This is a genomic window from Bradyrhizobium sp. MI1.11, from assembly GCF_055811255.1.
In genome coordinates this window covers 1-57671 of sequence record NZ_JBVVPM010000018.1, presented here as the reverse complement: position 1 = coordinate 57671, position 57671 = coordinate 1, and the positions used below count along the sequence as shown (strand labels likewise).

48 protein-coding genes (1 of these 48 running past the window's edge) are annotated in these 57671 nt (G+C 64.6%); 24 read left to right on the top strand and 24 right to left on the bottom strand.

Annotated elements, in window-relative coordinates; translation table 11 throughout:
* Window positions 1–389, bottom strand: partial view of an alpha/beta hydrolase gene (locus AC0L30_RS19125; RefSeq protein WP_219682592.1) — the 5' portion only. It extends 559 nt beyond the left edge of the window; the window shows 389 of its 948 coding nt (coding positions 1–389); the start codon lies at window positions 387–389; its stop codon lies off the left edge, out of view.
* Window positions 390–595: 206 nt separating this feature from the next.
* Between AC0L30_RS19125 and AC0L30_RS19120 the strand changes: the two genes are divergently transcribed.
* Entirely contained in the window at window positions 596–1645 is a 1050-nt protein-coding gene (locus tag AC0L30_RS19120; protein WP_473365771.1) for a DUF2155 domain-containing protein, read from the top strand.
* A gap of 34 nt (window positions 1646–1679) precedes the next feature.
* On the opposite strand, the gene aat is transcribed toward AC0L30_RS19120, so the two are convergent.
* The 10 genes from aat to AC0L30_RS19070 form a co-directional block, all read right to left on the bottom strand.
* Window positions 1680–2360, bottom strand: coding sequence for a leucyl/phenylalanyl-tRNA--protein transferase (aat, locus tag AC0L30_RS19115; protein WP_473404968.1), 681 nt, complete (start codon window positions 2358–2360; stop codon window positions 1680–1682).
* A gap of 51 nt (window positions 2361–2411) precedes the next feature.
* Window positions 2412–3527, bottom strand: a complete 1116-nt coding sequence (locus AC0L30_RS19110; protein WP_007591619.1) for a sensor histidine kinase — start codon at window positions 3525–3527, stop codon at window positions 2412–2414.
* Entirely contained in the window at window positions 3524–3964 is a 441-nt protein-coding gene (locus tag AC0L30_RS19105) for a response regulator (protein WP_007591617.1), read from the bottom strand. The genes AC0L30_RS19110 and AC0L30_RS19105 overlap by 4 nt, the downstream gene beginning before the upstream one ends.
* Window positions 3961–5478, bottom strand: coding sequence for a sensor histidine kinase (locus AC0L30_RS19100; RefSeq protein WP_007591615.1), 1518 nt, complete (start codon window positions 5476–5478; stop codon window positions 3961–3963). The genes AC0L30_RS19105 and AC0L30_RS19100 overlap by 4 nt, the downstream gene beginning before the upstream one ends.
* Window positions 5479–5583: 105 nt before the next feature.
* On the bottom strand, window positions 5584–6942 hold the full coding sequence (gene accC / locus AC0L30_RS19095; RefSeq protein WP_007591613.1) for an acetyl-CoA carboxylase biotin carboxylase subunit: 1359 nt from the start codon (window positions 6940–6942) through the stop codon (window positions 5584–5586).
* Window positions 6943–7002: 60 nt separating this feature from the next.
* Window positions 7003–7491 (bottom strand): acetyl-CoA carboxylase biotin carboxyl carrier protein, encoded by a 489-nt coding sequence (gene accB / locus AC0L30_RS19090; protein WP_007591611.1) that lies wholly within the window; start codon window positions 7489–7491, stop codon window positions 7003–7005.
* Between the two features lie 37 nt (window positions 7492–7528).
* Window positions 7529–7996, bottom strand: a complete 468-nt coding sequence (gene aroQ / locus AC0L30_RS19085) for a type II 3-dehydroquinate dehydratase (RefSeq protein ID WP_007591609.1) — start codon at window positions 7994–7996, stop codon at window positions 7529–7531.
* A 228-nt stretch (window positions 7997–8224) separates the two neighbouring features.
* The gene (locus AC0L30_RS19080; RefSeq protein WP_007591608.1) at window positions 8225–9100 is read right to left on the bottom strand and encodes a DUF1236 domain-containing protein; all 876 of its coding nucleotides are present in this window, start codon (window positions 9098–9100) and stop codon (window positions 8225–8227) included.
* A gap of 248 nt (window positions 9101–9348) precedes the next feature.
* Window positions 9349–10116 (bottom strand): DsbA family protein, encoded by a 768-nt coding sequence (locus tag AC0L30_RS19075; protein ID WP_007591607.1) that lies wholly within the window; start codon window positions 10114–10116, stop codon window positions 9349–9351.
* Between the two features lie 108 nt (window positions 10117–10224).
* Entirely contained in the window at window positions 10225–11628 is a 1404-nt protein-coding gene (locus tag AC0L30_RS19070) for a M48 family metalloprotease (protein ID WP_007591606.1), read from the bottom strand.
* A gap of 216 nt (window positions 11629–11844) precedes the next feature.
* Between AC0L30_RS19070 and AC0L30_RS19065 the strand changes: the two genes are divergently transcribed.
* The 3 genes from AC0L30_RS19065 to AC0L30_RS19055 all read left to right on the top strand — a co-directional run bounded on the left by AC0L30_RS19065 (window position 11845) and on the right by AC0L30_RS19055 (window position 15093).
* A complete protein-coding gene (locus AC0L30_RS19065; RefSeq protein WP_007591605.1) occupies window positions 11845–13032 on the top strand; it encodes a pyridoxal phosphate-dependent aminotransferase in 1188 nt (395 codons plus the stop codon).
* An 87-nt stretch (window positions 13033–13119) separates the two neighbouring features.
* A complete protein-coding gene (locus AC0L30_RS19060) occupies window positions 13120–13674 on the top strand; it encodes a biotin transporter BioY (protein WP_035992783.1) in 555 nt (184 codons plus the stop codon).
* An 84-nt stretch (window positions 13675–13758) separates the two neighbouring features.
* Window positions 13759–15093, top strand: coding sequence for a dicarboxylate/amino acid:cation symporter (locus AC0L30_RS19055; protein WP_007591601.1), 1335 nt, complete (start codon window positions 13759–13761; stop codon window positions 15091–15093).
* Window positions 15094–15119: 26 nt separating this feature from the next.
* On the opposite strand, the gene AC0L30_RS19050 is transcribed toward AC0L30_RS19055, so the two are convergent.
* Window positions 15120–15998, bottom strand: coding sequence for an SDR family oxidoreductase (locus AC0L30_RS19050; RefSeq protein ID WP_007591600.1), 879 nt, complete (start codon window positions 15996–15998; stop codon window positions 15120–15122).
* Between the two features lie 89 nt (window positions 15999–16087).
* On the opposite strand from AC0L30_RS19050, the gene AC0L30_RS19045 reads away from it, so the two are divergent.
* Window positions 16088–16924, top strand: coding sequence for a helix-turn-helix transcriptional regulator (locus AC0L30_RS19045; RefSeq protein ID WP_007591599.1), 837 nt, complete (start codon window positions 16088–16090; stop codon window positions 16922–16924).
* 71 nt (window positions 16925–16995) lie between these two features.
* Here AC0L30_RS19045 and AC0L30_RS19040 read toward each other — a convergent pair whose 3' ends face one another.
* The 3 genes from AC0L30_RS19040 to AC0L30_RS19030 form a co-directional block, all read right to left on the bottom strand.
* A complete protein-coding gene (locus AC0L30_RS19040) occupies window positions 16996–18228 on the bottom strand; it encodes an NAD(P)/FAD-dependent oxidoreductase (protein ID WP_473404967.1) in 1233 nt (410 codons plus the stop codon).
* Window positions 18229–18245: 17 nt separating this feature from the next.
* Window positions 18246–19472: an MFS transporter gene (locus AC0L30_RS19035; RefSeq protein WP_007591597.1), complete on the bottom strand. Its 1227-nt coding sequence runs from the start codon at window positions 19470–19472 to the stop codon at window positions 18246–18248.
* An 84-nt stretch (window positions 19473–19556) separates the two neighbouring features.
* Window positions 19557–21053, bottom strand: coding sequence for an amidase (locus AC0L30_RS19030; protein WP_473404966.1), 1497 nt, complete (start codon window positions 21051–21053; stop codon window positions 19557–19559).
* Between the two features lie 209 nt (window positions 21054–21262).
* Between AC0L30_RS19030 and AC0L30_RS19025 the strand changes: the two genes are divergently transcribed.
* Entirely contained in the window at window positions 21263–21946 is a 684-nt protein-coding gene (locus AC0L30_RS19025; protein WP_007591591.1) for a helix-turn-helix domain-containing protein, read from the top strand.
* A 65-nt stretch (window positions 21947–22011) separates the two neighbouring features.
* On the opposite strand, the gene AC0L30_RS19020 is transcribed toward AC0L30_RS19025, so the two are convergent.
* Window positions 22012–25086, bottom strand: coding sequence for an Rne/Rng family ribonuclease (locus tag AC0L30_RS19020; RefSeq protein WP_007591589.1), 3075 nt, complete (start codon window positions 25084–25086; stop codon window positions 22012–22014).
* Window positions 25087–25790: 704 nt separating this feature from the next.
* On the opposite strand from AC0L30_RS19020, the gene AC0L30_RS19015 reads away from it, so the two are divergent.
* From AC0L30_RS19015 to AC0L30_RS18990, 6 genes are all read left to right on the top strand, one after another.
* Window positions 25791–27083, top strand: a complete 1293-nt coding sequence (locus AC0L30_RS19015; protein WP_473404965.1) for an N-acetylmuramoyl-L-alanine amidase — start codon at window positions 25791–25793, stop codon at window positions 27081–27083.
* 251 nt (window positions 27084–27334) lie between these two features.
* The gene (locus tag AC0L30_RS19010; RefSeq protein WP_007591587.1) at window positions 27335–29836 is read left to right on the top strand and encodes a penicillin-binding protein 1A; all 2502 of its coding nucleotides are present in this window, start codon (window positions 27335–27337) and stop codon (window positions 29834–29836) included.
* Between the two features lie 111 nt (window positions 29837–29947).
* A protein-coding gene (gene prfB / locus AC0L30_RS19005) for a peptide chain release factor 2 (protein WP_007591586.1) occupies window positions 29948–31079 on the top strand; the annotation gives its coding sequence in 2 pieces (ribosomal slippage) (window positions 29948–30016 and window positions 30018–31079; 1131 coding nt in all).
* Complete coding sequence (locus AC0L30_RS19000) at window positions 31079–31960, top strand: NAD(P)-dependent oxidoreductase (RefSeq protein WP_007591584.1); 882 nt, start codon at window positions 31079–31081, stop codon at window positions 31958–31960. The genes prfB and AC0L30_RS19000 overlap by 1 nt, the downstream gene beginning before the upstream one ends.
* 138 nt (window positions 31961–32098) lie before the next feature.
* A complete protein-coding gene (locus AC0L30_RS18995; protein ID WP_473404964.1) occupies window positions 32099–33010 on the top strand; it encodes a DMT family transporter in 912 nt (303 codons plus the stop codon).
* 106 nt (window positions 33011–33116) lie between these two features.
* On the top strand, window positions 33117–34352 hold the full coding sequence (locus tag AC0L30_RS18990) for an ABC transporter substrate-binding protein (RefSeq protein ID WP_007591580.1): 1236 nt from the start codon (window positions 33117–33119) through the stop codon (window positions 34350–34352).
* A gap of 18 nt (window positions 34353–34370) precedes the next feature.
* Here AC0L30_RS18990 and AC0L30_RS18985 read toward each other — a convergent pair whose 3' ends face one another.
* Together AC0L30_RS18985 and AC0L30_RS18980 are read right to left on the bottom strand one after the other, a co-directional pair.
* Window positions 34371–35729 (bottom strand): M23 family metallopeptidase, encoded by a 1359-nt coding sequence (locus AC0L30_RS18985; protein WP_007591578.1) that lies wholly within the window; start codon window positions 35727–35729, stop codon window positions 34371–34373.
* A gap of 110 nt (window positions 35730–35839) precedes the next feature.
* Window positions 35840–36532 carry a peroxiredoxin gene (locus AC0L30_RS18980; protein ID WP_007591576.1) on the bottom strand — a complete coding sequence of 231 codons (693 nt, stop codon included), beginning with the start codon at window positions 36530–36532 and terminating at the stop codon, window positions 35840–35842.
* Between the two features lie 204 nt (window positions 36533–36736).
* On the opposite strand from AC0L30_RS18980, the gene AC0L30_RS18975 reads away from it, so the two are divergent.
* Window positions 36737–40540, top strand: coding sequence for a YhdP family protein (locus AC0L30_RS18975; protein ID WP_007591574.1), 3804 nt, complete (start codon window positions 36737–36739; stop codon window positions 40538–40540).
* A 185-nt stretch (window positions 40541–40725) separates the two neighbouring features.
* Here the strand turns inward: AC0L30_RS18975 and AC0L30_RS18970 are convergent, their stop codons facing one another.
* From AC0L30_RS18970 to tyrS, 4 genes are all read right to left on the bottom strand, one after another.
* Window positions 40726–42420 (bottom strand): methyl-accepting chemotaxis protein, encoded by a 1695-nt coding sequence (locus tag AC0L30_RS18970; RefSeq protein WP_007591573.1) that lies wholly within the window; start codon window positions 42418–42420, stop codon window positions 40726–40728.
* A gap of 399 nt (window positions 42421–42819) precedes the next feature.
* The gene (locus tag AC0L30_RS18965; protein WP_007591572.1) at window positions 42820–43224 is read right to left on the bottom strand and encodes a DoxX family protein; all 405 of its coding nucleotides are present in this window, start codon (window positions 43222–43224) and stop codon (window positions 42820–42822) included.
* 220 nt (window positions 43225–43444) lie between these two features.
* A complete protein-coding gene (locus AC0L30_RS18960; protein WP_473404963.1) occupies window positions 43445–44716 on the bottom strand; it encodes an MFS transporter in 1272 nt (423 codons plus the stop codon).
* Between the two features lie 57 nt (window positions 44717–44773).
* Window positions 44774–46027: a tyrosine--tRNA ligase gene (gene tyrS, locus AC0L30_RS18955; RefSeq protein WP_007591570.1), complete on the bottom strand. Its 1254-nt coding sequence runs from the start codon at window positions 46025–46027 to the stop codon at window positions 44774–44776.
* Window positions 46028–46191: 164 nt separating this feature from the next.
* Here tyrS and AC0L30_RS18950 point away from each other — a divergent pair, with 164 nt between their 5' ends.
* From AC0L30_RS18950 to AC0L30_RS18940, 3 genes are all read left to right on the top strand, one after another.
* Complete coding sequence (locus AC0L30_RS18950; RefSeq protein ID WP_007591569.1) at window positions 46192–47295, top strand: anhydro-N-acetylmuramic acid kinase; 1104 nt, start codon at window positions 46192–46194, stop codon at window positions 47293–47295.
* Between the two features lie 108 nt (window positions 47296–47403).
* Entirely contained in the window at window positions 47404–48081 is a 678-nt protein-coding gene (locus AC0L30_RS18945) for a glutathione S-transferase family protein (protein ID WP_354128161.1), read from the top strand.
* 10 nt (window positions 48082–48091) lie between these two features.
* Window positions 48092–48415, top strand: a complete 324-nt coding sequence (locus AC0L30_RS18940; RefSeq protein WP_354128162.1) for a DMT family transporter — start codon at window positions 48092–48094, stop codon at window positions 48413–48415.
* Here the strand turns inward: AC0L30_RS18940 and AC0L30_RS18935 are convergent.
* Window positions 48412–48924, bottom strand: coding sequence for a DUF1697 domain-containing protein (locus AC0L30_RS18935; RefSeq protein ID WP_007591564.1), 513 nt, complete (start codon window positions 48922–48924; stop codon window positions 48412–48414). The two genes, AC0L30_RS18940 and AC0L30_RS18935, sit on opposite strands and share 4 nt — an antisense overlap.
* 7 nt (window positions 48925–48931) lie before the next feature.
* Entirely contained in the window at window positions 48932–49579 is a 648-nt protein-coding gene (locus AC0L30_RS18930; protein ID WP_007591562.1) for an alpha/beta hydrolase, read from the bottom strand.
* A gap of 344 nt (window positions 49580–49923) precedes the next feature.
* Between AC0L30_RS18930 and AC0L30_RS18925 the strand changes: the two genes are divergently transcribed.
* From AC0L30_RS18925 to AC0L30_RS18890, 8 genes are all read left to right on the top strand, one after another.
* Window positions 49924–51063 (top strand): cysteine desulfurase family protein, encoded by a 1140-nt coding sequence (locus AC0L30_RS18925; protein WP_007591560.1) that lies wholly within the window; start codon window positions 49924–49926, stop codon window positions 51061–51063.
* A gap of 116 nt (window positions 51064–51179) precedes the next feature.
* Window positions 51180–52676 carry a Fe-S cluster assembly protein SufB gene (sufB, locus tag AC0L30_RS18920; RefSeq protein ID WP_007591558.1) on the top strand — a complete coding sequence of 499 codons (1497 nt, stop codon included), beginning with the start codon at window positions 51180–51182 and terminating at the stop codon, window positions 52674–52676.
* A gap of 131 nt (window positions 52677–52807) precedes the next feature.
* Window positions 52808–53560, top strand: coding sequence for a Fe-S cluster assembly ATPase SufC (gene sufC / locus AC0L30_RS18915; protein WP_007591556.1), 753 nt, complete (start codon window positions 52808–52810; stop codon window positions 53558–53560).
* An 11-nt stretch (window positions 53561–53571) separates the two neighbouring features.
* A complete protein-coding gene (sufD, locus tag AC0L30_RS18910; RefSeq protein ID WP_007591553.1) occupies window positions 53572–54894 on the top strand; it encodes a Fe-S cluster assembly protein SufD in 1323 nt (440 codons plus the stop codon).
* The gene (locus AC0L30_RS18905) at window positions 54891–56138 is read left to right on the top strand and encodes a cysteine desulfurase (protein WP_007591552.1); all 1248 of its coding nucleotides are present in this window, start codon (window positions 54891–54893) and stop codon (window positions 56136–56138) included. Before sufD ends, AC0L30_RS18905 begins: the two co-directional genes overlap by 4 nt.
* A complete protein-coding gene (locus tag AC0L30_RS18900; protein WP_007591551.1) occupies window positions 56135–56506 on the top strand; it encodes an SUF system Fe-S cluster assembly protein in 372 nt (123 codons plus the stop codon). Before AC0L30_RS18905 ends, AC0L30_RS18900 begins: the two co-directional genes overlap by 4 nt.
* A 74-nt stretch (window positions 56507–56580) precedes the next feature.
* Entirely contained in the window at window positions 56581–56991 is a 411-nt protein-coding gene (locus AC0L30_RS18895) for a HesB/IscA family protein (protein ID WP_081747958.1), read from the top strand.
* 136 nt (window positions 56992–57127) lie between these two features.
* Entirely contained in the window at window positions 57128–57553 is a 426-nt protein-coding gene (locus AC0L30_RS18890) for a TfoX/Sxy family protein (protein WP_007591550.1), read from the top strand.
* The last annotated feature ends 118 nt before the right edge of the window (window positions 57554–57671 follow it).

Sequence of the window (57671 nt, the reverse complement as noted above, 5' to 3'; positions counted from 1 at the left end):
GGAAATTTGTGCTCGGGCGCGAGGCGGTAGTCCACCGAGATCACGATCAGCGCGCCGGCGTCGGCGAGCTGGCGGCAGACGACGTCATGGGAGTCGAGATCGCCGATCACCCAGCCGCCGCCGTGGAAGAACACCAGCGCTGGGGACAAGCCATCATGCCGGCGCGGCTCTTTCGGAACATAGAGGCGTGCGGGAATGGCGCCGTGCGGTGCCGGGATCGACAGCGGCGTGATGCGTGCGAGGTCCGGTGGCTCGGGATTGGTCGCAAAGCGCGCCTGCGCGTAATAGGCCCGCGCTTCCGGCGCGGTCAGGCTCTCGTAGGCGGGCCGGCCGGCCTCCTGGAAGGCCTTGTAGACGGCGGCGGCATCGGGATCGAGCACAACGGGCATGGGAAGCGACCTTGCGGGTTTCTGATTGTTCGTTGGACGTCGTTTTCGGGGGCGATGCCCGCCTGACCCCTGGGAGGAGTGCTCGACTATCCCATCCGGGGGCCGATCTGGCCAGACCGGGCCGGCAAGGGCAGGGGTGCCGCCCTTCCCCCGCCGTATTCGCCGTGTTAACCGGATGGCCTGCGAGCGGCGGTATCCCCTGTAGAATGTCCAGCAAGCCCGATTCGCTGTTGAAGCCGCGCGAGATGTTTCGAACATTTACTCTGACAGGTCTTGCGGCGCTTCTGGCCGCCACCGCACTGACGGCTGCGACGCCGGCGCAGGCGCAGATCGGCACGATCTTCTCCGATCCGCCGCCGCTGCGGCCGCCCGGTAACATTCCGCGTGGCCAGCCCCAGCCGCAGCCGCAGATTCCCGATGACGACGAAGAGGTGCCGGAGCTGCCGCCGCAGGGCCGTGTGCTGCCATCGCGTCCGATGGCGCCGCCGCCGGGTCGGCAGGGCAATGTGATGCCGGGGCCTGTCGAGACCCAGCCTCTGGCGCCGCCGCCCGGTTCTAGCGCCGCTCCGCCAAACCAGCCGCCGCCCGTCGCGGTCGCTCCGACCAATCCGCAAGGCGCCCCGGGTGCGCCCGGTCAACGCCAGCCCCAGCAGAAGGGCGGGCCGGGCGGCGCCGTCCCGCAGACGCCGGCGAGCCTTCAGCCGGGCGACGAGGTCGTCACCGAGCCGCCGGCCCAGAAGATCGTGAACAAGAAAGCGACCTTCTCCGGCCTCGACAAGATCACCGGGCGCATCATCAATTTCGACGAGGAGATTGGCGAGACGGTGCAGTTCGGTGCGCTGCGCGTCAAAACCGACGCCTGCTACACGCGGCCGGCGACCGAGGCCGCCAACACCGACGCCTTCGTCGAGGTTGACGAGATCACCTTGCAGGGTGAGGTGAAGCGCATCTTTTCGGGCTGGATGTACGCGGCAAGTCCGGGCCTGCACGGCGTCGAGCACCCGATCTACGATATCTGGCTCACCGACTGCAAAGAGCCGCAGCAAACGATTGCGACCGCGGCACCGGATCCCGGCACCAAGCCGGCAGCACCGCCGCCGCCCGCGCAGAAGAAGGCCGCGCCCAAGCAGGTGCAGCAGCGTCCGCCGCAGCAATTGCCGCCGATCCAGCAGCAGCAGCCGGCACCGCCGCCGCCGCCACCTCCGCCGCCCGAGCAGCGGCCGGGTCTGTTCGGTATCCCCGGGTTTGGCCGCTAGGCCAATCGCCCCGGGTTTGGCAGGCAATTGCTGATTATTGCCGCGCGGCGATGATCTCGAGCGCGCGTGCACCCGGGATCGCTTCACCGGCGGAGAGCCTCAGGAAATCGCCGGGCTCGCCCGCGAGCGCCTTGTCGAGCAGCGCGGTGTAGCGCCGCCGCGAAATCTCGGCCGCGCCGAAACTCTTCAGGTGCTCGGTGACGTACTGGGTGTCGAGCAGCTCGAAGCCGCCATGGATGAGCCGCGCGACCAGATGCACCAGCGCGACCTTGGAGGCATCGCGCGCGGTGTGGAACATGCTCTCGCCGAAAAAAGCCCGGCCCAGGCTGACGCCGTAGAGCCCGCCGACGAGGTCTTCGCCCTGCCAGGCCTCGACGCTGTGGCAATGGCCGAGCTCGTACAGCCCGCCATAGAGGTCGCGGATGCGCTTGTTGATCCAGGTGTCCTCCCGCCCGGCCTGCGGCGCGGCGCAGCCGGCGATCGTGGCCTTGAAGGCGGTATTGACGGTCACACGAAATGAATCCGAACGCAGGGTGCGCGCGAGCCGCGAGGCCACGCGAAATCCGTCGAGTGGGATGACGCCGCGCAACTCGGGCTCGACCCAGAACAGGGTCGGATCATCGGCGCTTTCGGCCATCGGAAAGATGCCGCAGGCATAGGCGCGCAGCAGCACGGCTGGCGTGATTTCAGATGGGGCAGAGTCGCGCGAAGTCATGGCTCGCGACAATAGCAGGATCGCAATGCGGTTGCGATGGGCGGGAGCAGATCAGTTCGCTGCGGCAGCAGCCGGCTTGTCGGCGGCAGCCGGGACACGGCGGAACCTCAACATGATTCGGGTTCCGGAATGGGTGGGGTCGCGCTCGACCGAAGCGTCGAGCTTGGTGGCCATGGCAGCGACGATGCGCTGGCCCATGCCGGTGGAGCGCGGATCGGCCTTGACGTTGTCGCCGACGCCATCGTCGCTGATCGACAGCAGGAGATCGTCGCCCTGCGAGGTCAGCTCGACATGGATCGGGCCGGCGCCGTCAGGGTAGGCGTATTTCACCGCGTTCATCACCAGCTCGTTGACAATGATGCCGACGGCGACCGCACGGTCCGGATCGATCTCGATCGGTTCGGCCTTCAGCGTCAGGCGCGACATCCGGTTGCCCTCGGCCGACCGCCTGAGATCCTCGAGCAGCGAGTCCAGATATTGGTTCAGGACCACGCTCTTCAGGTCCTGCGAGGTGTAGAGGCGGCGGTGCACCTGCGCGACCGCGGCGACGCGGCCCATCGCATTGGTCAACGCAGCCTTGACCTCGTCCTGCGCGGCGGAGCTGGCCTGCAGGTGCAGCAGGGAGGCGATGATCTGCAGCGAGTTGCCGACGCGGTGGTTGACCTCGCGCAGCAGCAGTTCGCGTTCGGCTGCAAGAGCAGCGTAGCGGTCGCGCGAGGCATGGATCTCGGCTTCGGCTTCCTCGCGCGCCTTCTGCAATTCGGCCTGGCGCAGCGCGCCCTCGGCCGCGACGTGAAGCAGGGGGATGAAGTCGCCCTTGACGTCCTTGACGAGATAATCGGCCGCGCCCGCCTTCAGCGCCGTCACCGCAATGCTGGAATCCTGCGACGCCGTGACGAACACCACCGGCGGCGCGCCTGGGATCGCCATGATCTGCTCCAGCGTCTCCAGTCCGTCGAGGCCTGGCATGTACTGATCGAGCGCCACGACGTCGATGCCGCCGTCAATGCTGTCCTGCGCACCCGCGCGGCGGATGAGCTCGAGGCCTTCCTCGCCGCTCGCGGCGTGAACGACCTTGAAGCCGCGCCGTGTCAGGCCGCGATCGACCAGGCGCGCAAGCGCCCCGTCGTCGTCGATGTAGAGCAATGTGGGCATGCGCTGGTTCATGAGGCGGCGGGCGGGACCTGGATGACCGAGAAGAACAAGCCGAGCTGCCGGATGGCATTGGCGAAATTCTCGTAGTTCACGGGCTTGGTGATGTAGACGTTGCAGCCGAGCTCGTAGCAGCGTTTGATTTCCTGGGAATCGTCGGTGGTGGTCAGCACCACCACGGGCGAGGCCTTCAGATATTTGTTCTCCTTGATCTGCTTCAGAATGTCGATCCCGGTCATGTCGGGGAGGTTGAGATCGAGCAGGATCAGGAGCGCATTGCCCTTCTGCACGAGCCCGCTGCCATCGGGGCCGAACAGATGTTTCATCGCGTCCGTGCCGTTGGCAAAGGAGATGATCTCGTTGTTGACGCCGGACCTACGGATGTTCCGCTCGATCAGCCGCGCGTGTCCTTCGTCGTCCTCGATCATGATGATGCTGACGGGTTGGGTCATTGATCCGCGTTCCGGTTGCTGGCGTTCCAGGTGATGGGCAGCGTGATGGTGAAGGTACTGCCCGTATTCAGTTCCGATGATACCGACATGGTGCCGCCGAGGCGACGCACAAGTGCACGCACATGCGCAAGACCGATGCCCTGACCGGGCTTGTCCTGGGTTCCGGCGCGGCGAAACAGGTCGAAGATCCGCTGGTGGTCCTTGGGGTCGATGCCGCGGCCGTTATCGCTGATCTCGAAGATAGCGTAGCCGAGCTTGGTGCGCCCGCGAATTCTGATCTCGCCGGCGACGCCGGGCTTGAGATATTTGATGGCGTTGTCGATCAGATTGGAGAAGATCTGCTCCAGCGCCAGGCGGTCGCTGACGAGATCCGGCAGCGGCGCGACATGGATGTCCGCCTGCGCCTCGGCGGCCTGATGCGCCAGCGTCGACACGATGGCTTCGATCAGCTCGCGCGTGTCGATCTTCTGCGGCTGGAACTCGCGCCGACCCTCGCGGGTGAGATTGAGGATCGCCGAGATCAGGCGGTCCATCTTGGCGATCGACGACTTGATGAAGCCCAGCGCTTCGGAAAAATCCTCTGACAGCTGCTTGTCCGGACCTTCGAGTGCGATCTCGCCGTCCGGCAACGGCGGCCCGTCGGCCGGGACATGGGTGAGGCTGCCGATACGGCGGAAAATGTCGCCGCCGAGCTCTTCGAGCTCGCTGGTAAAGCCCATGATGTTGACGAGTGGCGAGCGCAGATCGTGGCTGACGATATAGGCAAAGCGCTGGATCTCGTTGTTGGCTTCGCGCAGATCGCCCGTGCGTTCGTCGACCACGGCCTCCAGATTGACATTGGCATCGCGCAGGCGTCCCTCGGCATCGTCGCGGGCAAGGGCCGAGCGCCGCACCAGCCAGATCGAGATCAGGGCCAGCAGCACGACGAGGCCGGAGCCGATGCCGGTCATCGACGCGGCCAGGGTCTGGCTGTGGTCCGAATTGACCGTTCGGAGCCGGAACAGCCGTTCTTCTTCCTGGATCATCCCGGTCGCGACATTGGCGATCGCGGCCGTGGTGTCCGTGGAGGCGATCTCGCGGACCAGTGCTGCGGCCTTCTCCGGCTCGCCCTTCCGGATGAAATCCATCTCCTGCACGAACTGGCCGAGCCTGGTCTCGATCGCCGCGCTCAGCTTCTCGATGCTTTGGCGTTGCTCCGGATTGTCGCCGATCAGGCGCGTGAGCCTGTCGAGAGCCGGGATGATCGCTGCCACGGCCTTGTCATGGTCGACCTTGAAATCCTCGCCTTGTGTCAGAAGGTAGCCCCGGGCGGTGCTCTCGGCGCGGCGGATTTCCAGCAGGAGCGCGTTGATCTGGTTCTCCGCCTCGATGGTGTGAATCACCCATTTGCTGTCGTCTCTCGCCTTGTTGACGAGGTAGACGGAGCCGGCGCTGATCACGGTCAGCACCAGCAGTCCCGCTGCGAACAGCAGGATCTGCCAGAATGTACGCCGTCGCTGCGCGTCAGCGATCACGACGGTCTCGCTCGATCAGGATTGCGGACTTCAAAACGCCCCCTCGGAACTGTCCCCATCGTGCCAAACGCGATTGGGGCCAAAGGGTTCCATAGGCAGGGACGGCTACTTCGGGGCGGGTTCCGCCTTGCCGGCAAGATATTGTTCCAGCCAGTGGATGTGATAGTCGCCGTTGATGATGTCGTCTTCGCGCACCAGAGCGCGGAACAGCGGCAGGGTGGTCTCAATGCCCTCGACCACCATCTCGTCCAGCGCCCGGCGCAGCCGCATCAGGCACTCGCCGCGGGTCTTGCCGTGCACGATCAGCTTGCCGACCAGCGAGTCGTAATAAGGCGGGATCGTGTAGCCCTGATAGACCGCGGAATCGATCCGCACACCGAGCCCGCCGGGCGGGTGATATTGCGTGATGCGGCCGGGCGAAGGACGAAAGGTCTCCGGATTCTCGGCGTTGATGCGGCACTCGATCGCGTGGCCGATGACCTGGACCTCTTCCTGCTTCGCCGGCAGGTCGCCGCCGGCGGCGATGCGGATTTGCTCCAGCACGAGGTCGATGTCGGTGATGCTCTCGGTGACGGGATGCTCGACCTGGATGCGCGTGTTCATCTCGATGAAGTAGAACTCGCCGTCCTCGAACAGGAATTCAATCGTGCCGACGCCGAGATATTTCATCTCGCGCATCGCCTTGGCGCAGGTCTCGCCGATCTTGGCGCGTGCAGCCGCGGTCAGCACGGGCGAGGGGCCTTCCTCCCAGACCTTCTGGTGGCGTCGCTGCAGCGAGCAGTCGCGTTCGCCAAGGTGGATCGCGCCGCCGCGGCCGTCGCCGAGGATCTGAATCTCGATGTGACGCGGCTTCTGCAGATATTTCTCGAGGTAGACAGAGGCATCGCCGAAGGCGGATTTGGCCTCGTTGGCCGCCGTCGACAGCGCGACCTGAAGATCGGCCTCGCTCTCGGCCACCTTCATGCCGCGACCGCCGCCGCCTGCCGCGGCCTTGACCAGCACGGGGAAGCCGATCTTCCTGGCGATCGCCATCGCGTCGTCGTTGGGGCCGACCCCTCCGTCGGAGCCGGGCACCACGGGAATGCCGAGCTTCTTGGCCGTCCTCTTGGCCTCGATCTTGTCGCCCATCAGGCGGATGTGCTCGGCCTTCGGGCCGATGAAATGCAGATTATGCTCGGCGAGGATTTCGGCGAAGCGCGCGTTCTCCGACAGGAAGCCGTAGCCGGGATGCACGGCATCGGCACCGGTGATCTCGCAGGCCGCGAGCAGCGCGGGGACGTTGAGATAGCTGTCCTTGGACGCCGGCGGTCCGATGCACACGCTCTCGTCCGACAGGCGCACATGCATGGCATCGGCGTCGGCGGTGGAGTGCACGGCGACGGTCGCAATCCCGAGCTCCTTGCAGGCCCTGAGGATGCGAAGGGCGATCTCGCCGCGATTGGCTATGAGGATCTTGTCGAACATGGTGTCCTTATTGGACTGACGCGCGGAAAGCGGCGAGGGCGATGAGGTCGCCCTCGACCGTCACTCAATAATCACGAGCGGCTCGCCGTACTCGACCGGCTGACCGTCCTCGATCACGATCTGCGTCACCGTGCCGGCGCGCGGCGAGGGGATCTGGTTCATGGTCTTCATGGCTTCGATGATCAATAGCGTCTGGCCGACCGAGACCTTGCTGCCGACCTCGATGAACGGCTTGGCGCCGGGCTCCGGCGCCCAATAGGCGGTGCCGACCATCGGCGAGGTCACGGCGCCGGGATGCTTCGACAGGTCGGCAGCGGCAGGCGCGGCGGCAGCTGCGGCCGCCGGGAGGGCAGCGGGAGCGGCCGCCATCTGCATCGGCATGGTCGCGGCGACGCTGATGTTGCGGGCGACGCGCAGGCGCAGGCCGGCACGCTCGATCTCGATTTCGGTGAGGCTGGTCTCATCGAGCAGCAAGGCGAGCTCGCGGACGAGGGCGGAATCCTCGCTGGAAAACTTTGCGGCTGCTTTGTCGTCTGGCTGGCGCGCCATGTTGTTTGATCCGAATGTTCTGTGTGAAGGGGGAGCGTCAGGCTTTGGGCTTGATGCCGAGCTTGGCGGCAAGGCCCTGAATGGCAAGGCGGTAGCCCTCGATGCCGAAACCGCAGAGCGAGGCGAAGGCCGCGCGCGCGGTGTAGGAGTGATGACGGAAATTCTCGCGGGCGTGAATGTTGGTGACGTGCACTTCGACCGTCGGGATCTGCACCGCGAGGAGCGCGTCGTGCAGCGCGATCGATGTGTGCGAATAGCCGCCGGCATTGATGATGATGCCCTTCATCTTGCGGGCGTGTGCCTCGTGGATGAAGTCGATCAGCTCGCCTTCGCGGTTGGATTGCCGGCAGTCGGCCTTGAGGCCGAACGTGGCCGCCGTCTCCCGGCACAGCGCCTCAACGTCGGCCAGCGACGCATGCCCGTACTTCTCGGGCTCGCGCGTCCCCAACATGTTGAGGTTCGGCCCGTTCAGGACAAGGATCGTGTCGGTTGCTGGTTCGGCCATTCCAATCCCGCAAGAGGTGCTTCGGCGTGGCGGGGGTTATAGGTAACAAAGCGCGTGAGGGGAAGCCTTGAAGGACCTCCGAGGTGGCTTCAGATGCCTCATCCGGGGTGCAAAAATCTGTGCGCAAGCTACGGAAATTGCTTGTTAACCAGTCCGAAGCATGGCTGCCGGCCGAACGGCAAAGGGGCGGGCATTGCTGCCCGCCCCCGATGGTTGCCGGGTATCGTCTTACGTGTTCAGGACAGCCACGATCTCATAGGTGTCCGGATTGACGATCACGATCTCGTCCTTGACCAGGACGTAGCGATAGGTCCGCCATTCCGGATAGATCGTCACGACACGGGACGGCAGGGTGTGCAGCTCGACGCCCTCGCGCGGAATGCGAGTGCCGACCGAGATCGAGAAGTTCACGTTCGTCACCGGACGCACATGCTCCTCGCGGATCACCGAGGTGATCTGCGTGCGTTGCTCGGTCGAGAGCTTGGCGCCCGCGCCGGCCTGACCGACCGTCGTGTTGGTGCTGCTCTGACCCTGCGCATTCTGGTTGGTGCTGGTGCCGGTCTGGCCCTGAGCGTTCTGGTTGGTGCGCGTCTCGGTACCCTTCTGGTTCTCGGCATTGTTGGTGCTGCTGGTGCCGCTCTTGGCGCCCTCAGCCTTCATGTCCTTCTGGTCCTTGGCGCCGGTCTTGCTCGAGTCCTTGCTCGTGTCCTGACTCATGCTCTTGGACTTGTCCTGCTGACCCTGCGCGCGTTCGTCGGTGCGCTGGCCCTTGGTAGCGCCGGACTTGTCCTCAGCCGCGTTCTTGTTCATCTCGCGGCCGGAGTGCTCGTCCTTGGTCGCGCCGGAGGATTTGTCCTCGGCGGACGTGCCGGATTTCATGCTGCTGGAGCCACCAGCCTGGCCGACGGTGCCCTTCTCATGGGCGGATTCCTTACCCATCGAGCCGCCGCGTTCGGCGGCGCCGCCGGAAGGCTGCGAATGCTGCATCTGCGCACCACCGGCGCCGCCACCGCTGTCGCGGTTCATGGTGCCCTGTGCGTTCGCCAGACCGGTGCCCGCGACGAGCGCGAGTGTGGCAACCGAGATCATAAAGCGGTTAGACATGGAATTCTCCTCACGTGTTCAATTGCGTCATTGCCCGCGCCGACAACGAAAGGAGATTTGAGTTGTTCCGGAACTTCGGTGGTTCCGGGGCTTTTGTTTGTTGAATGCCAGATGAATGCGCGCGCCAGATTTCGGCGCAATGAAAAGGCCGGCGTTTCAGCCGGCCTTTTGCATGCGTGAGTTGTAGAGCAGATCGCTTATCAGCAAGTCGCCTTGTCAGCAGGTCGCCTTGTTAACAAGTCGGCTAATTAGCAAGTCGCTTTGCCGCAGCGGGCCACAGCGATCTTTTCCTTCAGGCTTTCGACACCGACGGCGCCGACAACGATCTGCTTGCCGATGACATAGCTCGGCGTGCCGTTCATCCCCATCGCTTCGGCGAGTTTGAAGTTCTCCTCGATGGTGGTGCGTACCTCGGCGCTGCCGATGTCCTTCTCGATCTTCGCGACGTCGAGGCCGGCTTCCTTGGCCGCCTGAAGTGCGCGCGCCTTGTCGGCCGCCCCACGACCGCCGAGCAGCTTCTGGTGGAAATCGAGATACTTCTTGCCGGAGGGATCTTGCATGCGCACCGCGACGGCGACCTGGGCTGCTTCGACCGAGCCCTGGCTCAGCACCGGAAACTCCTTCAGCACCACCTTCAGCTTCGGATCGGCCTTCATGAGGTCGAGCATGTCGCCCATCGCGCGCTTGCAGTAGCCGCAATTGTAGTCGAAGAACTCGACGAAGGTGACGTCGCCGTCCTTGTTGCCGAGCACGACCTGGCGCGGCGAATTGAAGATCGCATCGGAATTCTGGGCGACGCTGGCTTCGTGCTTCTGCGTCTCAGCCGCGGCCTGGCGCTTGGTGAGCTCGGTCATCGCTTCCTCGAGCACCTCGGGATGGGTGACGAGATAGTTCTTGACGATCGCCTCGATATCCGTGCGCTGGGCATCGGAGAAGCTGTCGGCCGACGCGGGCACGGCTGCGCCGAACATGGCGAGCGCAAACAGCGCGGGAGCAAGCAGGCGCAGCGAAGGCATAGGCAAATCCTCTTATCCAAAGCAGGTTTCGGAAAACGTCCCGGCGGACTTAAGCTCGGTGTCGTGACGTCGTTTCGTAAGGCGTCGTGGCGTAAGGCGTCGTTCTGGTCAGTTGCGCGGCGGTTTCGACGCCACGATGTCGTCGGCCTTGACCCATCCGGGTGTGCCGACGGCGAAACGGGTTTTCGCGCGCGTCGCAAGCTCGCGGGCGGTCTTGTTGTCGCCGCGCAGATAAGCGGCCTGCGCCGACGCCAGATCGGCCTCGGCATAGTCGCCCTTCCGGCCATAGGCCATCGCGAGCTGCATGTAGCCGAGCACGGCCTCCGGTTCCCGTGCCACCGCGGCCCGGAGAATCCGAACGGCGTCATCGGTGTAGGCCTTATTATCGGACCCAACCAGAGCCTGCCCAAGTAACATCTCGATGAGGGGCGCGTTGTTCGAAAGTGCGACAGCCTTGCGCAGGGCCGGAATCGCCTCGGCCGGCTTGCCGCCCTCCAGCAGGGCCTGGCCGCGCACCTCGTAAAAATACGCATTGTTGGGCTGGACCTGGATCAGCGCGTCAATCTGGGTGAGCGCGCTGCGCAAATCCCCATGCAAATAGGTGCTGATGGCGCGGGCGTAGCGCGCCGGCAGGCTGTCGTTGGTCAGGGGATAGCGGCGGTACACCGTCTCCGGCCGTTCCATGAAGGCGGAGATCTTGGCGCGCACCATGTCGTGGCGCAGCTGAAGCGCGGGATCGTCCTTCTTGTCCCAATAGGGGCTGGCGCTGGCGAACTCCTGCAGTGAAGCGACGCGCTCGGCGGGCATCGGGTGCGACTGGAGATAGGGATCGGCGCCCCGTGCTGCGAACAGGCTCTCGCTGGTGAAGCGCTTGAAGGTCTCGTACATGCCCTTCGGCGACTGCTGGGTCGCCGTCAGGAATTTCACGCCGGCGCGATCGGCGTTCTCCTCCTGCTGCCGCTGGTAGGACAGCAACGTACGGCGGATCATCTCCTGCGGGCCGGCGAGGGCGGCGGCTCCCGCATTGGCAAGGCCATTGTTGCCGGCGCTGCCGCTGCCGCGGGTGCTGCCCACGGCCATCGCGCCGGCGCCGAGCAGCATGGCGATGATCATCTGGGTCTGGGCATTGGCGAGCTGCTCGCGCAGCTTGGACAGATGGCCGCCGGCCAGATGCCCGGTCTCGTGCGCGAGCACGCCGATGATCTGGTTCGGCGTCTCCGACTGGAGGATCGCGCCGTAATTGACGAAGATGCGGCGGCCGTCGGCGACGAACGCGTTGAACGAGCCCTCGTTGACGATCACCATCTGGATGTTCTGCTTCTCCAGACCGGCGACGCGCAGGATCGGGCGGGTGTATTCGCGCAGCAGCTGCTCGGTCTCGGTGTCGCGCAGGACCGGCGGCCCCTTGGCCTGCGCATGCGCGGCCGAGAACGGCGTCAGCGCGATCGCAGCCGCCGCGAGGAGGGAGATGAGGGCGGTGGCCTTCTTGCGCAATGCGATCTGGAACAACATCAAGCGGTCTGGGTCAAAGGATCTTGTCAGCAGGCTGGTCAAGCATTCTTGGTCGAGCAGTTCAGTGATTGGTTTTGGCGATTGGCGGCGGACCGGATACGCGATATGCCCTTTTGAGCCGTTCCCCTTATGAGCCGTACAATGCGGCCAGTCTGGGGCGCAAGAACCCCGTTCTCAGGCCGGACGGATCAGTCCGCCAGCGAATAGCAGAAATCGATGCACGATGCGACCTTGAGGAACCGGTTGGGGCAGTGGCTTGAGCCCTCCCGCCGTAGCGATGTTCCCCCGTTCATGGTGATGGACGTGATGGCCGCGGCGGCCCGGATCGAGGCGGCCGGGGGCCATGTCATCCACATGGAGGTTGGCCAGCCCGCCGCCGGCGCGCCGAAGACCGCGATTGCGGCCGCCCATGCGGCGCTCGAGGCAGGGCGGATCGATTATACCTCCGCGCTGGGCATCCCCTCCTTGCGCGCGCGCATCGCGCGGCATTATCGCGATGCCTATGGCTGCGATGTCAGCCCCGAGCGAATCGTGGTGACCACCGGCTCCTCCGGCGGGTTCATTCTGGCTTTCCTGGCGATGTTCGAGCCGGGCGACCGCGTCGCCGTGACGGTGCCGGGTTATCCGCCGTACCGTCATATTCTCACCGCGCTCGGCTGCGAGCCGGTGCTGATCGAGACTACGAACGAGACGCGCCATGCGCTGACCGGCGAGGCGCTGCTGGTCGCCCATCGCAAGGCGCCGCTGAAGGGCGTGCTGGTCGGCAGCCCGGCCAATCCGACCGGGACCATGATGTCCCGCGAGGCGCTCGCAGGCCTGATCGCTGCGGCGCAAGACGCGGGCATCCGTTTCATCTCGGACGAGATCTATCACGGGCTCGACTACGCGTTTCCCGCGGTGACGGCTGCGGCGCTGTCGGACCACGCGCTCGTGATCAACTCGTTCTCGAAGTATTTCTGCATGACGGGCTGGCGCGTCGGCTGGATGGTCGTGCCCGAGATTCTGGTGCGGCCGATCGAGCGGCTGCAGCAGAACCTGTCGATCTCGGTGCCGTCGCTGTCGCAGATCGCGGCCGAAGCGGCCTTCGACGGCGCGGCCGAGATGGAGGAGATCAAGCACGGCTATCAGGAAAACCGGCGCATCCTGATCGAGGGATTGCCCAAGGCCGGCCTGACCAGGTTTCTGCCGGCCGACGGCGCGTTCTATCTCTATGCGGATGTCTCGGATTTCACCTCAGACAGTTTCGACTTCGCCAAGCAGATGCTCGAACAGGCCCATGTCGCGGTCACGCCGGGGCTCGATTTCGATCCCATCCATGGCCGTTCATTCATACGGCTCTCTTATGCGCGTTCGGCTGCGGAGATGCGGGAAGCAGTTGACCGGATCGCTCACTGGCTTAAATAGCCGCCAGTTTTCGACAGCCTTCTGGAGTGCAACTTGTCTGACCGTTCCGTCCCGTCTACCGCCACGCATTCTCCTCTCGCCGCATTGATGTGGCCAGTCCGGCCCGGTGAAACCGTCGGCGCCTTGCGCGCCGTCGTGCTGATTGCGCTCGGCACCGCCTTGATGGCGCTGTCAGCCAAGGTGAACCTGCCGCTGCCTTACGTGCCCATGACATTGCAGACGCTGGTCGCGTTGATGATCGGCGCCGCCTATGGCTGGCGGCTTGGCAGCGCAACCATGATTGCCTACCTCGCCGAGGGCGCAATGGGCCTGCCGGTGTTCGCCGGTCCCGTTGGTGGAATCGCACCGCTGGTCGGCCCGACCGCGGGCTATCTGTTCGGCTTCATTGGCGCCGCCTTCGTCACCGGCTGGCTCGCCGAGCGCGGCTGGGATCGCAGCGTCATGCTGCTGTTTGCGGCCATGGCCGTCGGCCACATCCTCATTCTGGCCGCGGGCTTTGGCTGGCTGGCCTTTGGCCTCGGCCTTGGCGCCGCAAAGGCTTGGCAGGTCGGCCTGATGCCGTTCGTTGCGGCGTCGTTGGTCAAGAACGCGCTGGGCGCGACGTTGATGCCGGCGATACGCCGGGTGGTCGATCGCGGGTAAAGCGCGCAATAACGAGCAGTTCCGATTGACAGGGCCGGCCAAGTTGATCTTGGCTGGCCCGGCGTTTTGAGGGGGAGTGAAACAATGACGACGACAACGATGGTGGGGGCGCCGGTCGCGCCGCCCGCCGCCAAGCCGTGGTACAAGGTACTTTATATCCAGGTGCTGATCGCGATCGTGCTCGGCGCCATCGTCGGCTGGCTCTGGCCGTCAGTCGCCACCAATGAGTGGATCAAGGCACTCGGCGATGGCTTCATCAAGCTGATCAAGATGGTGATCGCGCCGATCATCTTCTGCACCGTGGTCTCGGGCATCGCCCATATCCAGGATGCCAAGAAGGTCGGCCGCATCGGCGTCAAGGCGCTGGTCTATTTCGAGATCGTCTCGACCTTCGCGCTGGTGATCGGACTCATCATCGGCAATCTGGTGAAGCCGGGTGCGGGCTTCGGCGGCGCCGCCGCCAACGCGCAGGCCGTCGCCAACTACGCCAAGCAGGCCGAAGGCCAGAGGTCGGTCGACTTCGTGCTGCACATCATTCCGGACACCGTCGTCGGCGCTTTCGCGCAAGGCGAGATCCTGCAGGTGCTGCTGTTCTCGGTGCTGTTCGGCTTCGCCATCATGGGGCTCGGCGAACGCGGCCACACCATCCGCAGTTTCATCGACGACGCCGCGCATGCGGTGTTCGGCGTCATCTCCATCGTGATGCGCGCGGCGCCGATCGGCGCCTTCGGCGCGATGGCCTACACCATCGGCAAGTTCGGCACCGGGGCGATCCTCAACCTGATCGGCCTGATAGCGACATTCTACCTGACTGCGGCGCTGTTCGTGTTCGTCGTGCTCGGTATCATCGCGCGCTTCGCGGGCTTCTCCATCTTCAAGTTCCTCGCCTACATCAAGGACGAGCTGCTGATTGTGCTCGGCACCTCGTCCTCGGAAAGCGCGTTGCCGTCCTTGATGGAAAAGCTTGAGCGCCTGGGCTGCTCCAAATCGGTGGTCGGCCTCGTGGTGCCCACGGGCTATTCGTTCAATCTCGACGGCACCAACATCTACATGACGCTGGCGACCTTGTTCATCGCGCAGGCGCTGGGCTTCGATCTCACCTTCGGCCAGCAGCTCACCATTCTGGTGGTGGCGATGCTGACCTCGAAGGGCGCCTCCGGTATCACGGGCGCGGGCTTCATCACGCTGGCGGCGACGCTCGCCGTGGTCGATCCGCGCCTCGTGCCGGGCATGGCGATCGTGCTCGGCATCGACAAGTTCATGAGTGAGTGCCGCGCGCTGACCAATCTGTGCGGCAACGGCGTTGCCTGCGTGATCGTCGCCTGGTGGGAGGGCGAACTCGATCGCGACAAGCTCAACGCCAACCTCGCCAGGCAGATCGATCCGACCGACATGGAAACGGCTGTCACGACGGACTGATCTGCATTTGACGGTGCCGGGCGCCGTCAGATCTTGAAGTAATAGGGCTGGTCGAGATCCTCGATCAGCCCTTTTTCTTGCGGCGACCAGCCGAGAGCAGCACGCGTCTTCGCGCTCGAGGTCGGAACGTCGGCGCCCGCGAACTGTGCGAACCAGCCGAAATGCGCGGTCGCTTCCTCGGGCGATTGGGACACCACGGGCACGCCGAGCCGCCGGCCGATCACTTCCGCAATCGCCTTGAACGGCACGCCTTCCTCGGCGATCGCGTGATAGTGCTTCGCGGTTGCGCCTTGCTCCAGCGCCAGCCGGTAGACGCGCGCGGCATCGAAGCGGTGCGCGGCGGGCCAGCGGTTGCTGCCATCGCCGACATAGACCGATACGCCTTTCTGGCGCGCGAGGTTGATCAGGATCGGAACGAAGCCGTGGTCGCCCTCGCCATGCGTGGAGGGCGGAAGACGCACAACGGCGGCGCGGACGCCGGCCAGCGACAGCGCGGTCGCTTCCGACACGCGCGGAAAGCGCTGCGCCGACACATCGTCCTCGGTGGCGAGGCGGCCGGGCGCAAGCAGCGCGACGCCGGAGGTGACGATGAGAGGGCGACCGGAGCCCTTGAGCTCCTCGCCGATCGCCAGGATCGCGTGGCGGTCGAGCTCGCAATTGTCCAGAAACTTCGAGAAGTCGTGGTTGAAGCCGAGGTGCAGGACGCCGTCGGAGGCGGCCGCGCCGCTGCGCAAGGACGCGTGATCCTCCAGCGAGCCGCGGTGGATCTCGGCGCCCATCGCGGCGAGCGTCGCGGCTCCCGCGTCGGAGCGGGCGAGGCCCGTGACCCGGTGGCCGGCAGCGATCAGGTCGCGAACGACGGCGGAGCCGACGAAGCCGGTGGCGCCAGTGACGAAAACACGCATGAGTATCTCCAGGGTTGGTGGAGACGACCATCCGCGCTAGGATTATCCGGGTAAAGTAGTGACATTATCGGGGTATAATAGCTAACAGGATGAGCGAGACCGCTTCAGCCGAAAACCTGCTCGGGGCCTACCTCAAGGACCGCCGCACCCGGCTCGATGCCACCGCGTTCGGCTTCGCGGGTAGCCGCAGGCGTACGCCGGGACTCCGCCGCGAGGAGGTGGCGCAGCGCGCCAATATCAGCCCGACCTGGTACACTTGGCTCGAGCAGGGCCGCGGCGGCGCGCCGTCGCCCGATGTGCTCGACCGCATCGCGCGAGCGCTGATGCTGACCGATGTCGAGCGCGAGCACCTGTTCCTGATCGGCCTCGGCCGTCCGCCCGAGGTGCGCTACCAGGCGAGCGAAGGCGTCTCGCCGCGGTTGCAGCGGGTGCTCGATGCGTTCGCGTTCAGCCCGGCGCTGGTGCGGACCGCGACCTGGGACGTCGTCGCCTGGAATCGTGCCGCAAGCGCCGTGCTGACCGACTACGGCGCGATCCCGCCGGGACAGCGCAACATCCTGCGCTTCATCTTCTGCGATCCGCGCGTGCGCGCCGCGCAATACGATTGGGACAGCGTGGCGCGCTTCGTGGTCGCGGCTTTCCGGGCGGACGCCGCGCGGGCCGGCGCAGTCTCGCATGTCGCCAATTTTGTCGACGAGCTGTGCCGGACCAGCCCGGAATTCGCCGCGCTCTGGCGCGACAATGACGTGCGTTACCACGGCGACGGCACCAAGCGGCTGCGGCACCCCGTTCACGGCACGATGTCGTTCGAATATTCGAGCTTTATCGTCGAGGGACGCTCCGATCTCAGCATGATCGTCTACAACCCCGCGACTCCCGACGACGCCGAACGCATCAGGACACTGCTCGCCGAGCGCGCCGACTGACGGAAGTTGCGAACTCGCGCGTTCAACCTGCATCTGGCGACGCGCACGCGGTGCTTGCCGTCAACCCTGATCTAGAATCGCTCCGGCCGGTACGGCGTCGGATCGATCGCCGGTGTTTCGCCGCTCATCATCTCGGCGAGGAGGCGCCCGGTCGCGGGTCCCAGCGTAAAGCCCTGGTGGCCGTGGCCGAAGTTCATCCAGAGGCCGGGATGGCGTGGGGCGGGGCCGAGCACCGGCAGCATATCGGGCGTGCAGGGGCGGGTGCCGAACCATGGGTCGGGCTCGACCCGCTTGCCGAGGTCGATCAGCTCGCGCGCGGAGGCTTCCGCGCTGGCGAGCTGCACGGGCGTTGCGAGCGCGTCCAGGCCCGTCAACTCCGCGCCGGTGGTGATGCGGATACCCTTCGCCATCGGACCCATGGCGTAGCCACCGGCCTTGTCGACCAGCGGCAGATCGAGCGAGGCGCCACCGCTGTAATGCATGTGGTAGCCGCGCTTGCGCACCAGCGGAATGCGATATCCGAATTTGAGCAGGAGATCGGGCGACCACGGCCCGAGCGTCACCACGGCGTTGGCGGCGTCGACCCGCCCATGGTCTGTCTTGACCGACCAGCCGGTGGCGGTCTGCTGCAGGCTTTGGGCATCACCGAGCACGATGGCGCCGCCGAGGCGCTCAAACAGATTGGCATAGGCCGTGACCAGCGCGCCGGGATCAGACACGGTCCAGGTGTCGAGCCAATGGATCGCGCCGGGCAGGTCGTCGCGCAGGACAGGTTCGGCCTGGGCGAGCTCGGCGCCCGAGAGCGCACGAAACCTCACGCCGAATTCGCGCTGGTCCTCTTCCGCCGCCTTGACGGCAAGATCGAACGAGGCAGCGTCGCGATGCAGGTGCCGGTATCCCGCGCGGCGGATCAGATTGTCGGCATGGGCTTCGCGAATGAGGATGTCGTGCTCCGCCGTCGCGTAGGCGATCAGCCGTGCCCAGGCGTCGATCGCCTCACGATGTCGCTTCGGCGCCGAATGCCACCAATAGCGGAGCAGGGGTTCGATATGAAGATGAAGAGATGACAGGCTGTAACGCACGTCGTTGGTGCGGCCGGTCGCGATCTTCAGGAGCGTGGCGAGGTCGCGCGGCATCGGATAGGGGCGCACCGCTTCCGCCTGGATCATGCCGGCATTGCCGTAGCTGGTCTCACGGCCCGGCTCCCTGCGGTCGATCAGCGTGACGGACCAGCCGCGCTGCTGGAGGTGCAGCGCCGCGCTGACGCCGATCATGCCGCCGCCGAGGACGATCGCGCTTTGCATCGGAAGAAATTCTCCTGTCAGGCCGTCTGCGGCATGAGCTTCGGCTGGGCCGTGTTGATGGTTGCGGCGACCACGACTGATAACGCCGTCATCGCCACGAGAAAGCCGAAGGCGGCATCGAACGATCCGGTTCCGGTCACGATGAAGCCGATGGCCACGGGTGCGACGAAGCCCGCGCTCTGGCCGCCGAGATTGACCATGCCGATGCCGGATCCGATCTGGTCGTCGCGGAGCAGCTTGGTCGGAAGCGCAATCACCGAGGCCAGTACGAAGGATTTGAAGAAATAGACCACCGACTGGTAGGTGATCAGCATCGCGATCGTCTCCGCCTTGTACATGGCGTAGAGGAAGATGCCGGTCAATGCGGAGGCGCCGATCAGCAGATATTTTTCGCGCTCGGCGAAGAAGGTCGTCATCACCCAGCCGCCGATCGCGGTCGCGATCGTCGCCATCACGAACGGGATCGGCGCCACGATGCCGACGGTCTTGAGGTCGAGCCCGCGCTGCTGGAGCAGATAGAGCGGCATCCAGGAATCCAGGCCCTTGTTGACGCAGCTGAGGCCGAACCACACCACCATCAGCTGCCACAGCAGCGGATTCTTCATGAGCTCGCGCATCGGCGCACGGCTCTCGGCCTTCGCCCCCGACAGGTTCGGATCGTTCGCGCCCAGGCGGCCCAGATACGGGACGAAGACGAAATAGGCGACCGCAAAGACGATGCCTGCAATGCCGATCGCGTTGAAGGCATGGCGCCAGCCGAGCCAGAGGATCAACGGCGCCATGATCAGCGGCGCGATCATGCTGCCGGCATAGTTGGACGACAGCAGCAGCGCCGACATCTTCGGCCGGCTGTCCTTGTTGAACACCTCCGCGACTGCGCGGATGCTCGCCGGCGGGAAGCCGCCCTCGGCGATACCGAATAGGAAGCGGATCGCGATCAGTGAGGTGAGCGACCAAGCAAGGCTCGTGAACGCCGTGAACAGCGACCACATCACGATGGTGATGATCACCACATATTTCGATCCGAAGCGGTCGGAGAGCCATCCGCCCGGCACCTGCATCGCGGCGTAGCCGAGGAAGAACGCGCTGATGACAATGCCGAGATCTGCGGCCTGGAGGTTGAAGTCCTTGCCGATCTGCGCCAGCGCCAGCGAGATCGCCGCGCGGTCGACATAGGAGATGCAGTAGGCGACGTAGAGCAGGACGAATGCGATGACGCTGGTCTTCCTCGGCAATTCCGTCATCCTCGTCTCCATCGCGCCGCCAGGGCTGGTTTCGGTCGTTGCCGAGTTCAGGTCATGCCCGAGTTCTGATCATTCCCACGTTCTTCATTCCCAAGTCAGGAAGCCGGGTGCAGCCGAGAGCGGCGGCGCCACGGCAAGCCGGGCCAGATCGGGCGCCGGCCGGCACAATTGCGCGTCGCCGGCGAACGCTGCTTCGAGGCTCGCGGCCACCGCGAGCACGGCGGCGTCGCCGCCACGCTGACCGACGATCTGCAGGCCGAAAGGCAGCCCGGCTTCATCGAGGCCGAGAGGAATGCTGATGGCGGGATGGCCGGGAAGCGTCACGGCATAAGCGAGCGCCAGCCAATGGAAGTAGGATTTCGTTGGCACCCCGTCGATCTCCGCGGGATGGGGCTCCGACCACGGCCGCGGACTGAGCGTGATGGTGGGGCTGATCAGCACGTCGCAGCTTTCGAAGAAGCTTTGCCAGGCGCGATAGATCCGCGTCTGCGTCGTTGCGGCGCGCGCGTGATCTTCGAGCGTGTAGCCGAGGCCTTCCTCGACATTGGCGCGGACATTGGGCCCGAGCATCTCGGGCCGCTCCTTGTAGTTCTTACCATGCGTCGCCAGGAACATGCCGGCACGCAGCACGGCGAAGGCGTCATCGGCGCCGGAGCAATCCGGCGTCGCCTCGCGGCATTCGGCGAAGAGAGGTGCAAGCTTGCTCACGCGCTGACGGAACACGCGCCGGATGGTCTGCTCGGTCGGGGCGAAGCCGAAGTCTTCGGTGAAGGCCAGGCGCAGCCTGCCGAGTTCTGCGGGGCGCGGCGCGGCCCAGCGTTCGGCATGCCCGCGCACAGGCTCGCCGGGCAGCGTATAGGCGAGCGGATCGCGGGCATCGTCGCTCGCCATCACCGACAGCATCAGCGCGGTGTCGGCGACATTGCGCGCCATCGGCCCGTCGGTCGACAAATTGGACCAGCCGAACACGCGCTTCTCGCTGGCGACGAGGCCGAAGGACGGGCGCATGCCGACAATGCCGGCGAAGCCGGCCGGATTGCGCAAGGAGCCGCCGGTGTCCGAGCCCGAGGCGAGCGGAGCCATGCCGCAGGCGAGCGCCACCGCCGAGCCGCCGGAGGAGCCGGCCGCCGAGCGCATCGGATCGAACGGATTGCCGGTCGCCCCGAACACGGGGTTGCGGGTGTTGCCGCCGGCCGCCCATTCCGGTGTGTTGGTCTTGCCGAAGATGATGGCGCCAGCCGCGCGCAGCCGTGCCACCGAGCCCTGGTCAGCGAGTGGGACGTTGTCCCTCAGCAACGGGCTGCCACAGGTGGTGCGCAGTCGAGCGGTGTCCTGGGTGTCCTTGATGAGAACGGGGAGCCCGTGGAGGGCGCCATGATCCTCACCGCGCAGGATGGCGGCCTCGGCTTCCTTGGCAGCGGCGCGAGCGCCAGGCTCGTCCAGTGTCACGACGGCATTGACGGCGGGATTGACGGTGGCGATCCGCGACAGGCACGACTCCAGCAGCTCGACGGGCGAGATGTCCCGGGCGGACAGGCGGCGGCGCAGCTCAACGGCGCTGGAATCGCAAAGGTCGGACAATGCCAATCCCTTTCAAAATTTGAAAACGATTTAGCATATCGGAAAGTGGAGGCCGCGCACCAATATTCGTCAGAACCGGCCATTTCATGCACAAATGCTGGTTTGCCTGCCCAAACGGCGGCCAGATGCGGAACCCAGGGCCGGCTTCAGTCGAAAAGATTAGGTGGATCGATCAAACAATTTTTCGGCCGCCGTGATAACCTTGCTGGATGAGCGAGATCGTGACGACGCCGGAGGGCGCCAACTCCCAGCTGGGCCAATGCCTCAAGGCTGCCCGCCAGGCGCGGGGGCTGACGCTCAAGCAGGTGGCGGAGCGGACCGGCATGGCGCTGTCGACCCTGTCCAAGGTCGAGAACGGTCTGATGTCGCTGACCTACGACAAGCTGCTCCAGCTCACCTCCGGCTTGAAGATGGAGATCGCCGAGCTGTTCAATCCGGTGCCCCCGCGTCCCGAGCAGAGCAGACCGGTCACGGCGCGACGGAGCATCAGCCGTGCCGGGCAGGGGCAGGTGATCACGACCGGATTCTACACCTACACCTATCAATGCACCGATCTGATCGGCAAACGCATGGTGCCGATCCTGGCCGAAGTCAGGGCGCGCTCGCTGGAGGAGTTCGGTCCGCTGCTGCGCCACGCCGGCGAGGAATATTTCGTGGTGACGAGCGGACGCGTTGCCGTCCACACCGAGTTCTACGCGCCGGAGATCCTGGGCGAGGGCGACGGCATTTATCTCGACAGCACCATGGGCCACGCCTACCTCAACGCCGGCGAAGGGCCTGCTGCGACAGGCGTCTGCCTTTGCACCAGCGAAGCGCCTGACCTCTACGATCAGCTCCGCCGGATCGCATCGCGCGACGTGGCGCCGATCGAAGGCGATCCACCGTCGCTCTGAACAGCAAAGAGAGCGTGGAACGAAAAACGCCCGGCCGAAGCCGGGCGTTTTTGATTGGGGCTCGTCTATTCGCCGCCGCCGAAGCGGCGCGACCACCAGCCGGCGCGACGCGGTGCGGCCGAGGTTTCGCTTGCCGCTGCGGGCGCGGGCTCCGGAGCCGGTGCGGGCGGGGCAACCGGCTCGGCCGCCTGCGCGATCGGTGCCGGTTCACTCTGGCTGCTCGACAGGAAGCTCACCTTTTCCCGAACCGTCGAACGGCGTCGTGCGGCCTTGTCGTCGGCGTGCTCTTCGTCCGCGGCAGCAGGAGCCGGCTCAGGCCTGGCCGTTGCCTCAATCCGTGCTTCGGCCCGCGGCTCAGGCTGGGTGACCTGAGGTTCCGACGTGTGCTCGGCCTGCGCGATCGAGGGCGCAGCCTCGCCGCTAAAACCGTCGAAATCGGCGACTGCATCGGTCGCTTCCGACGGCGCACTGGCCGCGAGCTCGTCGCCGATGGAGCCGGCGAGACCTTCCTCGCCAGGACCACGACGCCGACGTCCGCCACGGCGACCACGCCGGCGACGGCGATCGGCGCTGCCCTGCTGCTCGCCACGGGCTCCCTGTTCCTCGCCTTCCTCGCCATCCGGCTCGGCCTCGGCATCCTCTTCGCCTTCGCCGGCCGCCACGGCCGTCTCGGCAAGAGCGGGAGCGCCATCCTCGCGCGTCTCCTCGTCGCGCGGGCCACCGCGACCGCGGCGGCGACGGCGACGCTTGCGGCGCTGGCCGTCCTGCTCGGTAGCGGCGTCGCCTGCGGTCTGCTCCTCGGCGAGACCTTCGGTTTCTTCGGTCTCGACCTCGGATTCGGTCTCCGGATCGAACTCCTCGTCGTCATAGGCCTCTTCGACCAGGGGCGGCGGGCTTGCGGCCGCCTGCGCCGCCAGCAGAGCCTTGGCGGCTTCCAGCGTATGCACCTGCTCGCCGCGGTCGATGACATAGGCCTGCGGCCCGTTGACGCTCGGGTCGGCGATGACCGACAACGTGACCTTGAAGCCGTTCTCGAGGTCGCGCAGATGGCCGCGCTTGTGGTTCAGCACATAGAGCGCGACGTCGGTGCGGGTGCGGACCACCAGATTGTGGGTTGCGCCCTTCATCAGGATCTCTTCGAGGCCGCGCAGCAATTGGAGCGCAACCGAGGACACCGAGCGCACATGGCCGGTGCCACCGCAATGCGTGCAGGGATCGGTCGAGGACTCCAACACGCTGGCGCGGATGCGCTGGCGTGACATTTCGAGCAGGCCGAAATGCGAGATGCGTCCGACCTGGATCCGCGCGCGGTCCTGCCGGAGGCAATCGGACAGCTTGCGCTCGACCGCGCGGTTGTTGCGCTTCTCGTCCATGTCGATGAAGTCGATGACGATCAGGCCGGCGAGATCGCGCAGCCGAAGCTGACGCGCGACCTCCTCGGAGGCTTCGAGATTGGTCTTGAGCGCGGTGTCCTCGATATGATGCTCGCGCGTCGAACGACCGGAGTTGACGTCGATCGAGACCAGCGCTTCGGTCTGGTTGATGACGATGTAGCCGCCGGAGCGCAGTTGCACGGTCGGGGAGAACATCGCATCCAGCTGGCTTTCGACGCCCATGCGCGAGAACAGCGGCTGGCCGTCGCGATACTGCTTCACCGCGCTCACATTGGCGGGCATCAGCATCTTCATGAAGTCGCGCGCTTCACGGTAACCGGATTCACCGGCAACTGAGATCTCGTCGATCTCCTTGTTGTAGAGGTCGCGCAGCGAGCGCTTGATCAGCGAGCCTTCCTCGTAGACGAGGGTCGGGGCCTGCGACTTCAGCGTCATGTCGCGCACCGTCTCCCACATCCGGATCAGGTACTCGAAATCGCGCTTGATCTCGGGCTTGGTGCGGGCGGCGCCAGCGGTGCGCAGAATGATCCCCATGCCCTCGGGCACGTCGAGATCCTGCACCACTTCCTTTAGGCGCGAACGGTCCTGCGCGCTCGTGATCTTGCGGCTGATGCCGCCGCCGCGCGCGGTGTTCGGCATCAAGACGGCATAGCGGCCGGCGAGCGAGAGGTAGGTCGTCAGCGCCGCGCCCTTGTTGCCGCGCTCTTCCTTGACGACCTGCACCAGCATCACCTGGCGGCGCTTGATGACTTCCTGGATCTTGTACTGGCGGCGGGGACGGAAGGTGCGCTCCGGCACTTCTTCCAGCACATCGTCGCCGCCGACGGATTCAACGACGTCCTCTTCGGCTTCCTCGTCGTCCTCGTCTTCGTCGTCATCCTCGGCCGTCGCTTCGGATTCGTGATGCGGAGCCTGCGTGCTCTCGCCGGGGGCGTACACGGCGTCGGCAGGCTCAGTAGCCGACGTCACGGCCTCGGCAAGATCGTCGGCGTGTACGTCGGAGGCAACCTCCTGCGGCTCGGCAACGGCCTCTGTGGCGACCGCGGGCTCGGCGCCGATCGCTGCGACAGGCGCCGGTGTCTCGTCGGCATGATCATGGTCGTGATGGTCGTGCTCGCCATGATGATCGTGGTCGCCATGGTCGTGGGCGTGATGATCGTCACCATGGGCATGATGATGGTCGTCGTGGTCATGCCCTTCGTGGTCATGTGCTTCGTGGCCGTGATGATCGTGGCCTTCGTGCTCGCCGTGATGCTCTGCGCCGGCGTGCAGGTGCTCGCCCTCGTGCGAAGCGCCTTCGGGCAGGGCCTCGCCCTGGACCTGCCGGGCCGCGGGATCGCTGCCTTCGACGACGTCGCTGCGGACGCGCTCGCCATGGCTACGGCGGCGGGAATTGCGGTGGCGGGAGCGGCGGCGGCCCTGGGAGCGGTTCTCGCTCTCTTCCTCGGCCTCGCGATGGGCCTGCTCCTCGGCTTCGATCAGCGCCTGCCGGTCGGCAACCGGGATCTGGTAGTAGTCGGGATGGATTTCGCTGAAGGCGAGGAAGCCGTGGCGGTTGCCGCCATATTCGACGAAAGCGGCCTGGAGCGAGGGTTCGACCCTTGTGACCTTGGCGAGGTAGATATTCCCGCGCAGTTGCTTGCGTTGCGCGGTCTCGAAATCAAACTCTTCGACGCGATTGCCGCGGACCACGACGACCCGGGTCTCTTCCGGGTGGGTGGCATCGATCAACATCTTGTTGGGCATGTCTTAACTCTTGGCGGCGGCGGGCGCGATTCACCGTGGGCGCCATCAGCGCTGCCGGGTGACGCGACGGTCCACCTGATTCGGGGGTGAGGGGAAGGCCGAAACGCCGTCTCTCGCGCCTTGCCGAACCGGACGCCGGAGGACCAAAGTGGCGCGCGGAATTTTCACTCCGCAGCGTCGCGAATGGTCCTTCAGAATTGGTCGGCACAGTCTGGCGCATCAAGCGTCGGCCCGTATGAAACATTGGGCGGCGGGGCCGCCCCTCAATCAGTTGCTGTTGGCCAGGCATGGCGCGAGCGCGCTCGCCTTGGGTATTACGAACCGCTCCCTTGGGATTAAGGGATCGGGTAACGGGTTGCGCCGCTGTCAGAACCGTCCCGGAAACGTGGTGGTAACCGGGAACCGTCCGCCGCCGGGGCTTGCCCCGCTCCACCTTGCTGCCGCGCACCGCGCTGGACTTAGAGGGGAACGGAAAAACGCTGGAATTCCCAAACCTTGAGAGTTCCGGCGCTGCACCGGGAGGCTGAATGCGACACAACCGGAAATATCGGCCGTCAGCATTCCGTACATACGTGGATTGGGCCATCCGTGCAAGGAGCGTCGCACGGCGGTCACAGTCAGCGAGTTTCGCGTCTCTGTCATTAAGGATCGTTTAACCGTGTGGTTCTATTGCGTTAAAGAGGCTGCTCGGAGGCACGGAATCGGTGGCGAGCCGCGCAAATCAAAGGATCTTGCTAGGATGCGTGCTGCTCTGCGCGGCAGCATTGCCCTGTGCCGATTCCTCGCGCCTGAAGGCTGCGGAAAGTCAGCCTCAACCCGCTGTTGCATCAGTGAATTTCCCGATGGCTTCGGCCGCCCGGCTGGCCGGTGACGGCAGGCAAACCCGCTTTGTCCTCGACATCGACCAGACCGTTAGCTTCCGCGCCGTCACCTTGGCCGACCCGTATCGGGTGGTGGTCGACGTCCCCCAGGTCAATTTTCAACTTCCCGCCGGCACCGGGTCCGGCGGACGCGGACTGGTCAAGGCCTTCCGCTATGGGCTGGTGATGCCCGGCGGCTCCCGAATCGTGTTCGACCTGACGGGCCCGGCCAAGATCGCCAATTCCTACGTGGTGGAGGCCGCCAACGGTCAGCCCGCGCGGCTGGTGCTCGAACTGGAGGAGGTCGAGCGCACCGCCTTCGTGCCGTCGCTGGCTCCGGAAAATCGTCCTGAGCTGCGGCCGGCAATTGCCGATCCGCCGCCCGCGACGGTTCCCGCATCTGCACATCCTGAAGCCGGGCAGAAGGCCGATGGCCGCGCGGTGGTTGTCATCGATCCCGGCCATGGCGGCATCGACAATGGCACCCAGTCGAGCGGCGAGAGCGAGAAGAATCTGGTGCTGGCCTTTGGCCTGGCTCTGCGCGAACGGCTGGAAAAGACCGGCAAATTTCGCGTGGTGATGACACGCGACGACGACACCTTCATCCCGCTCAACGACCGGGTCAAAGTCGCCCGCAGCCTCAAGGCGGCGTTGTTCGTCTCGATCCATGCCGACGCTCTGCCGCGCGCCGAGGGCGATGCGCAGGGCGCGACCATCTACACGTTGTCCGACAAGGCCTCCGACGCCGAGGCGCAGCGGCTGGCGGATGCGGAAAACCGGGCGGACGCCATCGCCGGCTTCAACCTCGCGGAGGAGCCGACCGATGTCGCCGACATCCTGATCGATCTCACCCAGCGGGAAACCCGCACCTTTTCAAGTCGTTTTGCCCACCTGTTGATGGGCGAAATGAAGTCGACCGTGCGGATGCACAAGCATCCCCTGAAATCGGCCGGCTTCCGGGTGCTGAAGGCGCCCGACGTGCCGTCGGTCCTGGTCGAGATCGGCTATGTCTCCAACAAGGGCGACCTCGAGCATCTGGTCTCGGAAGGATGGCGTTCGCGTGCCGTGGGCTCGATGGCACAGGCGATCGACGGGTTTTTGGCCAAGCGGATGGCCACGGCCGGATCGTCAAATTGACGACCGGAGGATCGTCGAATTGAGAAGGGATTTTCCGTCCCGCCGCAAAAGCCCTAGTTTGGCCACAGCGGGCGCTTTATAAAAACGCCGCAGGGGGTTCCGGAATCGGCGAGAATCCCGCTCGGCAAGCGTCTTGGGTCCGGCACCGATAGTATTGAGTAAGGCCGGTGAATTCGCGATGGTTTGGCGCCTGTTTCGGGTGCCAGGGCTGATCTTTGGGCTGATCCAGAGTTTGAACGGATAAACAGATAATGCGCTTGCTGGTGCGGTTCATGGGCTTCCTGTTCGCCGCGGGAACGGTGTTGTTCCTTGTCGGGGTCGGTGCCGTCGCAGGCCTGATCTGGCATTTCTCCAAGGACTTGCCGGACTACTCTCAGCTTCAGGATTACGAGCCGCCGGTGATGACCCGCGTGCACGCGACCGACGGCTCGCTGCTCGGCGAATACGCCAAGGAGCGGCGGCTTTACCTGCCGATCCAGGCGGTGCCGAAACTCGTGATCAACGCCTTCCTCGCGGCCGAGGACAAGAATTTCTACGAGCATGGCGGCATCGACTACACCGGCATGGCGCGCGCCGGCGTGGTCTACATCCAGAACTACGGCTCCAACCGCCGGCCGCAGGGCGCTTCGACGATCACCCAGCAGGTCGCCAAGAACTTCCTTCTGACCAACGAGGTCTCCTTCGCGCGCAAGATCAAGGAAGCCTTGCTGGCCATGCGGATCGAGAAGACCTACTCGAAGGACAAGATCCTCGAGCTGTATCTGAATGAAATCTATCTGGGTCTCGGCGCCTACGGAATCGCGGCTGCGTCGCTGGTTTATTTCGACAAGTCGGTGAACGAGCTGACGGTGGCGGAAGCGTCCTATCTCGCGGCGCTGCCGAAGATGCCTGCGACGCTGCATCCCGTCCGCAACCGCGACCGCGCCATCGAGCGCCGTAACTACGTGATCGATCGTCTCGTTGAGAACGGCTGGGTCAAGCAGGCCGACGCCGACAAGGCGCGCAAGGAGCCGCTGGTCGTTACCAGCCGCTCCAATGGCGCCCACACCTTCGCCGGCGAATATTTCGCCGAGGAAGTGCGCCGCGACATCTTCGAGCGCTATGGCGAGAAGAAACTTTACGAGGGCGGCCTCTCGGTCCGCACTACGCTCGATCCCAAGATTCAGGTCATGGCGCGCAAGACCATGGTCGCCGGTCTCGTCAACTATGACGAGCAGCAGGGCTATCGCGGCGCCATCAGCAAGCTCGACATTTCGGGCGACTGGGGCGTGAAGCTCGCCGAGATCAAGTCTCTGTCCGATATCTCGCCATGGCGCATGGCCGTGGTGCTGGAGACCAGCGATCAGTCGGCGCGCATCGGCTTCCAGCCGAGCCGCGAGCTCGGCGGCGCCATCAGCAAGCAGCGCGAGACCGGCCTCATCACGCTCGACGGCATCAAATGGGCAAGAGCGGCCTCCGGGGCTGCGAAGGGTAGGGCGGCAAGCGCAGTGTCGCAGGTGCTCCAGCCCGGCGACGTGATCTACGCCGATCCGCTGTACAAGGACGCCCAGCCCGTCGAAGGTCAGTACCGGCTGCGCCAGATCCCCGAAGTGTCCGGCGCGATGGTGGTGATGGACCCCTGGACCGGTCGCGTGCTGGCGATGGTCGGCGGCTTCTCGTTCGACCAGAGCCAATTCAACCGCGCCACGCAGGCCTATCGGCAGCCCGGTTCGTCGTTCAAGCCGATCGTCTACTCGGCCGCGCTCGACAACGGCTATACGCCTTCGACTGTCGTGCTCGACGCCCCGATCGAAATCGACCAGGGCCAGGGCGCGGGCGTGTGGCGGCCTGAAAACTTCTCCTCGGGCAAGTTCCAGGGGCCGGTGACGCTGCGCAACGCGCTGCGGCAGTCGCTCAACACGGTGACGGTGCGCCTCGCCCAGGACATCGGCATGCCCCTGATCGGCGAATATGCCCGCCGCTTTGGCGTCTATGACGAACTGCCGAACTATCTGTCCTACGCGCTCGGCGCCGGCGAGACCACGGCGATGCGCATGGTCACGGCATATTCGATGCTCGCCAATGGTGGCCGCCGGGTGAAGCCGACCCTGATCGACCGCATCCAGGATCGCTACGGCCACACCATCTTCAAGCACGACCAGCGCGAATGCCGCGGCTGCGACGCGCCGGGTGGTTGGAAGAACCAGAACGAGCCGCAGCTGATTGACCGCCGCGAGCAGGTGCTGGATTCCATGACCGCCTATCAGATCACCGAGCTGATGGAAGGCGTGGTCCAGGCCGGTACCGCGACCGTGGTCAAGCAGGTCGGCAAGCCGATCGCCGGCAAGACCGGCACCACCAACGAGGCCAAGGACGCCTGGTTCGTCGGTTTCTCGCCCGACGTCGCCGTCGCCATCTACATGGGCTACGACAAGCCGCGTCCGCTCGGCAAGGGTAACGCCGCGACCGGCGGTCATCTCGCAGCTCCCATCGCACGCGACTTCCTCCAGCTCGCGCTCGCCGACAAGCCCGCGGTCCCGTTCAAGGTGCCGGCCGGCATCAAGCTGGTGCGCGTCGTCGCCAAGACCGGCATGCGCGCCGGTCCGGGCGAGACCGGCGGAACCATCCTCGAAGCCTTCAAGCCGGGCACGGCGCCGCCGGATAATTATTCGGTCATCGGCGTTGCCGATGCCGACGGCCGGACGCCGGCGTCGCAGCAGCAGCAGCCGGATTCCGGTTTCTTCATGCGGCCGGGCACCGGCGGGCTGTACTAAGGCTTAGGACAAGACAGACGTTCGTCGCCGCGGCGGTTGCGCTTTTCAGCCGCCGCCGCTACATCCCGTTGTCATTAGACGCGGAACAATTCCGCGAGACCAGAGAACCACATGCGCGCCGAAATCGAACGGTTGGTAGAAGAGATCAAGCAGTCGGTCGGGCTGCTGAGGAGGCATCTTTGACGTCGAGAAATCGACGGCGCGCCTCGCTGAGCTGAACAAGCTCGCAGAAGATCCCAACCTCTGGAACGATCCCCAGAAAGCCCAGAAATTGATGCAGGAGCGCACCTCGCTTGAGGACTCGCTCTCCGGCATCGGTAAGGTCGAGCAGGAGCTCGAAGACGACATCGGCATGATCGAGCTCGGCGAAGCCGAGGGCGATGAGGGCGTCGTCAAGGAAGCCGAAGCCGCACTGAAGAGCCTCAAGAAGGAAGTCGCCCGGCGCGAGCTCGAGGCGCTGCTGTCGGGAGAGGCCGACGGTTTCGATTCCTATCTCGAAGTGCATGCCGGCGCCGGTGGCACCGAGAGCCAGGACTGGGCGCAGATGCTGCTCCGCATGTACTCGCGCTGGGCCGAAACCCACGGCTTCAAGGTCGAGGTGCTGGAAGAGTCCGAGGGCGAAGAGGCCGGCATCAAGTCCGCGACGATCCAGGTCTCCGGCCACAATGCCTATGGCTGGCTCAAGACCGAGGCGGGCGTGCACCGCCTGGTGCGGATCTCGCCATTCGATTCCAACGCGCGGCGGCACACCTCGTTCTCGTCCGTCGCTGTGTTTCCGGTGATCGACGACACCATCAAGATCGACATCAAGGAATCGGACGTCCGCGTCGACACCATGCGCTCAGGCGGCGCCGGCGGCCAGCACGTCAACAAGACCGAGTCCGCGGTGCGGCTGACGCATATCCCGACCGGCGTCGCCGTGGTCTGCCAGGCCGGCCGCTCGCAGCACAAGAACAAGGCGCAGGCCTGGGACATGCTGCGCGCACGGCTTTATCAGATCGAGCTGAAGCGGCGTGAAGAGAAGGCCGCCGCCGACCAGGCCGCCAAGACCGACATCGGCTGGGGCCACCAGATCCGCTCCTACGTGCTCCAGCCCTACCAGATGGTGAAGGATCTGCGCACCGGTGTGCAGACCTCCGATACATCAGGCGTTCTCGGTGGCGATCTCGACGACTTCATGGCCGCGACCCTGGCGCAGCGCGCCTTCGGCACTCCCGGCGCCGACATCGAGGACGTCGACTGATGCCCCGGATCGCCTTCATCGGGCTTGGGCGGATGGGCCATGGCATGGCCGGCCGCTATCTCGATGCCGGCTTCACGGTGACGGTTTGGAATCGCAGCAAAACAAAAGCGGAAGACCTGATCGCGCGCGGCGCGCTGTGGGCGACCTCGCCTGAGGACGCGGCGATCGACGCCGACGCGGTCGTGACGATGGTCGCCGATGACGAGGCCTCGCGCGCGGTCTGGCTCGGGCCCGAGGGCGCAGCCAAGACGGCGAAATCAGGCACCATCGCGATCGAATGCTCCACCGTTTCCTATGACCACGCCCGCGAGATGGGCCGCGAAATGAATGCGCGCGGGCTAATCTATATCGATTGCCCCGTGACGGGATTGCCGGATGCGGCAGCGAGCGGAAAGCTGACGCTGCTCGTTGGTGCCGATCCCGCCGATCTCGAACGCGCGCGGCCCTATCTGACACCGATCGGCTCGACCATCCGCCATTTCGGCGCGGTCGGTGCCGGCACCGTCTACAAGCTGATCAATAATCTGATGGGCGCGATCCAGATCGCCGGCCTCGCTGAGGGACTCGCCATCGCCGAGCAGGCCGGGCTCGACATGAATCTGGTGCTGGAATCAATTCAGGCGGGCGTCGCCGCAAGCCCGCAGGTGCAGCGCCACTCCAAGCGCATGGTCGCCCGCGATTTTTCCGGCGCAACGTTCACGGCGGCGCTGCGGCACAAGGATGCCGCCTACGCAGTGAAGCTCGCCGAGAGCCTGCTGGCCGACAAGCCGCTGGTCGCGCGCGCCGCCGTCGAGGCCTACGCGCAGGCGAAGGCTGCGATGCCTGACGACGATGAAGGCAAGATGATCGAGCTGGTGTCGCGGCCGAAGAAGCCGTCCTAGCGGATCACATCGACATGGGGCAGCGTCGTTTGCCTCGTTCGCACGTTGGTCTTGTAAACGGATGCGTCATCGGAAATCGGGTGGCGCTGTTCGCAGGATCGTCCTAGGCGGCTGTCTCGCCTAGCGACATGAGACGCCATGCCCCTGAATCACAGCCGGATCGACGCGCGCGACTGGTCGCTGCTCGCTGTGCTCTCGGTGCTCTGGGGCGGGTCGTTCTTCTTCAACGGCGCGGCGCTGCGGGAATTGCCGCCGCTCACGCTGGTGCTTTTGCGCGTTGCACTTGGCGCGGCCATTCTACTGCCGCTGCTCCGTGTCCAGGGCATTGGCTTTCCCAAGGGCATCGCCGGCTGGAAACCGTTCGTCGCGATTGGGCTCCTCAACAACGTCATCCCGTTCTCGCTGATCGTGGTCGGCCAGACCTTCATTCCAAGCGGGCTGGCGTCGATCCTGAATGCCACCACGCCGCTGTTCACGGTGATCGTAATGGCGGCGGCAGGCGAAGAGGCCTTACGGCTGCGTCGCGCTGCCGGCGTGGCACTGGGCCTCGCCGGCGTGATCATCCTGCGCGGATGGGGCGCTGAAACACGGGCGGGGCAGGGGCTCGGTATCCTGCTCTGCCTCGGCGGCGCCTTCAGCTATGGCTTTGCGGCGCTGGCAGCGCGCCGGTTGTTGAAGGACTCCCCGCCGCTGGTGACGGCAGCCTATCAACTGATGGCTTCCACGGTGATGATGGTGATCGTCGCGGGCGCAGCGGAGCAGCCGTGGCGTCTGCCGATGCCGGGCATGACGACGTGGCTTGCAGTGCTTGGCCTTGCCGGCCTGTCGACGACGCTCGCCTATATCGTCTTCTTCCAGATCCTGCGGCGGTCGGGTGCGACCAACGTGATGCTGGTGACGCTGCTCATTCCCGTCACCGCCGTTCTTCTGGGATGGCTGGTGCTGGGCGAACCGATCTCGATGCGAGAGATCGCGGGCGCGATCGTGATCGGCAGCGCGTTGCTGGTGATCGATGGGCGCGTTCTGGACCTGCTTCGGCGCGGCACATAGTTCCAGAGTCGTCGTTTCACCTCACGGAAAATCGCGGCGCTTGCCAGCCGCCGCTCCCCTTGCGACACTCTCGGCAAAACAAGACTACAAAACAGGGGAGAGAACGATGCCGGGTCGTCGCGAAAACCTTGCTGCCCTCGCCATTCTTGCTGCCGCAGTGTTGGCCACAACACCGGCCCTGGCGCAGAAGAAATACGATCCCGGCGCCACCGATACCGAAATCAAGCTCGGCAACATCATGCCCTATAGCGGGCCGGCGTCGTCCTATGGCGTGATCGGCAAGACCGAGGCCGCGTTCTTCAAGATGATCAACGACCAGGGCGGCATCAACGGGCGCAAGATCAATTTCATCAGCTATGACGACGCCTATTCGCCGCCAAAGGCGATCGAGCAGGCGCGCAAGCTGGTCGAGAGCGACGAGGTGTTGCTGATCTTCCAGCCGCTCGGCACGCCTTCGAACTCCGCGATCATGAAATACATGAACGCCAAGAAGGTACCGCAGCTCTTCGTCGCCTCCGGCGGCACCAAGTTCGGCGACCCCAAGAATTTCCCATGGACCATGGGATTTCAGCCGAACTACCAGAGCGAGGGGCGGATCTACGCAAAATATATCCGTGACAACTTTCCAAACAGCAAGATCGCGGTGTTCTGGCAGAACGACGACGCCGGCAAGGACCAGTTCAAGGGCCTGAAGGATGGGCTCGGCGACAAGGCCAATATGATCATCGCCGACAAATCCTATGAGGTCAGCGATCCCTCGATCGACTCGCAGATCGTTGCGCTTCACGATTCCGGTGCCGACATCTTCTTCTCCTGGGCTGCGCCAAAGGGATCGGCACAGGCGATCCGGAAGGTCGGCGAGCTCGGCTGGAAGCCAAAATTCTTCCTCGCCAATACGGCTACGTCGATCGCCTCGGTGCTCAAGCCCGCCGGACTCGACTATTCCAAGGACATCATCTCGACCGCATATTTGAAGGATCCGACCGACCCGACCTGGGACAAGGACCCAGCGGTCATCGCGTGGCGTACCTTTATGGACAAGTACTATCCCGAAGGGGACAAGACCAACGCCAACAACCTTTATGGCTACGTTCAGGCGGAGGCGATGGCGCAGGTGCTGAAGCAGTGCGGCGATAATCTCACGCGTGACAACGTGATGAAGCAGGCCTCGAACCTGAAGGATTTCCACACCGACCTGATGCTGCCCGGCATCATGGTCAACACCTCGGCCGACGATTATTTCCCGATCGAGCAGATGCAGCTGATGCGCTTCAACGGGCAGGCCTGGGAGCTGTTCGGCGACGTCATCACAGGAGAGGTCGGCCACGAGCGCGGCCAGTAGAATGCGAGAAGCGCGGGCCTAGCCCGCGCTGAGCCGCACGCCGGCGCGCAGGAATTTCTGCGGATCGACCGCTTCGCCGTCGATCCGGGTTTCATAGTGCAGATGCGGGCCGGTGGAACGGCCGGTCGAGCCGACGAGTCCGACGACCTGGCCGATTCTCACGATCTCGCCGACCCTGACGTTGATCTCGGAGAGATGGCCGTAGCGAGTCGCAAGGCCATTGCCGTGATCGACCTCGATCATGCGGCCGTAGCCGCCGGACCAGCCGGCGGAGACGACCTTGCCGTTGGCGGTGACGCGAACGGGATCGCCGCTCGCCGCGCGGAAGTCGAGCCCGGTGTGCATCGCGGGCCGGCCGAGGAACGGATCGCTGCGCACGCCGAAACCGGAGGTGAACTCGACCTCGCCGATGACGGGCTTGCGATAGGGCACGAGTGCGAGGGTGCGATTGAGCCGGTCCATCTCGGCGCGGGTGCTGTTGATGCGATAGAGCTGCTTTTCGAACGGCCCCGAACTGGCGGTGAGTTTTACGGGTACGAAAGGCCCGCCCATCGCCGTGCGCGGCACGGCGGCTTCGAGATTTGCGAGGTTCAGGCCGAGATCGCTGACGACGCCGCGCATCCGGCGCATGCGTGAGTCCATGCCTTCCTCGACGGCGTTGAGCGCCGCCATCTGGCGACGCTCGACTTGGTCAAGCGAGGTCGTGAGCCGAACGACGACGTTGTCGAACCCTTGATTCTTGGCGAATTGATTGACGGGCGGAGCTGCGAGGGTCGGCGCGCGCGATTCGAGCCGCGCTTCGCGATCCGGCGGCGCCACGAAGATCACGGTGTCGCCGATCGGCGAGGGTTTTGGCGTGCCCTGCGTCGTCTGGCTGGCGTCGCCACGCTGCGGGGTGGACCGGGGAATCGATCCGGTCACGTCCGGCATGGACCCGAGCGCCGTGGCACGGGACTCCAGCGCCGTCTGGCGCTTCATGATCTGGTCGAGCTTCTGGTCGAACTGCTCCTGGTCGAGCAGTTGCCGGCTGGTGGTGCGGTCGACCTTGGCGCGCAGCTCGGCGATGCGGTCCTCATAGGCGTATTGCATCTCGGCCTGCCGGGCGATCAGCCGGGTGAGGACGTCGTCGCGGAAGGCGAAATAGGTCGCGGTTGCGGCCGACCAGAGCCCGAGCAACACGACGGTGCCGACCACGATCCAGAACACCACAGGTCCCAGGCGAACCTGCTTGCCGTGATGCACGATGGTGTAGGCGTCGTCGGTATCCGGAAGGGGAAGCGCTGTTGCCACAGCGGCGGCACGGCGATGAAAGGCTCGTCCGTGGTCGTGGGGGTGATGTTGGGGGTACTGCGAGAATTGGGCAGAACTTTTCGACATCGGCACTCCCGCGCCGGTCGGATGAGTCCGTACGGCCTAATTGCCGCGGCAATCTGGGCCAGTCATGGTTAATTTTCCGGAAACGGAACCGCTTGAATTTAAAGGATTGGTTAAAGCCTTCTTGCGGCCTCCAGCACCTCGTCGGCGTGGCCGTCGACCCGGACATTGCGCCAGATCCGGGCGATCTTGCCGTCGGCGCCAAGCAGCATCGTGGTACGAAGAACTCCCAGGAAGCTCTTGCCATACATGGACTTTTCGCCCCAGACGCCGTAGGCTTCCAGCATCTCGTGTGTCTCGTCCGAGATGAGGGGCACTCCGAGACCATGCTTGTCGCGGAACTTGTCCTGAGCCTTGACTGGATCAGCGGAGATACCGAGCACGGCGGTGCCAGCCGTGGCGAAGGCGCCGGTCAGCCGGGTGAAATCGATGGCCTCCCTGGTGCAGCCCGGCGTGTCGGCGCGGGGGTAGAAGAACAGGACCAGCTTCTGGCCGGTATAATCCGACAGCGCGACGACACCGCCACCGTCGCGGGGCAGGCGGAAGGCGGGAGCCTTCTGACCCTCGACCAAGCCGGCCTTCGCCGCCGTTTTGGGGGCGGATGCCGATTTGGAAGAATTTAACCGTTTCGATGCGTCCTTATGCGATGCTGTCTTTGCTATGGTCCCAGTTGATTTGCTCGCCGGTGTCCGCTGTGTTTTCGCGGACTTGGTTTGAGTCGCAGCCCGCGCTTTCACGGGCGTCTTTTTAGCCGTCGGACTACCGGAGGGCGTTTTGGACGATTTCTTTCGGGATTTCTTGGACATACGCCTTCCTTTCGTCGCTTTCGGCGGGTCAACCAAAGCGGTATTGCAGCCCTCTTCCGGTCTACCGGAATCGTGCCCTCGGCTGGGCGAGTCTGACGACGCCGGAGTCTGGTTACAAGGAATTCCACGCACCACCCCACTGCTCGTTGAACGCGCTCCCGGGGCGACATGACGAACAGAAGGAATATTCGAGGTATGGCGGCAATGCCGGCGCAGGGAGCTTCGCTTCCCGTCGACGGCTGCGGCCCCGGCGGCGCTCAATCCCACGACGGGCGCCTGTATCGAGAGGCAATGGCAAGGAATACGTCGCCCCAGGATTACAATCGGGATTTGGATCGGCGCGGCAGCCAACCAGAGCAGCAGCAATGGGACGACGCCGATTGGGATCCGGATCAGGAAGCGGCGGCGGGCTATCGGGCACGCCGGCTGTTGTCGCGTTCCAATTCGGGCTTCCATCGGTTCGCTGACGGGTTTGGGCCGCTGCGCCGCTGGATGGGCGGCGGTCGCTGGCTGAAGCGCGTGGCCGTGGTCGTCGGTGCCCTGGTTGTCATCTTCGTCGGCTGTTTCGGCGCACTGTGGTGGCGGCTCGGTGCCGGTCCCATCAATCTCGACATTGCGACGCCGTGGCTCGCCGCCGCGATCGAGGACAATATCGGTCACGGCAACACCGTGGAGGTCGGCGGCACGCAGATCGAACGGGCCGGGCGGATCCGCATCGCCGTGCGTATCCGTGATATCGTCGTGCGCGACCACGATCACGTCATTGTCGCCACCGCACCGAAGGCCGAGGTGAAGCTGTCGGGTGCAGGCCTGCTGATGGGGCATCTGCGCGCCGAAAGCCTCAACCTCGTCGATGCCGAGCTCGCGATCCGGATCGCGCCTGACGGGACGGTCACAGTGTCGGCTGGCGACACCGCAAAGCCGCTCGCCACCGGCGTCGCCTCCAAGAAGGACGCGGGGCTGCCGCCGACTTTCCCGCGCAACGGTGTCCCACCGCCGCCATTCGCAACCGAGCCTGCGACCCCCGACACATCGCAAGCCGCGACCCAGGTCACGGCCCCGACCGGCATTCTTCAGGGCCTCGACTGGCTCGACAGTCTGAGCATGACCGGCCTCGACGGCCAGAATCTCAACGAGATCGGCCTGAAGAACGGCAATCTGATCGTCGACGACCAGCAGCGCGGCAGCAAATGGACGTTCGAGAACATCACGCTCAGCCTGCGCCGACCGAGCCATGGCGGCGTCGCGCTCAGCCTCGGCGAGGAGGGCGCGCGTCCGTGGTCGTTGCGTGCCACGATCGGACCCACCGAGAACGGCGTGCGCTCGGTCGATATCCGCGCCGACAAGGTCTCGACCGCCAACATCCTGCTGGCGTTGCGGGTGAAGGACCTCACCTACACCGCCGACCTGCCGCTGACCGGCGAGCTCAAGGGCGAGCTCGGCCGCGACGGCGTGCCGACCTTCTTTCGCGGCAAGATCACGGTCGGTGCGGGCAACATCATCGACACCGATACGCCCGACTATCCGATGGCGATCGACTCGGCCGAGATCAATGTCGAGTGGGACGCCAACCGGCGGGTGCTGGTCGCTCCGTTCAAGATCCTCTCGGGCGCGAACCGCCTGACGCTGCTGGCTCATGTCGAGCCGCCCAACGGCAACGTCAATGACTGGCAGCTCGGTTTCAGCGGCGGCTCGATCCTGCTCGGCGGCATCGACAACGAGCCGCCGCTGGTCTTCAACCGTATTGCGATCGGCTTCCGCTTCGATACCGACCACAAGAGGCTGCTGTTGACGCAGGCCGATATCTCCAACGGAGAGATCGGCGTCGCCGGCACCGGTGCCATCGACTATTCGGGCGAGCCGCGGCTGACATTGGGCTTTGCGGGAACGCCGATGTCGGCCTCCGCGCTCAAGCGGATGTGGCCGACGCTTGTGGTTCCCGAGTTGCGCGAATGGGTAATCGAGCGGATCGAGCGTGGAACGCTCCAGCGCATCGAGATCGGCGTTAATTCGCCGACGAAGAATCTTCCGCGCAAGGGCCCACCCATTCCCGACGACGGCCTGTCGGTCAATATCGTGGCGAGCGGTGTCACGGTTCGTCCCGTCGATGGCCTGCCGGTGGTGCACGATGCCGATTTGAAGGCGCGCGTGACCGGGCGCACCGCGACGGTGAATATCGGGCAGGGCACTGCCGATACGCCAGCGGGCCGCAAGATCACGATTTCCGACTTCGTCTTCGAGGTGCCCGATATGGCGCCCAAGCCGTCGCCGTCGCGGACCAGGTTCCGTGTCGAAGGTCCGGTGCCTGCTGCCGCCGAAATGCTTTCCAACGATCGCCTGAGCGATCTGTCGTCGACCGTCATCGATCCCAATACGAGCAAGGGGACGTTCTCGGCGAACGTCCAGCTTGGGCTGCCAGTCAAGGGCGAGCTGACCAAAGCCGACACCACCTACAGCGTTACCGCCGATCTCAACGGTTTTGGTGCCGACAAGCTGGTGATGAACCAGAAGCTGGAGGCCAACAACCTCAAGATCGTCGCGAGCAACCAGGGCTATCAGGTCAAGGGCGACGTCAAGATCAACGGGCAGGCGGCCTCGCTCGACTACCGCAAACCGGCCGAGGGCGATGCGGACGTCAAATTGCAGGCTACGCTGGACGATGCGAGCCGCGCGCGCCTCGGGTTCGATCTGGGTCCCGCCGTCAGCGGATCGGTGCCGATCAAGCTCTCGGGCAAGATCGCCGGGGGGCCCGACCAGACGACGAAGCTCGGCATCGAGGCCGACCTGACCTCGGTCAAGCTCGACAACATCCTGCCCGGCTGGGTCAAGCTGCCGGGCAGAGCGGGCAAGGCCAGCTTCAAGGTGGTGCCGACGGCGCAATCGACGCGTCTGGAGGACATCGTCATCGAAGGCGGCGGCGCCTCGATCAAGGGGGCGCTCGAGGTCGATCCGAACGGCGACCTCATGAACGCGAACTTCCCGACCTACGCGCCGTCCGACGGCGACAAGGCGTCGCTGAAGGTGGAGCGCGGCCAGGACGGCGTGATCAAGGGCACGATGCGCGGCGACGTATTCGACGGCCGCGGTTTCCTGAAATCGGCAATCTCAGGCAGTTCCAAGGACGATGCCAAGAGCAAGACGAAGAACGTCGATTTCGACATGGACGTGAAGCTCGGCGCCGTCATGGGATTCAATGGCGAGGCGATGCGCAGCGTTGAGGCCAAGATGTCGCGGCGCAATGGTGCGGTCAAAGCCTTCACGCTGAGCGGCAGGATCGGAAAAGACACGCCTGTGGCAGCCGATTTGCGCGGAGGCCGCGCCCAGGGCAACCGCGAGGTGATCTATCTCCAGACCAGCGATGCCGGCGCGCTCCTGCGCTTCACCGACACCACCAACAAGGTCTTCGGCGGCCAGATGGTGGTGGCGATGGAGCCGCCGACGTCAGAGCCTACGACCAGGGAAGGCCTGATCAACGTGCGCGACTTCTCGGTCAAGGGAATGGATCAGCTCGATCGAGTCGCGGCAGGCGGTCCCAACGGTGCGCAGAGCGGCGTCGCCTTCACGGCGCTGCGAGCGGAGTTCACCCGGCAGAACGGCGCGCTCACGATCCGCGACGGCGTCGTCCAGGGGCCGATGATCGGCGGCACCATCGAAGGCTCGATCGACTATCCCGGCAACCAGGTCTGCATGAGCGGCACCTTCGTGCCGATGTACGGGCTCAACAATATCCCCGCTAAGATTCCACTCGTCGGCCTGTTGCTCGGCGGCGGTAGCAATGAAGGCGTGATCGGCGTCACGTATGAGGTCGTGGGCACGCCGGCCGCGCCGGTGATGCGCGTCAATCCGATCTCGGCGATGATGCCGGGTCTGTTCCGTAAGATCTTCGAGTTCAACACCGGCAAGCAGAACTCGCCGTTCGACGAGCAATTGCCGTCGGCACAATCCGGCGAGAGCCCGACCGGATCAGCAAGGCCGCTGTCGAGCGGCTGCAGCCTCGCGCGGCGATAGCCGCGGGCTACCCGCTTCTCGTGTCCGAGAATGAATGCGGATGGTGGTTTGCGCGCGGCCATCCTTCGAGACGCCCGCTCCGCGGGCTCCTCAGGATGAGGTCCTGTTCCAAGGATAAATCTTAGATCCTCATGGTGAGGAGCCCGCGGAGCGGGCGTCTCGAACCACGAGGCCCGTGCGCCGCCTTACGCCGCGCGCACGCCCGCGAGGAACGTCCCGACTTCGCCAGAGAGCTGCTCTGCCTGCTTGGAGAGGTTCGAGGCTGCGGCGAGCACCATGCCTGCGGCATTGCCGGTCTCGTTCGCTGCCGTGCTGACGCCGCCGATATTGGTGGTGACCTCCTGGGTCGCCTCGGCCGTCTGCGAGACACTGCGGGCGATCTCGGCGGTGGCGGCGCCTTGCTCCTCGATCGCGGTGCCGATCGAGGTGGCGATCCGGCTGACCTCCTCGATGGTGGCGGTGATGCCGCCGATGGCGTCCACCGCTTCCTTGGTCGCGCCTTGGATCTGGGCGATCTTGTCGCCGATCTCGCGGGTGGCTTCCGCAGTCTGGCTCGCCAGCGACTTCACCTCGGAGGCGACGACGGCAAAGCCGCGGCCGGCTTCACCGGCGCGCGCGGCCTCGATGGTGGCGTTGAGCGCGAGCAGATTGGTCTGCGCCGCGATGCTGGAAATCAGCTCGGCGACGTGCTCGATCTGCTGGGCGCCGTCCGAAAGGGCCCGCACGATCGTGTCGGTGCGGCGTGCGCTGTCCACGGCGCGTCCGGTGACCACGGCGGACTGCGCGACCTGACGGCTGATCTCGGTGATGGAGGAGGACAGCTCCTCGGCGGCGGCCGCGACCGTCTGGACGCGCTGGCTGGCTTCGGTGGCGGCCGAGCCGACGACGGCGGCGCGGCGGTTGGTGCCTTCCGCGGTCGACGACATCGACTTGGCGGTGACCTCCAGCTCGCCGGAGCCCGAGGCCATCAGCCCGACGAGCTGGCCGACCGAGGCATCGAACCGGTCGGCAAGCGAGATCAGCGCGTCGCGCTTCTCCTGCTCGCTGCGGGTCTTGGTGGCGACCTGCTCGGCCTCCAGCTTGCGCGCCGTCAGCGCGGTCTGCCTGAGCACTTCGAGGGTCTCCGCCATGCGGCCGATCTCGTCGCCGCGACCGGTCTCCTCGACCGCGGTGTCGATGGCGCCTTCGGAAATGGCCTGCATGCGGTTCTTCTGGCGGTCGAGTGCGCCGAGCACGTCGCGGGCGATCAGCCAGGACAGTGTCGCCATCAGCAGCATCAGGCCGATGCCTATCGCACCCAATTCCAGCGTCAAGGCTCGCACGTCGGCATCGATGTCGTCGACATAGAGGCCGTAGCTGATCGTCGCGTTCCAGGGCGCGAATTTGCGCGCGAACACGGTCTTGCGGACGGGCTCCGTCTGGCCGGGGCGGGGATAGAGATAGGAGGTCACGCCGCCCTGTGCGGTCTCAGCGCCGGCCTTGATAATGGCGTCGGCGATCGGGACGCCATTGGAGTCCTTCGCACCGGTGATCTTGCCTTCGAGCTGCTGGTTGGCGCCGTTGACGATGAGGGATGTATCGGCGTTGTAGACCACCGGATAGCCTTGGCCGCCATTGAAGCTCATGCGGCGGCCCCGCAGATGGAACTGGACCTTCGCTTCGGCCTGCGTCAGCTTGCCGGCGCCGACCTCCTCTTCGAGTGATTGGGCGAGGTTGTGGAGCATATCGACCGCGGTCCGCATCTGCTGGACACGGTCCTCCAGCATGCGGCTCTTGCCGAGCACGGAGGACACCCCGATGATGGCCGTGACCGTGAGCGCCGAAAGACAGACCATGCTGGCGAGCTTGGTGCGGATCTTGAGGTGACTCAGCAGCTTCATCACGGCCTCGACGGAATGATTATTGTTGCTCGCGTCGGTAGCATGAATTTCTTACCAATCATGAATGGACGTGTGCGACGAGCTGCCGCGCAAGCGGCGTCCGCGAGCTGCATGCGCAAACATCCATGCGGAAATGCGCCGCGTGGGCACACGGCGCGTCAACTGGGAGACAAAAATTGTGTGGGTCTATAGTCCCGACCGAATCCGGTGGGAGCGGACATGAACCGATTCGTCCACCGCCTCATCATGTCGATGCTGCTGGTCGCGGTCCTCGTCCTCGTCTGGAACGTGCTGGGCTCGCGCTGAGATGGCACCCGCAAATGTACGGGTGCCATCTCTTTATTCGCGGATCAATTGCTGACGCCTCAGCGCCGCGCGAACGCGCCGCCGGTTGTGCCGCTAGTCCTTGCCTATCGCCGCATCGGCGCTGACCGAGCCGCCGCCGGCTGCCGAGAGGTAGAGGCAGGCGAAGCAGAACAGGATCGCCGCGGTGCCACCATTGAGCAGCGGCAGGAACACCGGCGTTTCGCCCTTGAACATGTGCCCCATGAAATAGGCGAAGGCCATCTCACCCGAGAGGATGAATGCCGCGAGGCGGGTGAACAGGCCGATCATCAGCAGCGCGCCAAGCACGAGCTCAAGCGTACCGGCTGCGTAGATAATCGGCGGGATGTTTGCGAAGTAGGGAAGCACCGGAAACTTGAACAGCTTGGCGATGCCGTACTGGAACAGCAGCAGGCCGGTGACGAAACGAAACAGGCTCAAGAGAACCGGTTGAAAGCGAACGAGATAGGGAAAGTTCATTGGTTTGTGCCCTCCATCCAATGCTGCGACTCGGACCGCATTCAGTTCTGCGCTGCAAGCCGCCCAAGGGCAATTTGCGCTGACATTTTTGTCATGTCGGACAAAACACCGCGGGAGGGACTTTCAGCCGCGCGCCATCCACATCTTTTGCAGCTGTTCGCGCCGTGCCCATCCGTAATTTCCCGGTGACGCGAATGCCCGCAGGTTACCTCTGAGACACCTACCGCCGCAAGGCGGGCACGACCAGGAACGGGATCATCCCGAGCACCACGCTCGCAAGCGCGAAGGCGAGCAGCGCGTTGTAGCCGTGGGTCGCGTCGTGGATCAGGCCGCCGCTCCAGGAGCCGAACGCCGAGCCGAGTCCGCTGCCGATCGAGATGGTGCCGTAGATGGTGCCGACGCGCTTGCCCCCGAAGATCTTCATCGCGGTCGCCGTGATCAGCGGTCCACGTGAGCCCATCATGCTGCCGAAGCAGACCACGAATCCGGTGAGCAGGAGGAGATTGGCGGAGTATTGCAACAGCCACAGCAGGAAGATGCCGAGGATCGAGATCGCGTAGCTGAGCAGCACCGACGGCCGGCGTCCGATCAGGCCGTCGAGCGCTGACACGCCGAGCATGCCGAACACCAGGACGACGCCGGAGAAGCCCCAGGCCGTCGCGGCCTGCAGCGGCGGAAAGCCGGCATCGATCAGATAGGCCACGATCTGGGCGGCGATCGCGTACATGCCGACCGCGGTGAAGAAGAAGGTCGAGAACAGCGCCCAGAAGGCGTGATGGCGCATCGCGCTCGGAAGGGTCCAGCCGTGATCGACGAAATCGGGATCGGTCTTCTTGGCGATATGCGGCGAGCCCGAGGCGAACAGCCGCCATGGCAGCAGCATCAGCGGCACCAGCAGGCCGAGCGCGGCGAAGCCGAACAGCTGGTAGGTTTCGCGCCAGCCGAGATGATCGATCAAAAGCTGCGAGGCCGGCAGCAGCGCCAGCACGCCGCCCCCCATGGCCGAGTAGACCACCGCCATCGCGGTCGGCAGCTTTGGGCCGAACCAGCGGCCGAGCAGGATCGAGTTCGGCACATTGCCGATGAAGGCGACGCCGATGCCGACGCAGAGTCCGATCGAGAGCTGGAATTGCCAGAGTGACTGCGCGTGGCTTGCGATCAGGAAGGCCGAGCCGAGCAGCAACAGCCCGAGTGCATAGACGATGCGCGGTCCGGAATGATCGAACAGGCGCCCGACCAATGGCGCCATCAGTCCGCTGACGAGCCAGGTCAGCGAATAGATCGAGACCACCTGGGCGCGATCCCAGCCAAAGTTTTCCGAGATCGGCTTCAGGAAGACGGTGAAGCTTTCGCTGAGGCCGCGGCCGAGCACGGCGAGTGTGAAGCAGAGCGCGAGCACCACCAGCGCGGTGCGCACGACGCCCTGCGGCGTCGCCGTGACGCGTTCCCGGGGCGTTTGCTTGGACTGTTCCTCTAGCGTGTTCTGGTCCATTGCCGATCAGGGAGCGCGCTTCAGCGCGCCCTGACAAGCAGCGAAAAGCTCATACGCCTATGCAGGCCTGAGGAGGATGTGCTTCTTCTTGCCGAACGACAGTTTGACCACGCCTTCCGGCGTCAGGTTGGCCGCCGACAACGCCATCTTCTCGTCCGTGACAGGCTCGTCATTGACGCGCAGGCCGCCGCCCTTGATCTGGCGCCGTGCTTCGCCATTGGAGGCAACGAGGCCCGCCTTGACGAAGGCATTGAGCACGCCGAGGCCGGCGTCGAACTCGCCGCGCGGAATTTCCACGGTCGGGAGACTCTCGGCCAGCGCGCCTTCCTCGAAGGTGCGGCGCGCGGTCTCGGCCGCCTCGTTCGCGGCGTCGCGGCCATGCAGGAGCGCGGTCGCCTCGGTGGCGAGTACCTTCTTGGCCTCGTTGATCTCGGAGCCTCCGAGCGCCTCGAGCTTCCTGATCTCGCTCATCGGCAGCGTCGTGAACAGCTTGAGGAATTTGCCGACGTCGGCATCCTCGGTGTTGCGCCAGTACTGCCAGAAATCATACGGCGAGAATTGGTCGGCGTTGAGCCAGACCGCGCCTTGCGCGGTCTTGCCCATCTTGACCCCCGATGCCGTCGTCAGCAGCGGCGTCGTCAGCGCGAACAGCTGATGGGTGCCCATGCGGCGGCCGAGATCGACGCCCATGATGATGTTGCCCCACTGGTCGGAGCCGCCCATCTGCAAGTTGCAGCCGGTCCGCCTGGCGAGTTCGACATAGTCGTAGGCCTGGCAGATCATGTAGTTGAACTCGATGAAGCTCATCTCCTGCTCGCGTTCGAGGCGCAGGCGCACGGAGTCCATGGTCAGCATACGGTTGACCGAGAAGTGCCGGCCGACGTCGCGCAGCATCTCGATGTAGTTGAGCTTTGTCAGCCACTCGGCATTGTCGAGCATGATGGCGTCGCTCTTGCCGTCGCCATAACGCAGCACTTTTGCGAACACGCCGCGGATCGATTCCTTGTTGGCCTCGATCTCGGCGACAGAGCGGATTGCACGCGTCTCGTCCTTGCCGGAGGGATCGCCGACCATGGTGGTGCCGCCGCCCATCAGGGTGATCGGCTTGTTGCCGGACTGCTGCAGCCAGTGCAGCATCATCATGGTCAGGTAGTTGCCGATATGCAGCGAGCGGGCGGTGCAATCGTAGCCGACATAGCCGGTCACCTCGCCCTTGGCGGCGAGTGCGTCCAGCCCCTCGAAATCGGAGCACTGATGGACGAATCCACGTTCCTGCAGCGTGTTGAGGAAATCCGATTTGAATGCAGTCATTTGTCGGCGCGCCTGACAATTCTTGGTTTACTGTTTTGGGAGCAATTTAAGGGTCTTCTATGGGAACTCGATTGCTGCCCGCCACTTTGGCCTGTGGCATTATAAGATGTGTCCCTCTGGCACAAGATCGGCATGCCGGAAGGGTCTCTTGAGGACGCTGATCCATGATGTTGACGGCACTCGGTTTGATGAGCGGCACCTCGCTGGACGGGGTGGATGTTGCGCTGATCGAAACCGACGGAAAGCAGGTGAAGGCGTTCGGGCCGTCCGGCTACCGGCCGTATAGCCCGGCGGAGCGCAACCTGCTGCGCCAGGCGCTGAGCGAGGCGGTGCACCTGCCGCAGCGCGATGCCCGGCCGGGGATTTTGGCCGAGGCCGAGCGCGCGGTGACCCAGGCGCATGCTGAGGCGGTCGCCGCCTTTGTCGCCCAGAATCGGATGAGGCCGGAAGACATCGACATCGTCGGCTTCCACGGCCAGACCGTGCTGCATCGCCCCGAGAAACGGCTGACGGTGCAGATCGGCGATGCGCCGGCGCTGGCCAAGGCGATCCACATCCCCGTGATGCATGATTTCCGCGCCGCCGACGTCGAAGCTGGCGGGCAGGGCGCGCCATTCGTGCCGGTCTACCACCGGGCGCTCGTCCAGTCGCTGGAGCGCGAAGGGCCGATCGTTGTCGTCAATATCGGCGGCGTCTCCAACATCACCTATATCGACGGCAACGACACGCTGATCGCCTGCGATACCGGGCCCGGCAACGCGCTGCTCGACGATTTCATGTACCGCACCATGAACCAGGCGTTCGACGCGGACGGAAAGTTCGCCGCCCTCGGCAAGGCGGACGAAGCCTGGATCGCGCGGGCGCTGGAGTTGCCGTTCTTCGCAAGCCCGCCGCCGAAATCGCTCGACCGCAACGATTTTGCCGCACTAAAGCTCGGCGAGGTGCAGCCGGCCGACGGCGCCGCGACTCTGACCGCCTTCACCGCGGCGGCCATCGCCCGCATCATCCCGCTGCTGCCACGCAGGCCGCGAAGCTGGATCGTCTGCGGCGGTGGCGCCCGCAACCGGACCATGCTCCAGATGCTGCGGGAGCGCGTTGGGTCCGCCACTGTCGAGGCCGCCGAGGCAGTCGGCTGGGCCTCCGACGCCATCGAGGCGCAGGCCTTCGGCTTCCTTGCCGCGCGCGGCCTGAAGGGCCTGCCGCTGTCGTATCCCGCGACCACGGGCGTGCCAATGCCAATGACGGGCGGGGTGATCGCGCGGCCTTGAGGTGATCCCCAGATCGATACCGGTCGATGCAAATGCATTGAACTTGACGAATGCATGCAAATGCATCTATCTTGGATGCAGTTGCATCCAACTGCCGGGATCTTTGCCATGACCGCTTCACTCAGACTGATCAGCCACAAGCTTTGTCCATACGTGCAGCGCGCGGTGATCGCGCTCAAGGAGAAGGGCGTTCCGTTCGAGCGGGTCGACATCGATCTCGCCAACAAGCCGGACTGGTTTCTCAAACTGTCGCCGCTTGGCAAAGTGCCGGTGCTGGTCGTGACGACCGACAAGGGCGAGGTCGCGCTGTTCGAGAGCAACGTGATCTGCGAGTACATCGAGGAGACGCAAGGCGGTGTGAAGCTGCATCCGGCGGATGCCTTGAAGCGTGCCGAGCACCGGGCGTGGATGGAGTTTGGTTCAGCAGTGCTCGGCGATCTCTGGGGCCTGGAGACCACGACCGATCCGGCGACGTTCGAGAGCAAGCGCCAGGCGCTCGTTGCAAAATTCGCGCGGGTCGAGGCGGCGCTCGGCGCCGGTCCTTATTTTGCCGGCGAAGCGTTCAGTTTGGTCGACGCAGTGTTCGCGCCCGTCTTCCGCTATTTCGATCTGTTCGACGAGCTGACCGAGCACGGCATTTTCCGCGATGTGCCGAAGGTCCGCGCATGGCGCGCCGAACTGGCGAAGCGTCCGAGCGTCCGCACCGCGGTCGGCGCGGACTATCCGCAATTGCTGCGCGCCTTCCTGGTGCGGCATGACGCGCATCTGCTCAAGCTCGCGGCTTGAGCCCTCGCCGATGTCGCAATCCATGGCCTGGCTGATGCTGGTGGTCGCCGGCGTGCTTGATGTCGGCTGGGCGATCTCGATGAAATACGCGGAGGGCTACACGCGTGTGAGCTGGAGTATCGTCTCGCTGGTGCTGCTCGCCGCCTTTGTGTTCCTGCTCGGACGCGCCTTGAAGGTGCTCGAGGTCGGCGTCGCCTATTCGGTGTGGACGGGCATTGGCGCCGCCGGCACCTTCATCATGGGCGTCGTGCTATTCGGCGAGACCCTGAGCGCGATGAAGATCGCGGGGATCGTGCTGGTGCTGACGGGGATCGCGGCGCTCAAGCTGGCCTAGAGCTCTGCGGCCATTTTCGCGAGCGTCGCGATCGTGTTCATGTTGCGCGCGGTGCCGGTCTTGGCGGCGGGGATGACCAGCTTCGACGTGCCCATGCCGTCGCCGTAATGCACGTAGATCTCGCGGTGGCCGAGGCGGACCTCCTCCTTGTTCTGGCCGCGAATGCCGGCGAGCGCATCCGCCGGCGGCGCCTTGTCGAGGAAGATCGCGACGGTGCGGTTGGGCGCGGCCTTTGGAAACGGATTATCGGCCAAGACCCGCGCCATCTCGGTGGCGCTGCGCACGAGCACGCCGACCGGCGCGCCGGCATAGGCGTGCAACCGCTTTTCGAGTGCGGTCTTGATCGCAGATTGCGACTTGCGGCTTGTGAAGACGACGTTGCCGCTTGCAATATAGGTGCGCACAGCGGCGTAGCCGAGCTCCTCGCAAATGGCCTTGAGTTCGCTCATCGGCAGTTTGCCGGTGCCGCCGACATTCACGGCACGCAGCAATGCGATGAACGCGCCCACGGAAAGCTCAGCGCACGTTGGCGAGGCGCATGTCGAGATAGGCGGTGATGGTTTCCATCAGCGGCTCGAGCTTGGCGTCGAAGAAGTGGTTGGCGCCGGGGATGACCTGCTGGTCGATCACGATGCCCTTTTGCGTCTTCAGCTTCTCGACCAGCGTGTTGACGTCCTTGGGCGGCACCACCGCGTCCTTCTCGCCATGCACGATCAGGCCAGAGGACGGGCAGGGCGCGAGGAACGAGAAGTCGTAGAGGTTGGCGGGCGGCGCGATCGAGATGAAGCCCTCGACCTCCGGGCGGCGCATCAGCAACTGCATGCCGATCCAGGCGCCGAAGGAGAAGCCGGCAACCCAGCAGGCGCGCGCTTCGGGATTGATGGTCTGCGCCCAGTCGAGCGCCGCGGCCGCGTCCGACAATTCGCCAGTGCCGTGGTCGAACGAGCCCTGGCTGCGGCCGACGCCGCGGAAATTGAACCGCAGCACGGAGAAGCCGCGATGCGCGAACGCATAGTAGCACTGGTAGATGATCTGATGATTCATCGTGCCGTGGAACTGCGGATGCGGATGCAGGACCATCGCGATCGGCGCGTTCTTCTGCTTGGCCGGATGGTAGCGGCCTTCGAGACGGCCGGCGGGGCCGGTGAAAATAACTTCAGGCATGATGATCTCTTGATTGATCCCTTGAAGACGCTCTTCAACAATCAACCGATTGTGCGGATTTCATCGGCTGCTGGGCCGATCAAGCCGCGAATGGAAGGGTGGAGCGGCGCCCTCGGATGATGCGCGAGCGGCGCGCGGCGAACTGACGCGCGCGTTCTAACATGAGGCGAGGGTCAAAAAGCAAGCATCTTGAACATCCCGCAATCGGCTCAAGATGTTAGCGTCATGGCCGTTCCGTCGCGCGATGGGGAATCCGGAATCGAGATTGCCAAGTGCTCCAGGGGAGCCCATGTCGGGTACCAGCGCTGGCGCAACAACCACGATCGCAGGTAATATAGTAGTCTATGCCGAGCCGCATCTATCTCGACTGGAATGCGACCACGCCGCTTCGTCCCGAGGCCCGAAGCGCAATGCTCGCAGCCTCCGAGCTCATCGGCAATCCCTCCTCGGTTCATGCCGAGGGGCGCGAGGCGCGACGGCTTGTCGAGGACGCGCGGGCCCTGCTTGCGACCTCCGTCGGCGCGTTGCCGCGGAACGTGGTTTTCACCTCCGCGGGAACCGAAGCCAACGCGCTGGCGCTGTCGCCGGGCCTTCGAGGGCCTTCTGGCGGGCCTGTTGAGCGGCTCCTAGTCTCGGCGGTCGAGCATGCGTCGGTGCTGGCGGGCGGCCGGTTCCCGGCCGATAGGATCGGTCAGGTCAGGGTTACGCGCTCCGGCGTGATCGACCTCGACGATTTGAAGGCGCTGCTCGGCGACGGCCCGCCGGCGCTGGTCTCCATCATGGCGGCCAACAATGAGACGGGCGCGCTGCAGCCTATCGCCGAGGCCGCGGCAATCGTTCACGCGGCTGGCGGCCTCCTGCACGTCGATGCAATCCAGGCGTTTGGAAAAATCCCTTTCGATATCAAAGCTATCGGCGCAGACCTTGCGACCTTTTCTGCACACAAGATCGGCGGTCCCAAGGGTGTTGGCGCGCTGGTCGCGGCCGAGGGCGTGGCCGGGCTTGAGCCGTTGCTGCGGGGCGGCGGGCAGGAGATGAACCGGCGCGCGGGAACCGAGAATGTCGCCGGCATTGCCGGCTTCGGGGCAGCGGTGCGGGTCGCCCTTCAGGCTTTGTCGGAGGATGCAGCGCGGATGGCAAGTCTCAGAGATCGCTTGGAAAATGGCATTCGCTCCATGGCCGGCGCAACGGTCTTCTCAAGTGACGTCAAGCGGTTGCCAAATACCGTTCTGTTCACCGCCCCCGGCCTTAAGGCCGAGACCGCGGTGATCGGCTTCGACCTCGAAGGCGTCGCCGTGTCCTCAGGCTCTGCCTGTTCCTCGGGCAAGGTTCAGCCGTCCCACGTGTTGTCGGCAATGGGGTATGATCCGACCGTCGCCCAAGGAGCGGTGCGTCTTAGTCTGGGCTGGTCCACGGAGCCGGATGACATCAACAGGGCGTTAGAGGCTTGGCGAAAGCTCGGTAATACCCTACTTAAGGGATAAGCGATGAAACACGGCTTGAACGGTTCTAAGCGCGTGCTTCCCGCCAAGAAACATCGTAATAGTCGTCCGAGTTTGATGATCCACCGCGGTCCTTGAAACCGCGAGCGGAGGATAGAATGCCAGCCGTGCAAGAGACGGTCGAGCGCGTGAAGCGCATCGACGTCGATCAGTATCGTTATGGGTTTGAGACCCTGATCGAGTCCGACAAGGCCCCAAAGGGGCTGTCGGAAGAGACCGTCAAGTTCATCTCCGAGAAGAAGAACGAACCCGCCTGGATGCTCCAGTGGCGGCTCGAAGCCTATCGGCGCTGGCTAACCATGACCGAGCCGACCTGGGCGCGCGTCGATTATCCCAAGATCGACTTCCAGGACCTCTATTATTATTCGGCGCCGAAGCCGAAGAAGACGATCACCTCGCTCGACGAGATCGATCCAGAGATTCTGAAGACCTACGAGAAGCTCGGCATTCCCTTGCGGGAAGTCGCCATGCTCGAAGGCGTCGAGCCGAAGCCCGGCGAGGAAGATCCCACGCGTCGCAAGATCGCGGTCGATGCCGTCTTCGATTCGGTTTCGGTTGCGACCACCTTTAAGGCGGAGCTGAAGAAGGCCGGCGTGATCTTCATGCCGATCTCGGAGGCGATCCGCGAGCATCCCGAGCTGGTGCAGAAATATCTGGGATCCGTGGTGCCGACCTCGGACAATTTCTACGCGACGCTGAACTCGGCGGTGTTTTCGGACGGTTCGTTCGTCTACGTGCCGCCGGGCGTGCGCTGCCCGATGGAGCTGTCGACGTACTTCCGCATCAACGAGCGCAACACCGGCCAGTTCGAGCGCACGCTGATCATCGCCGACAAGGGCTCCTACGTCTCCTATCTCGAGGGCTGCACCGCGCCGCAGCGCGACGAGAACCAACTGCACGCAGCCGTGGTCGAGCTCGTCACGCATGACGACGCCGAGATCAAATATTCGACGGTGCAGAACTGGTATCCCGGCAATTCGGAAGGCAAGGGCGGCATCTACAATTTCGTCACCAAGCGTGGCGATTGCCGCGGCAACAATTCCAAGATCTCCTGGACCCAGGTCGAGACCGGTTCGGCGATCACCTGGAAATATCCGAGCTGCATCCTGCGCGGCGACAATTCGCGTGGCGAATTCTACTCGATCGCGATCTCGAACGGCTATCAGCAGGTCGACTCGGGCACCAAGATGATCCATCTCGGCAAGAACACGTCGAGCCGGATCATCTCCAAGGGCATCGCCGCCGGCAAGTCGCAGAACACCTATCGCGGCCTCGTCACGGCGCATCGTAAGGCGACCGGCGCGCGCAACTTCACCGCCTGCGATTCGCTGTTGATCGGCGACAAATGCGGCGCGCACACCGTTCCCTACATCGAAGCCAAGAACTCGTCGGCGACGTTCGAGCACGAGGCCACCACGTCGAAGATCTCCGAGGACGTGCTGTTCTACTGCATCCAGCGCGGCCTCACGCAGGAGGAGGCGGTCGGCCTCGTGGTCAACGGCTTCGTCAAGGACGTGCTGCAGCAACTGCCGATGGAGTTCGCGGTGGAAGCGCAGAAGCTGATCTCGATCTCGCTTGAAGGATCGGTCGGCTAGCGCCGACCTCATCCTGAGGAGGCCGCGTAAGCGGCCGTCTCGAAGGATGGATACGAAAAGATTGTTGGCCTTAATCCTTCGAGACGCGCCTGCGGCGCTCCTCAGGATGAGGAGATAGATGGAAACAAGATATGGCTTTGCTCGAAGTGAAAGACCTCAAGGTTCGTGTTGAGGAACGTGAGATCCTCCACGGGCTGACGCTGACCGTGAACGAGGGCGAGATCCACGCGATCATGGGGCCGAACGGCTCCGGCAAGTCGACGCTGTCCCACGTCATCGCCGGCAAGCCGGGTTACGAGGTGACCGACGGCGAGATCCTGTTCAAGGGCGAAGATTTGCTCGCGATGGCCCCCAACGAGCGCGCCGCCAAGGGCGTGTTCCTGGCGTTCCAGTATCCGGTCGAGATCCCCGGCGTCTCCACCATGAATTTCCTGCGTACCGCGCTGAACGCGCAGCGCAAGGCGCGCGGCGAGAGCGAATATTCGACGCCCGACTTTTTGAAGAAAGTCCGCGAAGTCTCGAAGTCGCTGAACATCCCGCAGGACATGCTCAAGCGCGGCGTCAATGTCGGTTTTTCCGGCGGCGAGAAGAAGCGCAACGAGGTGCTGCAGATGGCGCTGTTTGAGCCGAGCCTGTGCATCCTCGACGAGATGGATTCCGGCCTCGACATCGACGCGTTGCGCATTGCGGCCGATGGTGTCAACGCGCTGCATTCGCCCAAGCGCGCGATGGTCGTTATCACCCACTATCAGCGGTTGCTGAACTACATCGTCCCCGACATCGTGCACGTGATGTCGAAGGGCCGTGTCGTGAAGAGCGGCGGCAAGGAACTGGCGCTGGAGCTGGAAGCGTCCGGCTACGCCCAGTTCGAGGACGCCGCGTAAGGAATTTTGCGATGAACGTTGCTGTGGCAAAGACCGGAAATGGCCGCGCGGTGAGCGATCTCTTCGCCAGCGCCGCAGGCCGTCTGCCGGGTTCGCCTTCCGTGATCGCGGTGCGTCGCGAGGCGTTCGAGACCTATGAGCGTCTCGGCCTGCCGCACCGCCGGATCGAGGAATGGAAATACACCGATCTGCGCGCGCTGGTCGGCGAGGTGCTGCCGCTGGCGGCTGCACCCGATGCGGCTGCGTTGAAGCGTGCCGCGGACGCCGTGAAGGCGCATGCGATCGCGGGCGCCCGCAAGCTGGTGCTGGTCGACGGCGTGTTCGCGGCCGATTTGTCGGACCTGAAGGCGCTTGGCTCCGAGGTGAGCGTCAAGACGTTGCGTGAGGTGCTGGAGAACAAGGCCAATCCCGCCGCCGCCGATCTCCTGCAGACCATTTCAAGCGACGCCGTGATCTCGCTCAATGCGGCGATGGCGACCGACGGCGTGGTGATCTCGGTCGCTGATGGCGCGCAGCCGTCCGCCCCGGTCCAACTTATTCATGTCGCGACCGCATCTTCGGCCTCGTCGTTCACGCGCTCGCATCTGCGTATCGGCAAGGGCGCCCGGGCGACGATCATCGAAAGCTTCGTCGCGGCTGGAAAGACGAGCGCCTATCAAGTCAACGACGCCGTCATCCTCTGGGTCGGCGACAACGCCGATGTCGCGCATATCCGCCTGATGGACGATTCGCCGGATGCGGTGAACATTACCTCGCAGTTCGTCACGGTCGGTGCGAACACGAAGCTCAATTTCTTCAACATGACCACCGGTGCTGCGGTCAGCCGCCTGCAAGGCTTCATCACGCTGGCGGGCGAGGGCAGCGAGCTCTCCGTTAACGGCGTGAACCTGTTGCAGAAGACCGAACATGGCGACACCACCCTGGTGGTCGACCACGCCGTGCCGAACTGCGTCAGCCGGGAAGTCTTCCGCGCCGTGATCGACGACCGTGCGCACTCGGTGTTTCAGGGCCGTATCATCGTTCGTCCCGACGCACAGAAGACCGACGGCAAGATGATGATCCGCGCGCTGCTGCTCTCGGACGAAGCGGAAGCCGACAACAAGCCCGAGCTCGAGATTTTCGCTGACGACGTCTCTTGCGGCCATGGCGCCACCGCCGGCGCGCTCGACGACAGCCTGCTGTTCTACCTGAAGGCGCGCGGCCTGCCGGAGAAGCAGGCCCAGGCGCTGCTGATCCAGGCTTTCGTCGGCGAGGCGATCGAGCAGATCGCCGACGATGATCTGCGCGAGCACGTGATCGGCATTGCCGAGCGCTGGCTGGAGCGGCGCCAATGAGCATGCATCCGGCAGTCAAGAACGGCTCTTACGACGTTGCGCGCGTGCGCGAAGATTTTCCGGCGCTGGCCATGCAGATCTACGGCAAGCCGCTGGTCTATCTCGATAACGCGGCTTCTGCACAGAAGCCGAGCGCCGTGCTCGATCGCATGACGCAGGCCTATACCTCCGAATACGCCAACGTGCATCGCGGCCTGCATTATCTCGCCAATGCCGCGACCGAGGCCTATGAGGGCGGCCGCATCAAGGTGGCGCAGTTCATTAACGCGCCGCGACCTGAGGAAGTGATCTTCACCCGCAACGCGACCGAGGCGATCAACCTCGTCGCCTCGTCCTGGGGCGAGCCGAACATCAAAGAAGGCGACGAGATCGTTATCTCGATCATGGAGCACCACTCCAACATCGTGCCCTGGCATTTTCTCAGAGAACGCCATGGTGCCGTGATCAAATGGGCCCCGGTCGACGACGAGGGCAATTTCCTCATCGACGAATTCGAAAAGCTGCTGACCTCGAAGACCAGGCTGGTCGCGATCACGCAGATGTCGAACGCGCTCGGCACCATCGTTCCGGTCAAGGACGTCGTGAAGATCGCCCATGCCCGCGGCATTCCCGTGCTGGTCGACGGCAGCCAGGGCGCGGTGCATATCCCAGTCGACGTCCAGGACCTCGGCTGCGACTTCTACGTCTTCACCGGCCACAAGGTCTACGGTCCGACCGGCATCGGCGTGCTCTGGGCCAAGTACGACCACCTGGTCGCGATGCGCCCGTTTAACGGCGGCGGCGAGATGATCCGCGAGGTCTCGCGCGACGTCGTCACCTACGGCGATCCCCCGCACAAATTCGAGGCCGGCACGCCGGCGATCGTCGAGGCGGTCGGGCTTGGCGCCGCCATCGACTACGTCAATTCGATCGGCAAGGAGCGCATCGCCGCGCACGAGCACGATCTCGTCACCTACGCCCAGGACAAGCTGCGCGAGATCAACTCGCTGCGGCTGATCGGGACGGCGCGGGGCAAGGGCCCGGTGATCTCCTTCGAGCTCAAGGGCGCGCACGCCCATGACGTCGCCACCGTGATCGACCGCCAGGGCATCGCGGTGCGCGCCGGCACCCATTGCGTGATGCCGCTTTTAGAGCGGTTCAACGTCACGGCCACATGCCGGGCGTCGTTCGGCATGTATAATACGCGAGAAGAAGTCGATCATCTGGCACAGGCGCTGTTGAAGGCGCGGGATTTGTTCGCATGAGTGACACGGCCGAAATCAAAGCCAATCCGATGGAAACCCAGTCGGCGCTGCCGCCTGAGGAGACCGAGCGTCTCACCACCGAGATCATCGCCGGGCTGAAGACCGTGTTCGACCCGGAAATCCCGGCTGACATCTACGAGCTCGGCCTGATCTACAAGGTCGAGATCAAGGACGATCGCTCGGTCGACGTGCAAATGACGCTGACGACGCCGAACTGCCCGGCTGCCGGCGAGCTGCCGACCATGGTCGAGAACGCGGTCGCCAGCGTTCCCGGCGTCGGCGTGGTCGACGTCAAGGTGGTCTGGGAGCCGGCCTGGACGCCGGAACGCATGAGCGACGAGGCCCGCCTCGTGCTCAACATGTGGTGACGCGTAACCCTGGCTTTAGATACTCGTTAGATCCTTGGCATTGAATTCGCTCGGCAACGGACCACATCATTGACATGACACAGATATCGTCGGGCTCGACACCAGCATCCACTCCGAAACCGCGGCGGCCGCGCCCACAAGTGATGCGGCTGACGGATGCTGCTGCCCAGCGCATCAACGAGCTGACCCAGCGCGCCGATTCCGAGATTGTGGGCCTGCGCGTCGGCGTCAAGAACGGCGGCTGCGCCGGCCAGTCCTACACGGTCGAATACGCCCATGATGTTCGCCCGACCGACGAGGTCGTCGAGGACAAGGGCGTCAAGATCCTGGTCGATCCGAAGGCCGTGCTGTTCCTGCTCGGTACCGAGATGGACTACAAGGCCGACAAGATGCAGGCCCAGTTCGTCTTCAACAACCCCAACCAGATCTCCGCCTGCGGCTGCGGCGAGTCGGTCGAGCTGCGCCCGGCGCAGATCGACGGGTAGTTTTTCCGTCATTGCGAGGAGCACTTGCGACGAAGCAATCCAGGCTGTCTCCGCGTCGACAGCCTGGATTGCTTCGCTTCGCTCGCAATGACGGCGGTGGTATGAACGCTGGGCTGCTCGCCCCGGGAAGCCTGCCATGAACCGCGAATTCCTGATCGACCTGTTCGCCGATTTCGGCCCCGTCGCCATCCGAAAAATGTTCTCCGGCTACGGCATCTCCGCCGACGGCGTCAATTTCGCGCTGGCCTTGCGCGCGGGCCTGTTTTTCCGCGCCGACGAGGTGACCATCCCGGATTTTGAAGCGGAAGGCTCGAAGCCGTTCCAATACGCGACCCGCGCCAAGACCGTGGTGGTGAACTCCTATTGGGAGCTGCCGGCTCGGCTGTTCGACGATTCCGAGGAGCTTTCGCAATGGGCGAGGGCCGCGCTCGCCGCCGCCCAGCGCGCCAAGGTGAAGAAGCGGCCCAAGCTCAAGAAGGCGGCGAAGAAGGTTGCGAAGAAGCCGCCGGCGAATAAACGAACAATCAAGAAGGCGGTTCGTAGGGTGGGCAAAGGCGCTTAGCGCCGTGCCCACCATCTTCCCGCGATTGCGACCTGTAATGGTTGATCTTCCCCCAAAAAAGTGGACATGGATCAAGCCGATTTTAGCTCCATCTCGACCGGGCTGATATAGCCGATGG

Excerpts from the sequence above, each read along its gene's own strand:
- AC0L30_RS19070 (WP_007591606.1), bottom strand. The coding sequence starts at position 11,628 with ATGTTGTTCCAGATCGCATTGCGCAAGAAGGCCACCGCCCTCATCTCC.
- AC0L30_RS18975 (WP_007591574.1), top strand. The coding sequence starts at position 36,737 with ATGCCGGCGCAGGGAGCTTCGCTTCCCGTCGACGGCTGCGGCCCCGGC.
- AC0L30_RS19065 (WP_007591605.1), top strand. The coding sequence starts at position 11,845 with ATGCACGATGCGACCTTGAGGAACCGGTTGGGGCAGTGGCTTGAGCCC.
- aat (WP_473404968.1), bottom strand. The coding sequence starts at position 2,360 with ATGACTTCGCGCGACTCTGCCCCATCTGAAATCACGCCAGCCGTGCTG.
- AC0L30_RS18995 (WP_473404964.1), top strand. The coding sequence starts at position 32,099 with ATGCCCCTGAATCACAGCCGGATCGACGCGCGCGACTGGTCGCTGCTC.
- AC0L30_RS18930 (WP_007591562.1), bottom strand. The coding sequence starts at position 49,579 with ATGCCTGAAGTTATTTTCACCGGCCCCGCCGGCCGTCTCGAAGGCCGC.
- AC0L30_RS19050 (WP_007591600.1), bottom strand. The coding sequence starts at position 15,998 with ATGCGTGTTTTCGTCACTGGCGCCACCGGCTTCGTCGGCTCCGCCGTC.
- AC0L30_RS18965 (WP_007591572.1), bottom strand. The coding sequence starts at position 43,224 with ATGAACTTTCCCTATCTCGTTCGCTTTCAACCGGTTCTCTTGAGCCTG.
- AC0L30_RS18940 (WP_354128162.1), top strand. The coding sequence starts at position 48,092 with ATGTCGCAATCCATGGCCTGGCTGATGCTGGTGGTCGCCGGCGTGCTT.
- AC0L30_RS19105 (WP_007591617.1), bottom strand. The coding sequence starts at position 3,964 with ATGACCCAACCCGTCAGCATCATCATGATCGAGGACGACGAAGGACAC.
- AC0L30_RS19060 (WP_035992783.1), top strand. The coding sequence starts at position 13,120 with ATGTGGCCAGTCCGGCCCGGTGAAACCGTCGGCGCCTTGCGCGCCGTC.
- AC0L30_RS18970 (WP_007591573.1), bottom strand. The coding sequence starts at position 42,420 with ATGAAGCTGCTGAGTCACCTCAAGATCCGCACCAAGCTCGCCAGCATG.
- AC0L30_RS19055 (WP_007591601.1), top strand. The coding sequence starts at position 13,759 with ATGACGACGACAACGATGGTGGGGGCGCCGGTCGCGCCGCCCGCCGCC.
- AC0L30_RS19120 (WP_473365771.1), top strand. The coding sequence starts at position 596 with ATGTCCAGCAAGCCCGATTCGCTGTTGAAGCCGCGCGAGATGTTTCGA.
- sufC (WP_007591556.1), top strand. The coding sequence starts at position 52,808 with ATGGCTTTGCTCGAAGTGAAAGACCTCAAGGTTCGTGTTGAGGAACGT.
- AC0L30_RS19110 (WP_007591619.1), bottom strand. The coding sequence starts at position 3,527 with ATGAACCAGCGCATGCCCACATTGCTCTACATCGACGACGACGGGGCG.
- tyrS (WP_007591570.1), bottom strand. The coding sequence starts at position 46,027 with ATGACTGCATTCAAATCGGATTTCCTCAACACGCTGCAGGAACGTGGA.
- AC0L30_RS19075 (WP_007591607.1), bottom strand. The coding sequence starts at position 10,116 with ATGCCTTCGCTGCGCCTGCTTGCTCCCGCGCTGTTTGCGCTCGCCATG.
- AC0L30_RS18980 (WP_007591576.1), bottom strand. The coding sequence starts at position 36,532 with ATGTCCAAGAAATCCCGAAAGAAATCGTCCAAAACGCCCTCCGGTAGT.
- AC0L30_RS18895 (WP_081747958.1), top strand. The coding sequence starts at position 56,581 with ATGACACAGATATCGTCGGGCTCGACACCAGCATCCACTCCGAAACCG.
- AC0L30_RS19025 (WP_007591591.1), top strand. The coding sequence starts at position 21,263 with ATGAGCGAGATCGTGACGACGCCGGAGGGCGCCAACTCCCAGCTGGGC.
- AC0L30_RS19000 (WP_007591584.1), top strand. The coding sequence starts at position 31,079 with ATGCCCCGGATCGCCTTCATCGGGCTTGGGCGGATGGGCCATGGCATG.
- AC0L30_RS18890 (WP_007591550.1), top strand. The coding sequence starts at position 57,128 with ATGAACCGCGAATTCCTGATCGACCTGTTCGCCGATTTCGGCCCCGTC.
- AC0L30_RS18905 (WP_007591552.1), top strand. The coding sequence starts at position 54,891 with ATGAGCATGCATCCGGCAGTCAAGAACGGCTCTTACGACGTTGCGCGC.
- AC0L30_RS19035 (WP_007591597.1), bottom strand. The coding sequence starts at position 19,472 with ATGACGGAATTGCCGAGGAAGACCAGCGTCATCGCATTCGTCCTGCTC.
- sufD (WP_007591553.1), top strand. The coding sequence starts at position 53,572 with ATGAACGTTGCTGTGGCAAAGACCGGAAATGGCCGCGCGGTGAGCGAT.
- AC0L30_RS18900 (WP_007591551.1), top strand. The coding sequence starts at position 56,135 with ATGAGTGACACGGCCGAAATCAAAGCCAATCCGATGGAAACCCAGTCG.
- AC0L30_RS18960 (WP_473404963.1), bottom strand. The coding sequence starts at position 44,716 with ATGGACCAGAACACGCTAGAGGAACAGTCCAAGCAAACGCCCCGGGAA.
- aroQ (WP_007591609.1), bottom strand. The coding sequence starts at position 7,996 with ATGGCCGAACCAGCAACCGACACGATCCTTGTCCTGAACGGGCCGAAC.
- accB (WP_007591611.1), bottom strand. The coding sequence starts at position 7,491 with ATGGCGCGCCAGCCAGACGACAAAGCAGCCGCAAAGTTTTCCAGCGAG.
- AC0L30_RS19040 (WP_473404967.1), bottom strand. The coding sequence starts at position 18,228 with ATGCAAAGCGCGATCGTCCTCGGCGGCGGCATGATCGGCGTCAGCGCG.
- AC0L30_RS18945 (WP_354128161.1), top strand. The coding sequence starts at position 47,404 with ATGACCGCTTCACTCAGACTGATCAGCCACAAGCTTTGTCCATACGTG.
- accC (WP_007591613.1), bottom strand. The coding sequence starts at position 6,942 with ATGTTCGACAAGATCCTCATAGCCAATCGCGGCGAGATCGCCCTTCGC.
- AC0L30_RS18950 (WP_007591569.1), top strand. The coding sequence starts at position 46,192 with ATGATGTTGACGGCACTCGGTTTGATGAGCGGCACCTCGCTGGACGGG.
- AC0L30_RS18985 (WP_007591578.1), bottom strand. The coding sequence starts at position 35,729 with ATGTCGAAAAGTTCTGCCCAATTCTCGCAGTACCCCCAACATCACCCC.
- AC0L30_RS18925 (WP_007591560.1), top strand. The coding sequence starts at position 49,924 with ATGCCGAGCCGCATCTATCTCGACTGGAATGCGACCACGCCGCTTCGT.
- AC0L30_RS18990 (WP_007591580.1), top strand. The coding sequence starts at position 33,117 with ATGCCGGGTCGTCGCGAAAACCTTGCTGCCCTCGCCATTCTTGCTGCC.
- AC0L30_RS19045 (WP_007591599.1), top strand. The coding sequence starts at position 16,088 with ATGAGCGAGACCGCTTCAGCCGAAAACCTGCTCGGGGCCTACCTCAAG.
- sufB (WP_007591558.1), top strand. The coding sequence starts at position 51,180 with ATGCCAGCCGTGCAAGAGACGGTCGAGCGCGTGAAGCGCATCGACGTC.
- AC0L30_RS19010 (WP_007591587.1), top strand. The coding sequence starts at position 27,335 with ATGCGCTTGCTGGTGCGGTTCATGGGCTTCCTGTTCGCCGCGGGAACG.
- AC0L30_RS19080 (WP_007591608.1), bottom strand. The coding sequence starts at position 9,100 with ATGTCTAACCGCTTTATGATCTCGGTTGCCACACTCGCGCTCGTCGCG.
- AC0L30_RS19020 (WP_007591589.1), bottom strand. The coding sequence starts at position 25,086 with ATGCCCAACAAGATGTTGATCGATGCCACCCACCCGGAAGAGACCCGG.